This is a genomic window from Stenotrophomonas riyadhensis (assembly GCF_040256885.1).
GTDB classification, from domain to species: domain Bacteria; phylum Pseudomonadota; class Gammaproteobacteria; order Xanthomonadales; family Xanthomonadaceae; genus Stenotrophomonas; species Stenotrophomonas riyadhensis.
Genome location: NZ_CP155568.1, coordinates 503,728 through 560,722 on the forward strand (window position 1 = coordinate 503,728; position 56,995 = coordinate 560,722).

The window sequence follows — 56,995 nt, forward strand, 5'->3', positions numbered from 1 at the left end:
TCCAGCAGCGCATCCAATGCGTCGACATCCAGCCCGTGTTGAGGGTGGGTGGGCAGCTCGATGGCCTGCAGGCCGAGGTTGGCCAGCAAGGGATACAGGTTGAAGTAGGACGGCGCCTCGATGCCCACCGCATCACCGGGCTGGGTGACTGCACGCAATGCCAGCTGCAGGCCTTCCATCGCGCCGTGGGTCAGCAGCAGCCGCTCGCTGTGGGTGTGCAGGCCCATGCGTGGACCACGGCGCACGATCTGCGCCAGCAGCCGGGGTGAACCGTTGGGGCGCGCGTAGGTCTCCACCGTCTGCTGGCCGTGACGCAGCACCTGCGCGGTGTGACGGGCCAGCTGTGCGCCCGGATAGAACTGGCGACCGCGCGGACCGGCGAACGCCAGGTCGATCACTCCGGAGCGACGTTGTGCCTCCAGCACGCGAGCCATCAACACCTGCTGCAGCGGCGCGGTGGGCGCAGACGGCGTGTCGCGCAGCGAACGTTCCGGCACCGACAATCGCGGCGCGACCTCGAAGCCGGCTTTGGGCCGCGGAATGACCAGGCCGGCGTCCTCCAGCTGGCGATAGGCCGCGATCACCGTGTTCAGGCTGAGCCTTCGCTGCAGGGCCATCTGCCGCAGTGAAGGCAGGCGGCTGCCGACCGGAAGGCGTCCGCCGTGGATGGCTTCGGCCAGTTCATCGGACAGCCGTTGGTAGCGGGGTGGGATCATCGCGCTCTGGTTATCTGTATCCATCGAACTTCCCGCCATCTGGTGCTGTACCCATGATGATGGCGAGCCTAGCATGTCATCGTCGGACGGGCCTGATCGGGGCACGGCCGATACTTCCCAAGCGCACGGCTGGATGGCCGTGCGTCTTTTTTTGGGAGGTGGTACCGGCCGCTGGCCGGCGATCCCCAGATCCGCAGGAGCCGGCCAGCGGCCGGCACTACCCGGGTCGTTACCGCATCGGCACCAGCGCCGCGTCGCGCCGGTACAGCGCCGGGAACTGCTTGCCCAGTGCCGCCAGCTTCGGTGCGTCGTAGTAGCGGATGTAGGCCGCCTGCGGGTAGTTGGTCATGTAGTTCTGGTGGTAGCTCTCGGCCGGGTAGAAGTGCTGGCCGCTGACCAGCTGGGTGACGATCGGTGCGCGGTAGCTGCCGGCCTGGCCGAGCTGGGCGATGTAGGCGCGGCTGGCCGCCTGCTGGCGTGCGTCATCACTGAAGATCGCCGAGCGGTACTGGCTGCCCTGGTCCGGCCCCTGCCGATTGAGCTGGGTCGGGTCGTGCACCACCGAGAAGAACACCTGCATCAGCTGGCCATAGCTGACCTGGCGCGGGTCGTAGTCGATCTTCACCGCTTCGGCATGACCAGTCTGGCCGCTGCTGACACGCTCGTAGCGCGCATTGGCAGCGCTGCCGCCGATGTAGCCGGACACCGCATTGCTCACGCCCTTGACGTGCTGGAACACGCCCTGCACACCCCAGAAGCAACCGCCGGCGAACACCACGCTGGCATGGGTGGCGTCATCGCGGAACGCGGCGTCGCCGCTGGGCGCAGGTAGCGCCTTGACCTGCGCGCTGGCTTCCAGCGGTGCCGCGACTGCGCCATGGTCGACCAGCAGCACGCCAGCGATCAATGCAGTAGCCACCAGGCCGGCGACGCCGGCGGCGATGCCCTGTTCAAAGGAGAGTTTCATCATGTCCTCCCGGTTCAACCGAAGGTGAAGGCATAGGCCTGCACGCCCGCATCGAGGAATTCGATCTCGAAGCGGTGCGGGCCGACCGTGCCGCGCTGGCGGACCAGCTGGTACAGGCGGTGCTCGTCGACCACGCCGCTGCCATCGGTGCCGACATCACTGCCGGCATCGGCGGCAGACAGCGGCTTGCCGTCCAGCCAGACACGGAAGCGCACTGGCTTGCCGTCCTCGCTCGGTGCCAGCACCAGGTGCAGGTCGCGTGCGTGGAACTGGAAGGCGATGCGGCCACCGGCTTGGTGCAGCTGTGCGGCCTCGTCGGTGACGGTCCAGCGCCCGGACAGTCCCCATTGGTTCAACGCCAGGGTGGCCGGCAGCGTGTAGTCGAACGCGGTGTCGCTGCGCTGCCCGCCGGGCGAGGCGAACTGCTCTGCGCGGGCGTGGCCCAGGTAGGTTTCCGGCGAACGCAGGTTGCCCATGTCGGCCTGCACGGCCACGCCCTTCAGGTCGGCGGCAGCGGGATCGGCGGGTGGTGGCAGATTGGTCTGCCCGGCTTCGGTCAGCAGGCGACGGATCATTTGTTCCGAGCGCGCATAGTTGCCCTCGCCGAACTGATGGCCGCGGATATTGCCCTGCGCGTCGACGAAGTACTGTGCCGGCCAGTAGCGGTTGTTGAAGGCGCGCCAGATCGTGTACTGGTTGTCGAGCGCCACCGGGTACTCGACCTTCAGCTGCTGCACCGCCTTCATCACGTTGCGTGGGTCACGCTCGAAGGCGAACTCCGGCGTGTGCACGCCGACCACCACCAGGCCGTGGTCGCGGTAGCGGCGCTCCCATTCGTGCACGAACGGCATCGCGCGCAGGCAGTTGATGCAGGAATAGGTCCAGAAATCGACCAGCACCACCTTGCCGCGCAGCTGCTGTGGACTCAGTGGCGGGCTGTTGAGCCAGCCGGTGGCGCCATCCAGCGCGGGCAGGGTGCCCTCCACCGGCAGCGGTGCATCGGCACCGGCATTGGCACCGGCCATCATCATCATCGGCGGTGCAGCCGGCTGCGCGCCCGGCACTGCGTCCAGCAGGCTTTGCTCGATGCGCGCGGTGCTGACCGTGGACAGTCGGGTCAGCAGGCCGGTATCCCAGCCGAGGCCGATCGCCACGACGGCCAGCAGCGCGGCCACGCCCAGTACCTTGCGCAGGACATCGCCGAGGCCGAGCCGCGCCTGCATCGCGCGGAACACCCGGCCGCCGATCCACACCGCCAGCGCCAGTGCGGTGATCGCACCCAGTGCATAGGCCAGTAGCAGCGCAGTGGTGCCGACGCTGGCGCCATGCAGGGCGGCGCCGGTCAGCACCAGGCCGAGGATCGGCCCGGCGCACGGTGCCCACAGCAGGCCAGTGGCGATGCCGATCAGCAGCGAGGTCCACGCGCCGCCGTGCCCCGCGGCATCCGCCGCATCGGCGCGTGCGCTCAGGCGGGCACCCACGCGCTGGAACGGTGCCAGCAGGTGGTCGGCCAGCCGCGGCCAGAGCAGCGCGATCGCGAACAGCGCCATCAGCAGCAGGGCGATCCAGCGTCCGACCTGGTTGGCCTGTGCCACCCATTGGCTGCCCACCGCGGCCAGGCTGGCGACCACGGTGAAGGTGAGCGCCATGCCCAGCAGCAGCGGCAGCGTGCTGCGCAGGAACGGACGGTCGGCACGCGCGAACACGAACGGCAGCACCGGCAGGATGCAGGGGCTGAGCAGGGTCAGTGCGCCCCCCAGATAGGCAAGCAGCAACAGCAGCATCGTCAGGCTCCGGAAGCAGGGGAAGAACCGACCGGCACCCGCCAGCCGTCGGCAGTGCCATCAGTGGCACCGGGAACGAACACCATCGCCGCACCGTTCATGCAGTAGCGCAGTCCGGTAGGGCGTGGCCCATCGTTGAACACATGGCCGAGATGGCCGCCGCAGCGGCGGCAGTGCACCTCCACCCGCAGCATCCCGAAGGTGACGTCGCGGTCTTCGCCGATGGCGTTGTGCAGCGGCGCCCAGAAGCTGGGCCAGCCGGTGCCGCTTTCGAACTTGGTGGAGGAGGAGAACAGCGGCAGTGCACAGCCGGCGCAGGCGAAGGTGCCCTGCCGGTGTTCCTTGTTGAGCGGGCTGCTCCACGGCCGTTCGGTGGCCTGCTGGCGCAGCACCGCGTACTGCGCCGGGGTCAGGCGCTGGCGCCACTCGGCATCACTGTGCATGACCTCGAACTGTCGCGACGGACGCGCTTCGGCGGCGGCCGGGGCGGCGCGGCTGCAGGCCCCCAGGCCGAGCAGCCCGGCGGCGGTGGCAACACCGCCCAGGCCCAGCAGATGGCGGCGGGAGAGGGACATGGCGGACTCCGGGAAGGGGCGACGGGGCCATGCTGCGCCCGCCCGGGTCAACGAATCCTCACGCAGGATTCAATTTTTCGTGAGGTATCGGCGGCCGTCCCGCGCCACAATGCAGCCAGCCTCCCCACTGGCCCCGAGCTGCCGATGTCGACCAAACGCGTGCTGATCGTTGAAGACGATGCCCACATCGCCGACCTGCTGCGCATGCATCTGGGCGATGAGGGCTACGACGTCGCCCATGCCGCCAGTGGTGACGCCGGCCTGCGCCTGCTCGAGCAGGACGGCCCGTGGGATGCGCTGGTGCTGGACGTGATGCTGCCCGGCGTGGACGGGCTGCAGGTGTGCCAGCGCGCACGCGCGATGGCACGCTACGTGCCGATCATCATCATCAGTGCGCGTGGCAGCGAAACCCAGCGCATCGTTGGCCTGGAGCTCGGCGCGGACGATTACCTGGCAAAGCCCTTTTCGATGCCGGAACTGGTGGCACGGGTGCGCGCGCTGCTGCGCCGCGCCGAGGCGATGGCACAGAGCGCGCGCATCGATGCCGGTGCGATCGAGCTGGGCGGGCTGCAGCTCGATCCGGTGGCGCGCACCGCGTCGGTGGATGGCAACGCGCTGGAACTGACACCGCGCGAGTTCGACCTGCTGTTGTTCTTCGCCCGTCACCCGGACCAGGTGTTCGCACGCATGGAACTGCTCAACCAGGTCTGGGGCTACCAGCACGATGGTTACGAGCACACGGTCAACACCCACATCAACCGCCTGCGCAGCAAGATCGAACCCGACCCGGCGAACCCGCGGCGATTGCTGACGGTGTGGGGCCGCGGCTACAAGCTGGTCGATCCGGCCGGGGCGGCGGCATGATCAAGCCGAACCTGTGGCAGAAGCTGGCGGTGGTGACCGCCGCGCTGATGCTGATGTGCTGCATGGCGCTGCTGGCACTGCAGATGCGCGCCAACACCCGCCACGAGCAGGAGGTGGTGCAGCGGTTGTCGCTGGGCCTGGCCGAGCACATCGCCCAGCGCAGCGAGCTGATGGATACCAGCGGCATGCGCGATGCCGCGGTGCGCGCGCTGTTCGGCCAGTTGATGGCGGTCAATCCCAGCGTCGAGGTCTATCTGCTGGACGACCAGGGACGCATCCTGGGCCACGATGCGCCCAGTGGCCATCTGGTGCGCAACAAGGTGGACGTGGCACCGCTGCGCCGTCTGCTGTCGGGTGCGCCGTTGCCGATCCTCGGTGATGACCCGCGCAGTGCCGATGGCCGCAAGGTGTTCAGTGCCGCACCGTTGATCGTGCAGGGCCGCCAGGCCGGCTATGTGTACGTGGTGCTGGTCGGCGAGCACCGGCAGATGCTGGCCGACGATCTCGCCGCGGGCAGCCAATGGAACACCACGCTGTGGTCAGTCGTGCTGGTGGGGGGCCTCGGCCTGCTGGCCGGGCTGGTGGCGTTCTACTGGGTGACCCGCCCACTGCGGCGGCTGACCCGGCGCATCCAGGCGTTCGACATCGACGCGCCGACCCCACTGCCGCCGCCAGAGCCACTGCGGCCCGGTGAGCGCGATGAACTGGTGATCCTGGAACACGCGCACGCGCAGATGGCGCAGCGGCTGGGTGAGCAATGGCAGCAGTTGCGCCAGCAGGACCTGCAGCGGCGCGAACTGGTGGCCAACATCTCGCATGACCTGCGCACGCCGTTGTCGTCGCTGCACGGCTATCTGGAAACGCTGGCGCTGAAGGACGCCACGCTGTCGCCGGACGAGCGCCGCCGCTACCTCGGCATTGCGCTGGCGCAGAGCGCCAAGGTCGGTCGCCTGGCACGCGCGCTGTTCGAGCTGGCGCGGCTGGAACATGGCGAAGTGCGCCTGGAGTGGGAAGTGTTCGCGCTGCCGGAGCTGCTGCAGGACGTACTGCAGAAGTTCGAGCTGGCCGCGCAGGCGCGTGGCCAACAGCTGCACGCGGCGTTTCCGCCCGGCCTGCCGCTGGTCCGCGCCGACCTGGGCCTGGTCGAGCGGGTGCTGACCAATCTGCTCGACAACGCGCTGCGGCATGCGCCCGACGGTGGCCAGATCGAGGTGCGCCTGCGTGCCACGCCCGACAGCGTGGAGGTCAGCGTGGCCGATGATGGCCCCGGGGTGGCGCCAGCGCTGCGAAACCAGTTGTTCCAGGCGCCGGCCGCGCTGGGCGCGCGGCGCGGCGAGAACGGCGGATTGGGCCTGTTGATCGTGCAGCGCATCGTGCAGCTGCATGGCCGCAGGATCGAGCTGCGCGACAGCGAGCGGGGCGCGCTGTTCGTATTTGCCTTGCCGCGTGCGGAGCCAGCGGCCTAGCAGGCCGCTTCGCACTCCACGATGCCGCCGGTCTCCAGCGGCAGGTGCAGGCGGATACAGGCACCGCCCAACTCCGAATCGGTGACCTCGACGTGGCCGCCGTGCTTGTCGGCCACCACCTGCACCAGCGCCAGGCCGAGGCCGAAACCGGGGCTGCCCGGGTCCAGCCGGACGTAAGGCTGCAGCACCTGGCCGCGCAGTTCCGGCGCGATGCCGGGACCGTCGTCCTCCACCTGCAGGCACAGCCAGCCGTCGTTGACCGTGCTGGCGATGCGGATCTGCCGCCGCGCATAACGAAGGGCATTGCCGAGCAGGTTGCGCAGCGCCAGTTCCAGCATGTGCCGATTGACGTTGACCAGGCCTACCGGTGACAGCGCCTGCTGCACCGGCATTGGCAGCGGTGCGAACTGGGCCACCACGCCACGTACCAGCGCCGCCAGCTGCAGGCGCTGGCGGGTCAGCTGATGGCAGCGACCGAGTGCGGCGTACTCGACGCCGGCATCGGTGAGGTGCTGCAAGCGATCGACGTCGGTGCGCAGCCCGCCCAGTGCATCGCGCTGCACATCATCGAGCGCGGTGTCCTCCAGGTCGGCCAGGCCGAAACGCATCCGCGCCAACGGCGTGCGTACTTCGTGCGCCACCGCCTGCGCCAGCACGCGCTGGCTTTCCAGCAGCTGCTGCAGCTGCTCGGCCATGTGGTTGAAGGCATTCGCCAACGGCCGTACCAGGGCAGTACCGGCACGCGGTGCACGCGTGTCCAGCTGGCCGTCGCGCATCTGCCGCGCCGCCTGGGCCAGCTGAGAGACGTCGCGCCACAGCCGGTAGACCATCACGTACATCGGCAGTGCCACCGCCACCATCAGGATCAGCAGCAGGATCGCCACACCGGATACTTCGCTGTCCTGCCAGCCTTCATCCGGCAGCGCTTCGTCCAGCGGCCCCAGCATCACCGCATAGTCGCTGTCGCCGATCCGCTGCAGGCTGCGCATGTGCTCCAGGTCGATCTGCACGCGGCCGTTGTTGAACGGCGGGCGTTGGCTGGCCGGCAGCTCCTTTACTGCCTCGGCCAGCGGCACCATGCGCAGCGCGTAGGCGAAATCGGCGTCGAGTTCGCGCGCCAGCGCCGGCCACTGCTCGCGTGGAGTCTCGGCGAAGCGATGCTGCAGCAGCGCATGTGTGCCGCGCATCTCGGCCTGCAGTCCGGCTTCGGTGCGGTCTTCCAGCAGGGCATCCCAGGCCCACAGGCCCAGCACGATCAGCAACAGGTGGGCAACCAGGAAGCCGATGCCGTAGCGCAGGAAGTGGAAGGCGTGGCCGCGCATCGCCGAGGGTGTGCGTTTCATCCCCATGCCGAGCGGCTGAACAGGTAGCCGCGGCCACGGACGGTCTTGATCCGTTCCGGCTGCTCGGGGTTGTCGCCCAGCTTGCGGCGCAGGCGCGAGATGCGGGCATCGATCGAACGATCCAGGCCATCGAAGGCGATGCCACGCAGGCCGCGCAGCAGCGCGTCGCGGTCCAGGATCTGGCCGGCATTGCTGGCCAGCAGGAACAACAGGTCGAACTCGGCGGTGGTGAGCTCCAGCAGGGCGCCCTGCAGGTGCACATTACGGGTGGACGGGTCGATGTTCAGCTCGCCGAAGCGCAGGCTGCCATCCCGCGGTTCGACCCGGCGGTGGCGGCGCAGGTGGGCGCGCAGGCGGGCCAGCAGCACCCGCGGCTCGATCGGCTTGCCGATGTAGTCGTCGGCGCCCAGCTCCAGCCCCAGCACCTGGTCGATGTTGTCGGTACGGGCCGTCAGCACGCAGATGATGCCATCGTAGTGGGGGCGGATCTGCCGACACACTTCGAAACCATCCTGGTCCGGCAGGCCGACATCGAGCAGGACCAGGGCCGGCTTCTCGGCCAGGATCCGGGTCACCGCACGCTCGCCGCTGCGTTCGTGGGCGACCTGGTAACCATGCCGCTGCAGATAGTCACTGACCATCGTACCCAGGCGGGCATCGTCTTCGACCAGTACGATATCCAGCATTTTCAAGGCCTCCGTGGGCGCAAACGTACCGCCACGGCACGAGCGCGGCGATGCTATCCCAGCCGTCGGGCCACCCGGGTCCAGGGGGCGGGCGCCATTCAGCCGGGGTTGCTGGCGCACGGGCCGGGTCTCAGCCCCGGCAACAACTTGGCGCCCAGCATAGCCGGTTGCCGTTACAAAACGTTACCTTCGTGATACGTCCGGTGACCATCGCTGACAGCAAAGCGACTGACGCCGGGTGGGGGACGGGCCGAGCATGGAGTCTCCTCCGTTCCGCGTGCCGTCCCCATGTCGCCCGCCGCCCTCTGCCTGCTGAACCCGTCCCGCCGTTGCCGCTGCGGAGGTGCCCGATGAGCGGCGTGGTCGGGGCCTGGCTGCCGCCGGCCGAGGACGAGCACCTGCTGCAGCAGCTGGCGCCGATGCTGCGCGCCCTGCAGCAACGCGGCCGCGGCCGGATCGGCTACTGGACCGACGCCGAGGCCGGCCTCGCATTGGGCCACTGCCGGGCGCCGACCGACACCCCGCTGCAGCCGCTGAGCTCGGACTGCGGCCGTTACGTGCTGTGCCTGGATGGGCGCCTGTACAACCGCGTTGATCTGCAGTCGCAGCTGCGTGATCTGCCGCGCAGCTGCAGCGATGCCCGCGTGCTGCTGCAGGCGATCGTCGAGTGGGGCGTGGAGCGGGCGCTGTCGCGCATCGAGGGCGCCTTCGGTTTCAGTGTGTGGGACCGCGAATCGCGTGAGTTGTGGCTGGCCCGTGACCCGGTGGGCGAGCGGCCGCTGTATTACGGCTGGTACCAGGGACAGTTCCTGTTTGCCTCCGAGCTGAAGGCGCTGCAGGCGTTCGCCGGCTTTGCCCCAAGCATTGATCAGGACGCACTGAGCCTGCTGCTGCGCCATGACTATGTGCCGGCGCCGCACACCATCTACCGCGGCATCCACAAGCTGGTGGCGGGCGCGATGCTGCGCATCGATCTCAGCGACCATGCCGCGGGTTACTCCAGCCAGGCCGCGCAGGGGGGCGCGCGCTACTGGTGCGCACGCGATGCGATGCAGAGCGCACTGCAGGAACCGCTGCAGCCGGCGCCGAGCCTGGAGCAGGCGACCGACCAGCTGGAAGCTGTGCTGCAGAAGGCCATCGCCGCACGCATGCATTCGCCGCTGGCCTGCGGTGCGTTCCTGTCCGGCGGCACCGATTCCTCGCTGGTGACGGCGATGATGCAGGCGCAGTCGACGCTTCCGATCGAAGCGTGGACGGTCGGCTTCGATGATCCCGGCCATGATGAGAGCGACTGGGCCTCGCAGGTCGCGCGCCATCTGGGTGTGCAGCACCACCTGCACCGGATGGACGCGCGGCAGGGCCTGGATCTGCTGCAGCGGCTGCCGCAGGTCTGGTGCGAGCCGTTCGCTGATGCGTCGCAGCTGCCGACGCTGCTGGCCAGTGAACTGTTGGGCGCGCGCAAGCCGGTGGCGCTGACCGGCGATGGCGGTGATGAACTGTTCTTCGGTCATCCCAGCTATGGCCGCGCACTGCGCAATGCACGCCTGTGCGGTGGCTTGCCGGACTGGGTGCGTGACCTGGCGCGGCGCAGTGGCAACCGCATGAACGTGGAGCGTGGCCGCCTGGGCGGCTGGCGTGCGCTGGTGGCCGAGGTTGCCGCCAACGATGTGGAAGGGCATTACCTGCAGCGAGTGACGCGCTGGCGGCAGCCGGCGCAGGTGGTGCTGGGCGCACGTGAGCCGATGACGATCTTCCAGCAGCAGGACACTGCGCTGCCGGCCGAGGCGCGCATCCAGCTGTTGGATTTCCGCATGGATCTGGCCGAGGGCATCCTCGCCAAGGTCGATCGCGCGGGCATGGCGGCGGGCGTGGAGACGCGTGCGCCGCTGCTGGACATGGAGGTGGTGCGTCTGGCCTGGCGCCTGCCGCAGCACCTGAAGTACCACGATGGGGAGCACAAGCGGATTCTGAAGCACCTGCTGGCGCGCTACCTGCCGGAACCGCTGGTGTATCGCCCCAAGCGCGGTTTCGGTCCGCCGATGGCGCGCTGGTTGGCCGGCCCGCTGCGCGATTGGGCGGAGGCGCTGCTGGATCCGCAGCTGCTGCGCAACCAGGGGTGTTTCGAAGTTGCGCGCGTGCGCGGTATCTGGGAGGCGTTCCTGCGTGGTGAGCGCAAGTGGCACACGCACCTGTGGAACGTGCTGATGTTCCAGGCGTGGCATCAGCACTGGCACGGTGGTCGCGGGCGCTGAGGTTCCTTCGCGGTGTGTTCTGCGTGGCGCAGGGCGGAGGCCCTTGCGTACGAATGTCCTCCGGCGCCGGCCGTTGGCCGTCACCTCCCCCTTTACTTCGTACGCAAGGGCCTCCGCCCCGCGTTCGGAGTTCGTCGGTGCCTCATTGAAAGGCTGCCGCGAGCGCTGCGTTTTGCTCTCCGCACCCCGGCGGGGCCTATCAGTTCCTGGCGAATCGGGACGCAGACGCGCTTGTGGCGGTTTGTTCTGCGCGGCGCAGGGCAGAGGCCCTTGCGTACGAATGTCCCCCGGCGCCGGCCGTTGGCCGTCACCTCCCCCTTTACTTCGTACGCAAGGGCCTCCGCCCTGCGTTCGGAGTTCGTCGGCGCCTCATTGAGAGGCTGCCGCGAGCGTTGCGCTCTCCTCACCGCACGCCGAGCCTCGTCGGGGCGGGCGGAGGGCTGGGCAAAGTAAAGGAGGAGGTGACGGCCAACGGCCGGCGCCGGGGGACATTTGCCCAGGCCCCTGCCCACCCCGGCGAGGCCCATCAGTTCGCAGCGATTCCGGACGAAGACGCGCTTCGCGATCCGAACGCCAGGCAAAAAAAGACCCGGCAGAGGGAGGGATCTGCCGGGTCCGGATTGCGTGGGGGGAGGGACCCACGCAATGAGCGTTGCGTCGCGTCAGTGGTTGCTCGCGTCCGCCGTTGATTCGTTGTAGCCCTGCACCAGTTCGGACCAGGCCTTGCCGGCCTGCAGGCCGAGGCCGACCACGTCCTGCTGGGCCTGGCCCAGCCGCTGCAGGTTGTCCTGCCACAGCTGCGCCCCCTTGTTGAGCATCCCGGCCGCATCCTCGCTGCGGGCCAGTTCGCCCAGCCAGCCGCTGGTCGCGGTCAGGTTGCGCTCCATCACCTTCAGCTGCACGCCGAACATGCTTTCCGCGTTCTCCAACGCCAACCGGTTCGCACGCGTTGCCGCGGCGGCGAGCTGGCGGGTGGCATCACTGAAGCGATCGCTGAAGGCGGCGGCCATGGGGGCATCAGGGAGTGGCTTGATGCAATGCAGCATACGCCGTTGATGCGGCAATGCAACAAAAATAACAAAGGCGCCCAAGGCGCCTTTGAAACACCTTTCAGATCAATGGGTTGATCAGGCAGTGGGGCCGCGGTAACGGCACCCCGACGTGCAGGTTTCGTGCACGGTGATCTCGCTCAGCGCCGGCAGGCTCGGCTTGAGTTCGTTCCAGATCCACACCGCCAGGTTCTCGCTGGTCGGATTCTCCAGGCCGGGGATGTCATTGAGGTAGTGATGGTCCAGGCGGTCATAGATCGGCTGGAAGGCCGCCTTGACGTCGCCGAAGTCCATGATCCAGCCGGTCTGCGCACCCGGCTCGCCCTCGACCTTCAGTTCCACCCGGAACGAGTGGCCGTGCAGGCGCGCGCACTTGTGCCCCGGCGGCACGTTGGGGAGGCGGTGCGCCGCCTCGAGCATGAAGACTTTGAAGATTTCCATGGCGCGATTGTACGCCGCAGGTGGCCGGGCAGCCTGAGCGGATGTTGGGTCTTCGTGAAGAATTTCTTTCCATCCGGATGAAGAGATGATAATTTCTCTTATATCCGTATGAAGAGATGTTATTGGCCGGACCCCGGCCAGGCATGGACTACTGCGGAACTTCGTCGTCCTTTTCACCTCCCCCACATCGTCATGCCCAAGCACACCCTGCTCGTGGCGGCCCTGGCCGTCGCTCTGGCCGCGCCTTTGTCCGCCGCCGCCGAAACCTCCGCCGACGCCAGTGGCGAAGCCAGCACCCTGGCCGCCGTGCGCGTCACCGGTTCCAACATCAAGCGCACCGATACCGAAGCCTCCAACCCGGTGCAGGTGATCGGTCGCCAGCAGCTGGAACAGACCGGCAAGGCCACCGTGGCCGATATGCTGCGTTCGATCTCGGCCAACACCGGCAACGCCAGCAACGAAACCACCAACAACGGTTGGGCCTCCGGCTCGGCCGGCATCGGCCTGCGTGGCCTGTCGCAGAAGAACACGCTGGTGCTGCTCAATGGCCGCCGCCTGGCCAACTACGGCTTCCCGGCCGGTGGCCTGTCCGACACCTTCGTCGATCTCAACGCGCTGCCGCTGGTCGCGGTCGAACGCATCGAAGTGCTCAAGGACGGCGCCTCGGCGGTGTACGGCTCCGACGCCGTGGCCGGCGTGGTCAACATCATCACCCGGCAGAACTTCGAAGGCGCCGAGATCGGCGGCAGCTTCGGCGGTGCCGACCAGGGTGGCCTGCACGAGCAGAACCTGAAGTTCGTCGGCGGCCTCGGTGATCTCGACACCGATGGCTACAACATCCTCTTCAGCCTGCAGGGTTACAACCGCGAGCGCCTGGACCAGGACGAGCGCAACCTGACCAAGAGCGGCATCTATACCGACAAGCCCGGTGGCCGCTGGAACGGCTGGTCGGCCAAGGGCGCGCGCTATCTGGTCAACGGCGTGTCGGTGCCGATGCTCGACGCCAACGGCAACTGCCCGACCGGTACCACCCGCGTCGCCAGCGCGCCGATCGACGGCCTGGCCGGCGACACCTGCGGTTTCAACCAGGCACCGTTCACCACGCTGATCCCCTCGACCAAGCGCTACCAGGCCTATGCCAACGGCACCTTCCGCCTGAACGACAATGTCGAAGCCTTCGGCGAAGTGCTGTACAGCCAGATCAAGAGTGCCGCGTGGTTCGGCAGCAGCCCGTTCTTCACCCTGGAAAGTGGCCGCTTCGCCTTGAACGCAGACAGCGGCCTGGCCGAGCCGGTGTCATCGCTGCTGCCGGCCAACAATCCTTACAACCCCTACGGTCGTGCGATTCCGATCGAATACACCTTCTTCGACCTTGGCGGCACGCTCAAGACCAATCGTTCCACCGCCTATCGCGGCGTGTTCGGCCTGCGTGGCACCACCGCGAAGTGGGACTGGGAAGTGGCCGCGTTCGGCGCGCGCAGCAGCGAGCGTGAGAGTGTCTCTGGCGGTTTCGCCAACCGCTGGGCGCTGGCCGATGCGCTAGCCACCGGCAGTTACAACCTGTTGAATCCTGCCGCCACGCCGCAGTCGGTGCGCGACTCGATCAACATCGCCACGCTGCGTCCGGCCGAATCCAAGCTGCAGGGCATCGATGCCAAGATCTCCGGCAGCCTGGGCCACACCTGGGCCGGCGAGATCGGCTTCGCTGCCGGTGCCGAGTGGCGCCGCGAGAAGCTCGATTCCAACAACCCGTGGCAGATCGACGCCGGCCTGCAGGTGCGCCCGGCCATCGCCGAAGTGCACGGCCAGCGCCAGGTCAGTGCGGCCTACGCCGAAGTGAACGTGCCGCTGGCATCGACGCTGGAGCTGTCCGCTGCCGCGCGCGCCGATCACTACGATGATTTCGGCGATGCGTTCTCGCCGAAGATCGGCCTGCGCTGGCAGCCGCTCGACTTCCTGCTGGTGCGTGCCTCGGCGTCGAAGGGCTTCCGTGCGCCGTCGCTGTCGGAGAACTCCAACAGCACCAGCATCGCCTACGGCAGCGTGGTCGATCCGCGTGATCCGGACGTGCCGGGCTCGCGCCAGAACCCGACCTTCTTCACCGTCGGCAACAACGAACTGAAGCCCGAGCGTACCAAGAGCGTGAACTTCGGCGTGGTGCTGTCGCCGTGGGCCAACACCAACCTGAGCGTGGACTACTACCGCATCCAGCTCGACAACCTGGTCGGCACCAACAACACCCAGACCCTGGTCAACGACAACGTGGCCGGTGCGGTGCAGCGCGATGAGCGCGGCAAGCTGCAGGCGGTCTACAACCGCTACCAGAACCTGAGCGAGCTGAAGACCTCGGGCATCGACGTCGAGCTGCGCCAGCGCATCCCGACCGCTGCGCTGGGTGATTTCACCGTGTCCTCGGCCTACACCCACGTGCGCGACTACCGTCGCCCGACCGTGGTCGGCGGCCCGCTGGTTGACTACGCCGGCAGCAACCTGGGCGCGACCCTGCCCAAGGACAAGGCCACCACCACGCTGGACTGGACGTACGGCGACTTCAACGCGGCCGTGACCTGGTACTACACCAGCAGCTACCGCCAGGAAGCCAGTACCGCCGCCAAGGCCGTGCAGCAGCGTGTCGGCAGCTACAGCCAGTACGACCTGTACCTGGCCTACACCGGCATCGACAAGCTGACCGTGTACGCCAAGGTGCAGAACCTGGCCGACAAGACGCCGCCGTACGACGCCTCGTTCCCGGGCATCCGCGCGCCGTACGACTTCAGCCAGTACGACCTGCGTGGCCGCTACTTCACGCTGGGCTTCGATTACCGCTTCTGATCCATCCGCCGCGGCCGGTCACCTGAAGGGGCCGGCCGCGCGACTGTCTGCCGTTGTGTTCCAGAGGAGTCATCGTGTCCTTGCATCGTCGTGCCGTTCTTCCGTTGCTGCTTGCCGCCGCCACCGCACTGTCCCCGCCGCAGCCAGTGCAGGCACAGAGCGCCTACTTCTTTCCACAGGCTGCTGACGCAGCGGCGTTCGATACGGCCGTGCCCACGCCGGAGCAGTTCCTAGGCTATCCGATCGGCAGCCGTTACACCCGGCACGACCAGCTGGTGGCGTACTTCCAGGAACTTGCGAAACGCTCGGACAAGATCAGCGTGCGCGAGATCGGCCGCAGCTATGAAGGTCGCCCGCTGCTGATCGCCACCGTCACTGCTGCAGGCAACCATGCGCGGCTGGAGCAGATCCGCCAGCAGCACGCGACCCTGGCCGATCCGGCGCAGCCGCGCAGCGCCGCCGGTGACAGCCCGGTGGTGGTGTGGCTGGGCTACAGCGTGCATGGCAACGAGACGTCCAGTGCCGAGGCGGCGATGCTGACGGCCTACTACCTGGTGGCCAACCGCAGCGCCGAAACCCAGCAGTGGCTGCAGCAGGCGGTGGTGCTGTTCGACCCGGCGCAGAACCCGGATGGCCGTGATCGTGCCGCCAACTGGCACAACGCCTGGGCCTCCGATCCGGCCTCGGCCGACCCGGCCGACAAGGAGCACGTCGAGCCGTTCCCGCAGGGCCGCACCAACCACTACTTCACCGATCTCAACCGCGACTGGCTGGCCCTGACCCAGCAGGACTCGCGGCCGAAGGTGGAGGTGTTCCACCAGTGGTACCCGAACGTGCAGATCGACTTCCACGAGATGGGCAAGGACAGCACCTATTACTTCGAACCGTCGCCGAAGAGCATGCACAGCCCGCTGATTCCGGCGGCGTCGTATGAATTCAACAAGACTCTGGCCAAGTACCACGCGCAGGCGCTGGATGCGCTGGGCTCGCTGTACTACACCAGCGAGAACTTCGACAACTTCTCGCCGGTCTACGGCTCCACCTACCCGGACTTCCATGGCGCTGTCGGCGTTACCGTCGAGCAGGCCAGCTCGCGCGGTCGCGTGCAGGAGTCGGTGAATGGCCTGCTGACCTTCCCGTTCACCATCCGCAACCAGGTGGCTACCGGGCTGGGCACGGTGCGGGGTGCAGTGACCGAGCGCAGCGGCCTGTTCGACCTGCAGAAGCAGTTCTTCCAGAGCGCGCTGAAGCAGGCCGCACAGCAGCCGGTGAAGAGCTTTGTGTTCGGCGATGCGCATGATCCGGCACTGACCCGGCGCCTGCTGGAACTGTTGCTGCTGCATCGCATCGAGGTGCGCGCGCTGGATCGTGACGTCAGTGTCGATGGCCAGCGCTTCGATGCCGGCAGCGCCTACGTGGTGCCGGTGCAGCAGGCGCAGTTCCGCCTGGTGCATTCGATCTTTGCCGAGACGCCGCCGATCAAGGGCGATGTGTTCTACGGCAGCACCAGCTACGCGATCGCACCGGCCTACGGCGTGGCCTTCGCCGGTAGCCGCAGCCGTATCGATGGTGGCCCACGCGTGACCGCGCTGCCGGCCGAGCCGGGCGTGGTGCTGGGCGGCCAGGCTGGATTCGCCTACGCGATTGACTGGCGCGACTACAACGCCGGGCGCGCGCTGGCCGCGCTGCAGGGCAAGGGCGTGAATGCACGCGCGGCATTCCAGCCGTTCACCACCGCGACCGCGCAGGGGGATGTCAGTTTCGCTGCTGGCAGCCTGGTGATTCCGGTGGCCGGGCAACCACTGCAGGGCACGGCGCTGCTTGAGGCAGTGACGTCCGCCGCACGCGAGGCAGGTGTGCAGGTGCACGCGCTGTCCAGTGGCCGCAGCCGCGAAGGCATCGACCTCGGCAGTGACGGCGTCAAAGCGCTGCGCAAGCCCTCGGTGGCACTGGTGATGGGCGAGGGCGTGGCCGCCACCGAAATCGGATCGGCGTGGTTCCTGTTGGACCAGCAGCTGCGGTTGCCGGCCAGCAAGCTGGATCCGCAACAGTTGGGCAAAGTGCCGCTGGACCGCTACACCACCATCGTGTTGTCCGGCGGCACCTATACCGGCGTCGATGCCACGGCGGTGGCTGCACTGAAGCGCTGGGTACAGGCCGGTGGCTCGCTGGTGACGTACGGCAGTGCCTCGAAGTGGGCGATCGAACAGAAGCTGGCCGACGGCGAGAAGCTTGGCAAGGAAGAAGAAACCGCTGGCGAGAGCCGCCGTGCGTTCGGCGACCAGCGTGACATCGCCGCGATCGAGCGGGTCAGCGGCAACATCCTCAGTGCCGACGTGGATACCAGCCATCCGCTGGCGTTCGGGGTGCCGCGGCGGCAGCTGGCGATCAACAAGGAAAACACGGTGACGCTGCAGCCAAGCGCGAACCCGTTCTCGACGGTGGTGCGCATCGACACGCCGCCGCGGGTGAATGGCTATCTGTCCGAGCGCAACCGCGCGAGGGTGGCAGGCAGCGCGTGGCTGCTGGTGTCGGCGCAGGGGCAGGGCAACGTGGTGCTGTTTGCCGATGATCCGGCGCATCGCAAGTACTGGCACGGGACGGATCGACTGCTGATCAACGCGGTCTTCTTCGGGAATCTGGTGAATCCGAGTAAAGCGCGGGGTTGAGGCTTTGCGCGCCTTGATTTTTACCTGGCTGGGGGAGGCCCGGAGGCCCAGTCAGGACACGCCGTAAACCCATCCATGGGGGCTCGATGGCGCCATCCATGGCGCCAACGGTCCTGCCTGGGCCTCCGGGCCTCCCCTCGACAATTTCCTGCGGGCGCGGACGCATCGAACCCCAAGGCGGGAGCATGGGCAAAAGCAAAAGCATCGGCACTTGCTCTTGAATTTGAACTTGAATTTGATCTTTCTTCTCCCGGCTACCCGGCGGGACAAGAAGGCGCAGGCAATGCTTGAAGCGGATGGGCGTGGGGCCAGCGCAAAACCGTGAGGCGCATGGATGCGCCGACCGAGCCCCCATGGATGGGTTTACGGCGTGTTTTGCGCTGGCCCCACGCCCATCCGCCCTCAGCGCAACGCACCGCCGGCTTCTACTCACGGTAGCCAGCAACAAAAAAGGACGGCGCGTCAGCGCCGTCCCTCGACAGCCTCCCGCGCAGCGGGAAGCACAACAGCTGTCAGCTGTGATCAGCCGGCGCGACCGCCGCCGTTGCCACCCTGGCCGCGGCCACGGCCGCCACCATTGCCGCCACCGCCACGACGCTGGCCCTGACCGGCGCCTGCACGCTGCTGGCCATTGCCACCGCCCTCGCGACGGCCCCCACCGGCCTTCTTCGGGCCCGCATGTGCATGGCGCGGCGCATCGCCGTGCGGACGGCGCGCGTGGCTCTTGCGCGGTGCGCGCTCGCCGGTATCGTGCTCGGCCTTGCCCGGCGCACTGTTGCCCCAGCGGATCGGCGTCTGCAGCTCGAAGCCCGGCACATCGCGGATGTCCATGTCACGGCCCAGCAGGCGCACGATCGCGCGCAGCAGCTTCACTTCATCCTGCGCCACCAGCGAGATCGCCTGGCCGGTCGCGCCGTTGCGGCCGGTGCGGCCGATGCGGTGCACGTAATCTTCGGCCACCATCGGCAGGTCGAAGTTGATCACCTTCGGCAGCTCGTTGATGTCGATGCCGCGCGCGGCGATGTCGGTGGCCACCAGCACGGTCACGCGGCCGGCCTTGAAGTCGCCCAGCGCACGCAGGCGCTGGCCCTGGCTCTTGTTGCCATGGATCGCCGCGGTCTTGATGCCCGACTTTTCCAGGAACGTGGCCAGCTTGTCGCTGCCGTGCTTGGTGCGGGCGAACACCAGGGTCTGCTCGCGGCTGTCCTGCGCCAGCAGGTGCAGCAGCAGGTCACGCTTGCGACCGGCATCGACCGGGTGCACGCGGTGGGTGATGGTTTCGGCCACGGTGTTCTTCGGCGTCACCTGGATCTGTTCCGGGTTGCGCATGAACTCCAGCGCCAGCTGGCGGATGTTGTCCTCGAAGGTGGCCGAGAACAGCAGGGTCTGGCGGTTCTGCTTCGGCAGCTTGGCCAGGATGCGCTTGATCGACGGCAGGAAGCCCATGTCGAGCATGCGGTCGGCTTCGTCCAGCACCAGCAGTTCAATGCCGGACAGGTCGATGCTGCGACGCTCCAGGTGGTCGATCAGGCGGCCCGGGCAGGCCACCAGCAGGTCCACGCCACGGCGCAGGATGTCCAGCTGGTTGCCCATGCCGACGCCACCGTAGATGCAGGCGCTGGGGATGCGCAGGTACTTGCTGTAGCCGCGCAGGCTGTCATGCACCTGGGTGGCCAGCTCGCGGGTCGGGGCCAGGATCAGCGCGCGCGGCTTGCGCGGGCCACTGCGCACTTCCTGCGAGGCGGTGCCCAGGTGCTGCAGCAGCGGCAGGCCAAAGGCAGCGGTCTTGCCGGTACCGGTCTGTGCACCGGCCAGCAGGTCGCGACCGGCCAGCGCCAGCGGGATCGCCTGCTGCTGGATCGGGGTCGGGTTTTCGTAGCCCTGCTCGGCAAGCGCACGCAGCAGGAAGGGCGCCAGGCCCAGCGATTCAAAAGACATTGAGTTTGCTCCAAGTACAAGAAACGCCTGTCCGACTGGACAGACGGGGGCAGATCAAACTGATCGGCTGACTCGGAGCGTTCCCGTGAACCGCGCTGCGAGAATTGGGTGCAGCCGGCACGAAGCGCAGGCTGGAATGCGTGACGAACGGCGTCGGAGTGGGGGCGGGCGAAGAGGGCGGACCCAGGTCGCCGGCGGTCCCGGAGGGAAACGGACGGCCGCTGCAGACCCTGCAAGTCTAAACGATGTTTGAGACTTCACGCAAAAAGGCCTGTTCAGGTAGGGGGGTCTCTCTGCAGGGCTGCGCCCTGCACCTGCAGAGGCTGAAGCAACGTCAAAGGCCGGGTTCCTGTGGGTAGGCGGGGTGGGTCCGGTGGCAGGGGACGCTGCAAGTACGTCCATGTAAGCTCGGTCGCCGCATCCATGCGGCTCACGCCCCTGCCACCGGACCCACCCCGCCTTCGACAGTTTTCCGCGATCTGTCGGAACGGCTTGGGGTCAGATCCGTTTTCCTCCGGAAAACGGATCTGACCCCGGAATTCCATTCGATATCTGACAGATTTCATCCACGCATGGCGTGGATCTACTGGCCACCGGCCCACTGTCGAAGGCGGGGTACTGTGGGTTTGCGGGGTGTGAGCGGCATGGGCCCGAGGCATGTCTCGGGCGGGTTGGGCCGGACGCCCAACCCCGGTCTTGCCGTGTGCGCAGGACAGCGCACACGAGCAAGCCGCGACCAAGCCCCCATGGACGGGTTTACGGCGTCCCCGCAAACCCACAGTGCCCCGCCATCCCACGGAATGCCCGCTGTTGCTGTTGCGTCGGCTGTTGCCTTGGCTTGAAGCAGGTGCAGGGCTGCAAGCCCTGCCAAACCCCCCACTACGGTAGGGTGGGCCGATGCCGCGCTGCAGCTTGGCGCCGCCGCAGATTTGATTACACTTGAAACTTGTTTGCCCACGACTCCGGACACCCACCCATGAAGCTTGGTTCTTTGAAGGAAGGCGGCCGCGACGGCACCCTGATCGTCGTCTCGCGTGACCTGCGCCACGGCGTGCGCGCCACCGGCATTGCCGCCACCCTGCAGCAGGCCCTGGAGGACTGGAGCCACATCGCGCCGCGCCTGAACGCCCTGTACGAATCGCTCAACGCGGGCGACGCCGATGGCGTGTTCGACCTGGATCCGCAGGCGCTGGCCGCGCCGATGCCGCGCGCCTATGAGTTCGTCGATGGCAGCGCCTACCTGCCGCATGTCGAGCGCGTGCGCCGCGCCCGTGGTGCCGAGGTGCCGGAGAGCTTCTACACCGACCCGCTGATGTACCAGGCGACCAGCGCCGGATTCTACGGTCCGCGCGACGCGGTGAAGGTGGTCAGCGAGGACTACGGCATCGACCTGGAAGCGGAGATCGTGGTGATCACCGACGACGTGCCGATGGCCGCTACTCCGGCACAGGCCGCAGGCCATATCCAGCTGGTCGGCCTGGTCAACGATGTCTCGCTGCGCAACCTGATTCCGGGCGAGCTGGCCAAGGGCTTCGGCTTCCTGCAGTCCAAGCCGCGCTCGGCGCTGTCGCCGGTGTTCGTCACCCCTGACGAGCTGGGCGCCGCGTGGCAGGACAGCAAGGTGCACCTGCCGCTGCTGACCCACATCAACGGCCAGTGGTTCGGTGCACCGGAAGCGGGCGTGGACATGCAGTTCAATTTCGCCCAGCTGGTCGCGCATGCGGCCAAGACCCGTCCGCTGGGCGCCGGCACCATCGTCGGCTCGGGCACCATCGCCAACGAAGACACCAGCAAGGGCGCATCGTGCTTCGCGGAGCAGCGCGTGGTCGAAACCCTGCGCGACGGCAAGCCGAGTACGCCGTTCATGTCGTTCGGGGACGTGGTCCGCATCGAGATGCTCGATGCCGCCGGCAACAGCATCTTCGGTGCGATCGAGCAGCGCATCGAACAGGCGACCAGGCCCTGAGCAGGGAGGCGGCGATGGAGATCCCGGTCGACGACGGCATCGTGCTGTACACCTACTGGCGATCCAGCGCCGCCTACCGCGTGCGCATCGGCCTGGAGCTGAAGGGCCTGGCCTGGGAAGCCCGGCCGGTGCACCTGGTGCGCGACGGTGGCGAGCAGCACCTGGACGCTTATCGCGCGCTCAATCCGCAGCAGCTGGTGCCAACCCTGCTGCATGACGGGCATGCACTGACCCAGTCGCTGGCGATCCTTGAATACCTGGAAGAACGCTTCCCGCAGGTGCCGCTGCTGCCGGCCGATGCCGCCGGCCGTGCGCGGGTGCGTGCGCTGGCCCAGCTGGTGGCCTGCGACATCCACCCGATCAACAACCTGCGGGTGATGCAGTACCTGGAGCGCACCCTGCAGCTGCCGGCCGACGCCCGCACGCAGTGGACCCTGCACTGGATCGCCGAGGGTTTCACTGCGATGGAAGCGATGCTGGCCAACAGCAGCGCGACGGGCACCTTCTGCCACGGTGACCGTCCCGGCCTGGCCGATATCTGCCTGCTGCCGCAGCTGTACAACGCGCATCGCTTCGGCCTGGACCTGACGCCGTACCCGACCCTGCGCCGCATCGAAGCGGCGTGCCAGGCAGTGGACGCCTTCGACCACGCGCGCCCGGAAAACCAGCCCGACGCCGCCTGAAAGAAAAAAGGGGACGGAGGGGATTAAGTCGTATGTGCACTTACGACTTAATCCCCTCCGTCCCCTTTTTCGTGCGGTCAGAACCCGTGAGTGATGCTTGGCTGCCCGGCCGAGAAATCGGCGTATGGGTCGTGCTCGCCGCTGCTGCCTTCGGACAGGCGGAACTTCAGGGCCAGGCCATCGCGCGAGTCGGCCGCGCGCAGCGCTTCCTCCTGCTCGATGATGCCCGCCTTGGCCAGCCGGAACAGGCACTGGTCGAAGCTCTCCATGCCTTCCTCCAGCGAGCCTTCCATCGCGGCCTTGATCTCGTGCACCTGGCCGCGGCGCAGCAGGTCGCGGATCATCGGCGTGTTGATCAGCACCTCGGTGGCCGGCAGGCGACGGCCCTCCTTGTTCTTCACCAGGCGCTGGCTGATCACCGCACGCAGGTTCAGCGCCAGGTTCATCAGCACGTTCTTGTGCGCGCTTTCCGGGAAGAAGTTGAGGATGCGCTCGATGGTCTGGTCGGCGTTGTTGGAGTGCAGGGTGGCCAGGCACAGGTGGCCGGTTTCGGCGAAGGCGATCGCCGCCTCCATCGTCTCCGCATCCAGGATCTCGCCGATCAGGATCACGTCCGGCGCTTCACGCATCGCGTTCTTCAGCGCGTTATGGAAGGCATGGGTGTCCAGCCCGACCTCGCGCTGGTTGACGATCGACATCTTGTGCTTGTGCAGGTACTCGATCGGGTCCTCGATGGTGAGGATGTGACCGGTGGTGGTGCTGTTGCGGTGGTCGATCATCGACGCCAGCGAGGTGGACTTGCCGGAACCGGTGGACCCCACCACCAGCACCAGCCCACGCGGGGTCATGATGACGTCCTTCAGCACCTGCGGCAGGTTCAGCTCCTCGATGCTCGGGATGCGGCTGCGGATGGCGCGGATGACCATGCCCACTTCGCCGCGCTGCTTGAACACGTTGACGCGGAAGCGCCCGGCATCGGGCAGGGCGATGGCCATGTTGAGCTCCAGCTCGCGCTCGAACTGCGGCACCTGGCCTTCGTCCATCAGCGAGTAGGCGATCTTCTTGACCATGCCCGGCGGCAGGCCGGTGTTGCCCAGCGGATAGAGCTTCCCCTCGATCTTGATGTAGACCGGTGCCCCGGTGGTCAGAAACATGTCCGAAGCGTTCTTTTCGGTCATCAGCTTCAGGAAGTAGCCGATATCCATTGCGAATTTTCCCCAACGAAACGGCCGACGCCCGTTGCCAGCACGGTGTCGGCTTGACGACAATGGCCGTGAACCGACAACCGGTACGGCCTCCCCAATGAAACGACTTAGCTTCGCACGAATGCGCCATGGCCTGTATGTGATGGCGTTTGCATTCGCACTGTCTGCTCCCGCCTGGGCGCAGGACGCCGCGCTGGAACTGGCGCAGGCCCGGCAGGCGGTCGACAAGGCCACCCAGGCCGATGCCGACCAGTACGCCCCGGACCTGATCGGGCTGGCCCGGCAGGGGCTGGAGCAGGCCCAGCGCGCCGCCGGCGACCGCCGCGAGCGCAAGAACGCCCCGGCGATGGCCCTGCGTGCCGCCGCCGATGCCGACCTGGCCCGTGTCCGCAGCGAGGAAGCCACCGTCACCGCGCAGCTGCAGCTGCGCCGCAACGAGGTCAACCAGCTGCAACGCCAGCTGTCGACCGGGGAGGACCGCCGGTGAAGCCGATGACCGCCGCAACCCTGGCCGCGCTGCTGGCGCTGCCGACCCTGGCCATGGCCGCCGACAACCCGATGGTGGCGCAGCTGAGCCAGCGTCTGATGGCCATCCAGGCCAATCCCGACACGGCTGAGCTGGGCGCCTTCGAGCGCATGCAGGCCCAGCAGGCCATTGCCACCCTGGACAAGGCCAAGCGCCGTGACCAGGAACTGGCCACCTACCTGGCCGAGCGCCGGGTGGAGATTGCCGAGACCGCCGTGCGTACCGCACTGGCCGCGCGTGAGGTCGATCGTCTCGAACGCACCCGCAGCGACCTGCTGATCGAGGCCAGCCGCCGCGATGCCGCCCGTGCCCGCCAGGAGGCCGAGCAACTGCGCATGCAGGCGCAGATGCAGGCCGAGGAGGCTGAGCGCCTGCGCCAGGCCGCCGAGGCCGAGACCCTGGCCCGTCAGGATGCCGAGAACGCCCTGACCAGTGTGGCTGGCAAGCAGCAGCAGCGCCTCAGCGCCGCCCAGCAGAACGCCGCCAAGCTGGCCCGCGAGGAAGCCGAGCTGGTGTCCGGGCAGAAGCTGCCGGGCTCGAAGTTCGATGGCCGTGGCGAGGTCTTCACCTTCAGTGGTGACGCATTCGCCGCCGGCGCCTCCAGCCTGTCCGGTGGCGCCCGCAACCAGGCCAAGGCACTGGCCGAGTACCTGAACATCGGCAAGAAGGGCCGCCTGCGCATCGAGGCCTACGACAGTGCCAACGGCGTCGGCCAGAAACGCGCCGAAGCGCTGCGCGACGCCCTGGTCGCGGCCGGTGTCGCCAGCAACCGGATCCAGCTCAGCGGCAAGAAGGCGGCGTCCACCCGGGCACGCTCGGCCGAGGTCATCATCGCCCCGTAATTGCTTGATATTGTTTGTTTTTCGTTGCGATGAGCATTCAGCCTGAACCCCGCCCCGGCGGGGTTCGGTCTTTTTGCCGCAGGGGTCTTGTACCCCGCCTTGAGCAGGCGTAGGGTCAATCGTCCGGGACGCAATGCCGCGGACCGGACGATGGGAGGGCCGGGCCGATGCAAACAGGGCGCGAACCGCAGCAGATCGACGTGCGCAGGCCAGTGCCGCAGGTCGTTGCAGGCGTCCAGGTGGGCATCGACCGGCGCTCCTCCATGAACAACGCCCCGTGCCTTGCGGCCGGGGCGTTCGTGTATCTGTCGAAGGAGGTCCATCATGTTTGAAGATCAGCCCCAGAGCGAGATCGACGCCCGTCGCGCGCGTGATCCGGAGTTCAGGGCACTCCATGACCAGCACCGCAAGTTGAACAAGAAGTGCATGGACGCGGAGTTGGGTGTACTCCCGATCGATGATGTCACCCTGGGTCGCATGAAGCGCGAGAAGCTGCTGGCCAAGCAACGACTTCTGCGAATGTACGAAACACCGCTCCCAACGACGTCCCCCACGCTTTGACGCACCCCGTCGCGCCCGGAACGGCGTGACCCGGCCATCGATGGCCCCGCCGGGCGCTCCTGCCCCGGCATCGCGGCACCGCCGATGAGGCGGCCGCGCCAAGGCACCACAAGCGGTGGTGCCTTGGCCTGCAGGCACAACTCACCGATGCGGGCGGTACCGGTCTCCTCGTCGATCCGGGGCCGTCCGCATCTCTTTTTTACGGTGGATGGGCTGCGGCCCTGCCGACCTGACTTTCATCGCCATCCGTCGGATAATCATCGGTCCGGCCCTGTGCGGCGCGAACCGAAAGTCCTCCGAATGCCCATCCATTCTTCCGTCCTCGAACTCATCGGCCAGACCCCGATCGTCAAGGCCCAGCGCCTGGACACCGGCGTCTGCGAGCTCTACCTGAAGCTGGAGAGCGCCAACCCGGGCGGATCGATCAAGGATCGCATCGGCCTGTCGATGATCGAGGCGGCGGAAAAGCGCGGCGACCTGAAGCCGGGCGCCACCCTGGTTGAAGGTACCGCCGGCAACACCGGTCTGGGCCTCGCCCTGGTGGCCCAGCAGAAGGGCTACCAGCTGATCTTGGTCGTTCCCGACAAGATGAGCCGCGAGAAGATATTCAACCTGAAGGCGATGGGCGCCGAAGTGCGCCTGACCCGCTCGGACGTGGCCAAGGGCCATCCGGAGTACTACCAGGACCTGGCCAAGACCATCGCCGAGCAGACCCCGGGCGCCTACTTCATCAACCAGTTCGGCAACCCGGACAACCCGGCCGCGCATGAATTTGGTACCGGCCCGGAAATCCTCGAACAGATGGGCGGTGACCTCGACGCCATCGTGTTCGGCTGTGGCAGTTCAGGCACCATGACCGGCCTGTCGCGTGCCTTCGCCAAGCTGTCGCCGAAGACCGAACTGGTGCTGGCCGATCCGGTCGGTTCGATCCTGGCCGAGTACATCAACGACGGCAATCTCAACGACAAGTCGGGCAGCTGGCTGGTGGAAGGCATCGGCGAGGACTTCCTGCCGTCGATTTCCGATTTCAGCCGCGTCAAGAAGGCTTATGCCATCAGCGACGCCGAGAGCTTCCACACCGCACGCGAACTGCTGGGCAAGGAAGGCATCCTGGGTGGCTCGTCCACCGGCACCCTGCTGGCCGCCGGCCTGAAGTACTGCAGGGAGCAGACCACGCCGAAGAAGGTGCTGGTGCTGGTGCCGGACACCGGCAACAAGTACCTGTCGAAGATGTACAACGACTACTGGATGCTGGACAACGGTTTCCTGCAGCGCCCGCAGCACGGCGACCTGCGCGACCTGATCCTGCGTCCGTACGGCCAGCGCGACACCGTGGTGATCGGTCCGAACGACCTGCTGACCACCGCCTACCAGCGCATGAAGCTGTACGACGTGTCGCAGCTGCCGGTGATGGACGGCGAGCAGCTCGTCGGCATCGTCGACGAGAGCGACGTGCTGCTGCACGTCTATGGTGATGAGGCACGCTTCCGCGACACCGTCGCCACCGCGATGGTCAGCAAGCTGGACCGGCTGGACGTGAAGTCGCCGATCGAGGCGCTGCTGCCGGTGTTCGACCGCGGCCAAGTGGCGATCGTGATGGACGGCGACACTTTCCTGGGCCTGATCACCCGCATCGATCTGCTGAACTATCTGCGCCGTCGCGTGCAGTAAGCCGCTGATCGCTGCAGATCACCGCTGAATTCCGGTTTATTTGCGTCAAAGCTCGTTAAGGCTGCGCTGATAGACTCCCGATCCTTTGACGGCGCCGCACGCCGGCGCCATTCAGGAAACGACATGTCCAACACCTCCTCGCCCGACCGTGCGCTGGCCCTCGCCACGCTGGCCATCCACGGCGGCCAGTCGCCCGACCCCAGCACCGGCGCGGTGATGCCGCCGATCTACGCCACCTCGACCTATGCACAGTCCAGCCCGGGCGAGCACCAGGGCTTCGAGTACTCGCGCACCCACAACCCGACCCGCTTCGCCTATGAGCGTTGCGTGGCGTCGCTGGAAGGCGGCACCCGCGGCTTTGCCTTCGCCTCGGGCATGGCGGCCAGCTCGACCGTGATCGAGCTGCTGGACGCCGGCAGCCACGTGGTGGCGATGGACGACATCTACGGCGGCAGCTTCCGCCTGTTCGAGCGCGTGCGTCGCCGCACCGCCGGGCTGGATTTCAGCTTCGTCGACCTGACCGATCTGGCCGCGTTCGAGGCATCCATCACGTCGAAGACGAAGATGGTGTGGATCGAGACCCCGACCAACCCGATGCTGAAGATCGTCGACATCGCCGCGGTCGCTGCCATCGCCAAGCGCCATGGCCTGATCGTGGTGGTCGACAACACCTTCGCCTCGCCGATGCTGCAGCGTCCGCTGGAACTGGGTGCGGACCTGGTCCTGCATTCGGCCACCAAGTACCTCAACGGCCATTCGGACATGGTGGGCGGCATGGTCGTGGTCGGAGACAACGCTGAACTGGCCGAGCAGATGGCCTTCCTGCAGAACTCGGTGGGTGGCGTGCAGGGCCCGTTCGACAGCTTCCTGGCCCTGCGTGGCCTGAAGACCCTGCCGCTGCGCATGAAGGCGCACTGCGCCAATGCGCTGGCCCTGGCGCAGTGGCTGGAGAAGCACCCGGCCGTGGAAAAGGTGATCTACCCGGGCCTGCCGTCGCACCCGCAGCATGAGCTGGCCGGCAAGCAGATGGCCGGTTACGGCGGCATCGTTTCGATCGTGCTCAAGGGCGGTTTCGAGGCGGCCAAGCGCTTCTGCGAGAAGACCGAGCTGTTCACTCTGGCCGAGTCGCTGGGCGGCGTGGAAAGCCTGGTCAACCACCCGGCAGTGATGACGCATGCCTCGATTCCGGTCGCGCGGCGGGAGCAGCTGGGCATCAGCGACGCGCTGGTAAGGCTGAGCGTGGGTGTGGAGGATCTGGGGGATCTGCAGGTGGATCTGGAAAGGGCGCTGGCGGGCGCCGCGGAATGAGCGGCATCCAAGCCGAGTTCGGCAGTTCGCCGGGTGCGCTCGTCCGCAGCTTGGTCTCCAATCGCATGCTGATCTGGCAGTTGACCCAGCGTGAGGTCATCAGCCGGTATCGAGGTTCGGTCTTCGGGCTGGCGTGGTCCTTCTTCAATCCATTGTTGATGCTGGCGGTCTACACCTTCGTTTTCTCGGTGGTGTTCAAGGCGCGCTGGGGCGTGGAAACCAGCAACCATGGTGATTTCGCCGTAATCCTGTTCGTCGGCATCATCGTCCACGGCGTGTTCGCCGAGTGCATCAACCGTGCCCCGGGGCTGATACTCAACAGTGCCAGCTACGTGAAGCGCGTCGTGTTCCCGCTGGAGACCCTGCCGTGGGTCGCGATGGGTGCCACCCTGTTCCATTCGATGGTTTCGGTGGTGGTCCTGCTGATCGCCCAGCTGCTCCTGCGCGGCTCGATCCCGCTGACCGCACTGTGGCTGCCGGTGGTGATCCTCCCGTTGGTGGTCGGCACCATGGGTGTGTCCTGGCTGCTGGCGGCACTGGGTGTCTACCTGCGTGACATCGGCCAGGTCACCGGCATCGTCACCACGGTGATGCTGTTCATGGCACCGGTGCTTTATCCGGTGCAGGCCCTGCCGGAGACGCTGCAGCCGTACATCTATCTCAACCCGCTCACGTTCATCATCGAACAGGCACGTGAGGTCCTGCTGTGGGGTCATGTCCCGGACTTCATCGGGCTGGGCAAGTACGCAGTAGGCGCTGCGCTTGTCGCGTGGTTCGGTTTTGCGACGTTCCAGAAAATGCGCCGGGGGTTTGCCGATGTCCTCTGATCCCTCCAGTGATGTCGCGATCCGGGTCAGCGGCGTCACCAAGTGCTTCCAGATCTATGACCAGCCGCACCAGCGGCTGAAGCAAGCTGTGCTGCCGCGCCTGCGTCGTGCCGCAGGCCTGGCGCCGCGCCGCTACTACGACGAGTTCTGGGCGCTGAAGGGCGTTGATTTCGAAGTGAGGCGCGGCGACACGGTCGGCATCATCGGCCGCAACGGGTCGGGCAAGTCGACGTTGCTGCAGATCATCTGCGGCACCCTGCAGGCCACCTCCGGAACGGTCGAGGTCAAGGGGCGCGTGGCGGCCCTGCTGGAACTTGGCGCGGGTTTCAACCCGGAATTCAGCGGACGCGAGAACGTCTACCTGAGCGCCTCGATCCTCGGATTGACCCGCGAGCAGATCGACGCCCGGTTCGACGACATCATTGCCTTCGCCGACATCGGCAGCTTCGTCGACCGGCCGGTGAAGACGTACTCCAGCGGCATGTACGTGAGACTGGCGTTCGCGGTCATCGCGCACGTCGATGCGGACATCCTGGTCATCGACGAAGCGCTGGCCGTGGGCGACGCCATCTTCGTGCAGAAGTGCATGCGCTTCCTGCGCAAGTTCCGCGAAACCGGCACGCTGCTGTTCGTCAGCCATGACACCTCCTCGGTGCTCAATTTCTGCCAGAGCGCGGTGTGGCTCAACCGTGGCGACATGGTCATGCACGGTACTGCCGAAGACACCTGCAACGCCTACATCGAGTACTGCTCGCAGGAGGTGTACGGCGACACGGTGAAGCTGACCTCGCGCCAGGCCTCGCGTGATGCGGCGCCGGCAAAGCCGCGGTCCAAGGCCCAGGTGGAGCAGGACACGCGTCTGGAAATGTTCGATAACGTTGCCAATTCGGCTGGCTGGCAGTCCGGTGTCGCCAGCATTGATTCGGTGCTGCTCAGCGATCCCCAGGGCGAAACCCTCACCTCGTTCGCCGGTGGCGAGGATGTGCTGCTGCGCGTGCGGGCCACTGCACACCAGGCGCTGTCCAGCCCGTTGATTGGTTTCTTCGTGAAGGACCGGCTGGGTCAGTCGCTGTTCGGCGAGCACACCTTCACCTACATCCAGCCGCCGATGCAGGTCGAGGCCGGGACGACGCTTGAGGCCAGTTTCCGCTTCACGTTGCCGATGCTGCCCAACGGCGATTACTCGATGACCGTTTCCATTGCCGACGGTGATCCGTTCGCCAACACCCAGCATGCGTGGCTGCATGACGCGGTGCTGATCAAGGTCGCCTCGCCCAAGTTGCGTTATGGCCTGGTGGGCATCCCCTTCGATGAGGTCACCATGAAGCGGGTAGGGGGAGCGGAATGAACCATGGCTTTATCCCGCCGCTGACCACCGACGATCCGCGCGTCAGCATTGGTCGCTTCACCTACGGTGGTGCCACCTTCAAGCTGTGGAGCGCCGGCGAGCGCATCGAAGTGGGGGCGTTCTGTTCCTTCGCCGAAGACGTGCTGATCTTTGGTGGCGGCGAGCATCGCATGGATTGGGTCACTACTCATCCGTTGCGCATTGCGTTCAATTCGCCAGGTGCGGGCCAGGACGGGCATCCGCACAGCAAAGGCGTGACCCGCATCGGCAACGATGTGTGGATCGGCCATGGCGCGCTGGTTCTCTCCGGAGTGACTGTGGGCCACGGCGCCTGCATCGGCGCCGGTGCTGTGGTCAGCAGGGACGTCCCGCCCTACGCTATCGTCGCGGGCAACCCCGGCCGTGTTGTGCGCATGCGCTTCAGTGAGGCGCAGATCGAGCAGTTGCTGCAGATAGCCTGGTGGACCTGGCCGGTGGAGCGGATCAAGCAGTTTGAATCCCTGCTGTGCAGCCCAAGCATCGACGCATTCATTACGGCCGCACTGGCCGACCCGGACGCTGCGGCGTCGCTCACGTGATAGAGACTGAGATGATCGATTTCCCGTTGTCGCCGAACATGCTGATGATGCCCCGCAAGCTCCCGCACAGCGCGTGGCTTGGGCACATTCCGTTCGCCAGCTGGCTGGTGGAAGTGGTGCGGCCAAAGAGCATCGTGGAGCTGGGTACGCACAACGGCGCCTCGTTCCTTGCCTTCTGCCAAGCGGTGGAAACCCAGCAGGTCAGTGCGCGGGTGTTCGCGGTGGATACCTGGGAAGGCGACGAGCATGCCGGCTTCTACGGCAATGAGATCTATGCCGAGCTCCGCGATTACCAGCAGCGCCACTACGCTGGCATTTCCGAGATGATGCGGATGCGCTTCAACCAGGCGCTGGAGTACTTCGCGGATGGATCGGTCGATGTCCTGCATGTGGACGGTCTGCACACCTACGAAGCCGTCCGCGAAGACTTCGAGACGTGGCGCAGAAAGCTGTCGCCGCGCGCGGTGGTGTTGTTCCACGACAGCTGCGTGCGCGAGCGCGGATTTGGCGTGTGGCAGTACTGGAGCGAGATATCCTCGCAGTTCCCGTCGTTTGAATTCACCCACACCCATGGGCTCGGCGTGCTGCTGGTGGGCGAGGAGCAGCCGCAGGCACTGCTGCAACTCGCCCAGGCTGCGCGTGATGGCCTGTTCGCTACCATCAACCAGTTCTTCGATGCCTTGGGTCGCAACATCAAGAACGTGGAAGAGATCGAACGGGTGAACCACGGCCTGGCCGCCGCCCATGGCGAGATCGGGCGGCTCAACGCCGAGGAAGCACGCCTGCGCGCACTGCTGGAAAAGAGCAGCTACGCCACCGAGGAGCATTACGCGATAGTGGAGTCGCAGTTGCCGAGCCTGGCCCAGGGCCTGTCACTGCTGGAGCGTCGCGTTATCGAAGGGATGAGCGAGACGCGCCAGGCACTGGACCATTCCCGTGAAGCCTCGGTCGCCAATGTGGTGGCGTCGGTGATCCCGCGCCTGGACGAGCAGGACCGGAAACTCAATCTCCTCGTGCGCCCGTGGTGGCGCCGTGCCCTTGGCCGCTGAACAAACAGGATCCCGCAAGGCACCTACATGTCCATCGACAAGACCCTACTCAAGCGTGGCCTCAAGCGGGTGGCGGCAAAGGTGCTGTCCATCAACTGGTTCGCACCGGTTCCCGATCGCCTGAAGCTGCTGGTTGCCCGTCGGGCGGGGTGCTGTGACTGGCACTGGTACGCGCGCTTCATCCTGCGTTCGCCCGGGGCGGCCGCCGAAGGCCCCAGCCACTTCCTGTCCTTTGGCAATGCCGAAGGGAAGTCACCGAGCCCGCTGTTCGACCCTGCGTGGTACTGCGCGCGTTTCGGCCTCAAGGCGTCCCCGCTTGATGCCCTGATGCAGTACCTGTTCATCGGCGACCGCCTCGGCCTGGCACCCAGCCCGTGGTTCGATCCGCGCTACTGCCGGCGCACCGCACCGTCGTCCAGCGGCCTGCGGCCGGTGCTCGGCCAGTACCTGGTGGATTACCACAACTCGGGAACGCCACACCCATTGTTCGACCAGGACTGGTACCTCAACCAGTACCCGGACGTGCGCGACAGCGGCGCCAATCCGTTGGTGCATTTCCTCTATGACGGCATTCCCGAAGGACGCCTGCCCAATCCGTACTTCGCGCCGGCGTGGTATCTGGAAACCTATCCGGATGTGGGAGGCAACGACCCGTTCGCACATTTCTTCGCGCATGGCGCGGCGGAAGGACGCAGCCCGGGGCCAGAATTCAACGCGCGACAGTATCTGGACCAGAATCCGGATGTTGCGCTGACCGGCATGAACGCGCTGGCGCACTACCTGGCGGTGGGTCGCCGCGGTGGTCGCGAGCTGGGCAAGCGTCCCTTCTCGCTGTGCGATCTTGCCGCGCCCGTGGCGCCTGCCGACGCGCCGCTCCAGGACGGCGTGGTCGACATCGTCCTGCCGGTCTACCGCGGCCTGGAAGAGACGCGCAACTGCATCGATTCGGTGCTGCGCTCGCACAACCGCAGCCGTACCCGGCTGCACATCTACAACGACTGCTCGCCCGAGCCGGAAGTGACCGCCTACCTGCGTGAGCTGGCCAGCCGCGAGCAGTCGGTGCGCCTGGTCGAGAACCCGCAGAACCTGGGCTTCGTGCTGACCGTCAATGCCGGCATGGCGCACGCCCTGCAGCAGGCCGACAGCATCGGTGCTCTCCTGCTCAACAGTGACACGATCGTGACCGGTGACTGGGTCGACCGCATGGTTGCCCACCTGGGGGCCAATGTCGGCTCGGTCACGGCGCTTTCCAACAACGCTACGATCTGCAGCTATCCCCAGCTGGGCGCCAACGCGCTGCCGAAGGAGATGGATGCGTCGGCGCTGGACCACCTGACCCGCCGCATCAATGCCGGTGTGGCCGTGGATGTTCCCACCGGCGTCGGCTTCTGCATGCTGATCTCCCGCGCCGCGCTGGAAAAGGCCGGCCTGTTCGATGCCGAGGCTTTCGGCAAGGGCTACGGCGAGGAGAACGACTTCTGCATGCGCTCGGGTCGTCTCGGTTTCCGCCATCGCTTGGCCATGGACGTGTTCGTCGAACACGTGGGTGAAGTGAGCTTCGCCGACGACAGCAAGCCCGGCAAGATCATCGCGCAGAAGATCATCGACGAGCGCTACCCCGATTACGGTTCGCAGGTTGCCCGGTTCTGTTCGATGGATCCGGGCTTCTCGGCGCGCGTGCGGCTGACCCTGGAGGTCTGGAAGGCGAGGGCGCGTCCGGTCTCGGTGCTGTTGACCCACACCTGGGGCGGAGGCACCGAGCGTGCCGTGCAGGCCATGCGTGCCTCGCTGGCCGAAACCGGCGAAGTGGTGATCGTACGGCCGATGGAGGACAACAACGGGTCGGGGCTGGTCAGCGTCAGCCATGCATCGGACTTCGATGGCTTCGAGTTCCTGTTCCGCTACCGCACGCCCGACGAGCTGGCCGCGATGCTGCAGGCACTGGGCACCGGGACGCTGCAGATCCACCATCTGGTCGGGTTTGGCCCGTCGGTGCGTCGCGCGGTGGCGCTGACCGGGCTGCCCTACAGCTTCCACGTGCATGACAACTATGCGATCTGCCCGCAGATCACCCTGACCGATGCTACCGGCAACTACTGCGGCGAGCCTGGTGAAAACGGCTGTGACAGTTGCATCGCCGAGCGCCCGTCCAACGGCGCGGCGGACATCCGCAACTGGCGCGCCAACAACCAGTGGCCGCTGCTGGGTGCACAGGCAGTGTTCGCACCGAGCCGGGATGCGGCGCAGCGCATGCAGCGCTACACCGGCATTTCCGTGCAGACCGTTTACCACGAGTCGAGCATCGACACGAATCCGGGCCGGCTTGGGCGAGGCGCGCGGCCGTACCGGGTGCTGCTGCTGGGTGTGATGGCCGCGCACAAGGGCTTGAATCACCTGCTGGCCATTGCCGAGGAAGCGCGACGTATGCGTGCACCGCTCGCGTTCCACGTGATCGGCTATCCACAGACGGACGTACCCAAGAACCCGGGATTCAGCTGGAGCGGTCCCTATGCGGAGCAGGACCTGGACGAGCTGATCGAGGCGCACGACCCCGATGCGTTCCTGTTTCTTTCCCAGGCCCCGGAAACCTATTCCTACACCCTGTCGCACGCCCTGCGCGATGGCCGGCCGATTGCCGCCAACCGCCTCGGTGCGTTCACCGAGCGGCTGGAAGGCGTCCCCAATGCACTGATGCTGGCCCATGACGCGACTGCGGCCGATGCGGTACAGGCGCTGGTGACGTGGCTGGAAGGTCTGTACGAAAAGGAAACCGCATGAAACAGCGATTCGGCACGGAGCGGCGTCCTGCGCTGCGCTCGCAGTACGCCTTGCGGATTGCAGTGATCCCCGAGCGCTACGGCACGGTGATGTCGCCGTGCGCGAGCATCCGTCTGCACGCGTTCACCGAGCGCTTCGCTGCCGATGTCCGCTACCTGATGCCGGAAGAGATCGCTGCATTCAAACCGCACGCCATCCTGTGGAACCGGGGAGCGATCGAGGACGCCGACCGGATCGAGCAGATGGCCGTACTGGCCAGAAGGATCGGCGCGCGGCTGATCTATGACATCGACGACAACCTGTTGGCGATGGATGAGCACCCCGAGCGCGATGCATACGCAAAGCTGATCAGCGCCGTGCGTGCGTCGATCGACGTGGCTGATGAAGTCTGGTGCTCGACGGAGATACTGGCATCTGAAATCCGGTCTGCCGGCGGTAACGCCGTTCTCATGCCAAACGCCCTGGATCCGGACCTATGGGGTGCCCCGCGCACGCCAGTGCAACCAATGCCGAAGTTGAAACTGGTGTACATGGGTACAAGGACCCACGACGAGGACTACGCATTCCTGCAGAGGGTGCTGGGTCGTCTGCAGGCATCGCGCCCTGGCAGCTTTTCGTTGACCCTGATCGGGGTGAATGCGGCGTCGGTAGCACTGCCTGACTGGGTCGATGTGCAGTCGCCGCCAGCTCATGTAGGAGCATCTTATCCCGCGTTCGTGCGCTGGTTCGTCGGCCAAGGCCCATTTGACCTCGGCCTGGCACCGTTGATGGCCACCACGTTCAATCGGGCAAAGAGCGGCATCAAGGTGCTTGATTACGCCGCGATCGGCGTGCCTACGCTTGCGTCGGACGTCCCTGCATACAGTGCCGGGGCAGTCGGTGACTGCTTGCTGGTCGAGAACGACGAAGGGGCATGGCTGGATGTCCTGCAGCAGGTGGTCGACAGCAGGGCCATCCTGGAGCCGATCCGGCAACGTATCCAGCATTGCGTTGGTGAAGGGCATTTTGCCGAGGCGGTTGAACGGCGTTGGTTGCGCATCACTGCCTGACGTGACGCCACCTGCGGGAGATCCGCAGGTGGCGCCTTGGATCAAGGCGTCAGGTTCGGCATTGCGATCCACAGAAACGAACAGGCGCCCAGTACCACGGCTGCAGCCACGGCATGATGTGCCAGCCGCTCGAGTTGCGAGCCTGGTCTCAGGTGTGAGAGTTGGGCGCCGAGCAGTACACAGATGCCGAGCACGTACCTGCCTTGTGCCTGGAAATCATAGGTCCAGCTGTGCAGCAGGGACGCGCCCAGCAGGCTGACCGCCGCGCCGGCAGCCAGCAGGAGCTGGCTGCGTCCCAGTTGCAGCGGCTGCGACGTCGCTGCAGTGCATAGCGCCAGAAGCACCAGCAGCGTAGTCAGTCCCCAGATCGCCTGGTAGTAGGCCAGTGGAGCGTAGTACTGCATGTAGCCGTAGACGCCGAACAGGCTTTTGGCCGTGGCCACCTGCCATAGCAGGGGAGGCTGGAGCATCTGCGGGAGCGAATAGCCCTGTTCGTACATGCGAAGGCCGGGGGACGGTGCCGCGTCGCTGGGCTTGAAACCGGGAGCTGCATGGACTTCACGTAGATGATCGACCAGCTCCGCCTTCTGCGAGCCACTGCCGTTGCGCAGGACATCCACTGCGATCCATGGAGCTGCCAACGCCAGAGCCAGCGCAAACAGCGCGCCGAGGCGGTAGGCAGGCGCCAGCATCCGGCTGCGGGCAAGTCTCCAGCCGTCGTAAGCCAGGATCATCACCGAAGTGGCGGACAGGACGGCCAGGAGCCAGCCGAGTCCGTAAGCTTGATGAAGTGCGTGTCCTCCGGCCGCCCACAGAATTCCCGACGTGCAGACGATCGCCATGGCGAGCGACGAGCGGACGGGCAGGCGCAATCCGGCTGATGCCAGCGTGGTGGCGATGAAGACCGCGACTGGCCAATAGTTCCGCTTGGAGATGATAAGCAGGCCCAGGCACAGCGCGAACAGCAGGGCGTGCACGATCACCACCCGCTCGGCGTGGCGCTCACCCAGCAGGTAGCTGCGCAGCGGACTCTCGCGTGTCAACGCAATGCCTGCAGCAAGGCTTGCGGCGGCCAGAGGAAGCGCATCGCCGTTCATGTACGAAAAGACATACCACGCCTGCGGCGTGACCAGGACCGGTACGAGAGTGAACGGCGAGAGACGCAGCAGGAAAACGGCTGCGATCAGTAATAGCAATATCGATGCCTGATAGAGCCTGAATCCCTGACGTTCGGTCAGACCAGCCTGCGCTGCGACGTTGCTCGCTTTGCCTGCGAACAAATACGTCACGTTCCATTCGGCGAGATAGCTGACGCCGTAGGGACTCGCCTGGTACGAGGGCAGCATCTCCGGCGAATCAAGCGCCGGCGGCAGCCAATGACTGTTGAAATAACGTGCACCCGCCTCATGCAGATCCTCGTCAGGGCTGACCGAGGGAGAGAGGGTGGCAAACCCTGCGAGCGCGAGCACCAGCGATGCGCAGATCAGTGATGGCCATGCATAGCTACCGGTATGAGCCATCTGCAGGCCCATCGCAATCGCAAGACAAAGGCCGAGGCCGACCCAGGCCAGCCGGGCAAGTCGATGCTGCAAGCGCGACGCATTTTCCACAGGCGTGGGAAGTGCCATCACCAGTTGCGGGTCGCCAGCATCTGGCAGCACCTGGTAGCGCCCATCCTGGCCTAGCGCTTCGATGGGAACGAGCTCGTTCAGATGGGTCGGGACAAGCGGGGCCACAGCCGAGGGCATTGAGCCCTCGATCCGCACATCGCGTACAGCGACGGTCGACGCGCTGGTGGGAGGATCCAGGCGAAGCGTGAATGTACGTCCCGGTGGGAGCTGCAGCTGCAGATGCGAGCTGCCTGCGGGCAGCTCCCGCGTCACTGACCCGGCCTCGGAGAAACCATTGCCCTGGTCGAAGAAGACCTGCAATGAGCCGGCAGCCGGCAGTTCCACGTCGAGCGTGAGCTCGGCATTGCTGTACCGGCGGGAGCCCGCCAGCACGACCAGCAACGCGGCGATGACCAGAACGATTAGTTGGCCTCTACGGAACCGAGCCAACCCCTGCCACCAGCTGGAACACTGATGGAGCAATCCGGCGGCCGGTTGGGAGGCGCTTGTCATTCCGCCATGCCCAGGACTTCATCGGCGGCTGCGAAGATCGCATCGAGATGATCCTCAACGCCGATCCACAACGGCATGCGGACCAGCCGCTCGCTGAGCTCGTTGGTGTTGCGCAGATCGCCGTGTGTACGCCCTGCCTGCAGTCCAGCCGGGGCGGAATGCAGCGGGATGTAATGGAACACGGTCTGCACGCCGCGGGCCTTCATTTCGCTTATGAATCGCGTGCGGGCATCGAGGTCCGGGAGCAGCATGTAGAACATATGCGCGTTGTGCTGGCAGTCGTCCGGCACGACCGGCCGACGCAGGTGGCCGGCGGCCTCATGCGGAGCCGCCCACTGCTGATACCGCTCCCAGATTGCCAGTCGACGCGCGGTGATCTGGTCTGCTTCCTCTATCTGCGCGCAGAGGAACGCCGCGGTGATCTCACCGGGAAGGAACGATGAGCCAACATCGACCCAGGTGTACTTATCGACCTGTCCGCGGAAGAAGCGGCTGCGATTCGTGCCCTTCTCGCGCAGGATCTCGGCGCGCTCGCCAAACTCAGCGTCACGACAGAGAAGAGCACCGCCTTCCCCCGAGATGATGTTCTTGGTCTCATGGAAGCTGAAGGCGCCCAGCTCCCCGATGGTGCCCAGTGGCCGCCCCTTGTAGCTGGACATGATGGCCTGGGCAGCATCTTCGACAAGCGCCAGCCCATGACGTGCAGCGATGTCGACCAGGGTATCCATCTCACATGCGACGCCCGCATAGTGGACTGCGCAGATGGCCCGGGTGCGCGGGGTGATCGCTGCTTCGACCAGGCGTTCATCCAGGTTCAACGTGTCTTCACGGATGTCGACGAACACCGGGACCGCGCCCCGCAGAACAAACGCGTTGGCGGTGGAAACGAAGGTGTAGGACGGCATGATCACTTCGTCACCGGGCTGCAGGTCGAGCAGCAGCGCCGCCATCTCCAGCGCGGCCGTGCAACTGTGGGTCAGCAGCGCCCGCTGCGCCCCGGTGCGCTGCTCCAGCCAGGCGTGGCTGCGCTTGGTGAACTGACCGTCGCCGGACAGGTGGCCGTTGGCGTGCGCCTGCGCAATGTGCCAGAGCTCACGACCAGTCATGAAGGGCTTGTTGAAGGGAATCAAGAGTGTGCCTCGCAGGGTGGGCGTTGGAATAGTGTCAGGCGACCGATCGTGACAGCACGACCACACCCAGCATGATGATCAGCGTTCCGGCGATCTTGTATCCGTCCAGCTGCTCCCGGAATATCACGCTGGCAAACAGCGCGACCAGGAAGAAGTTGATCGCCATGTACGGGTAGGCCCGGCTGATCGGCATCTTGCTGATGGCGGCCATCCAGCACAGGGACGCGCCGAAGGCCGCCGCAAAGGCGGAAATGACCCATGGCTTGAGCAGCAGTTGCAGCACGTTCAACGGCTGCAGCGGCGCGGAAAGCAGGTGGCCGTGGACGCCTACCTGCCACTTCAGGATCAGCTGGCCGTAGACCGTCAGCATGATCGTCAACGCGATGAAGAGGTAGCTCATCGTCTCAGTTCCCTGGCAGGGTGATCTTGCGGGTCAGCACGTCCAGCAGGTCGGTGCCGTCCCAGACCGGGTGGAAGTCGAGTGCGCGGCCGAAAGGCACGATGCGGTCGATGGCACGATTACCGAGCCGGTCAAGCAGCTTGATCAGCGATTCCCGCGGGAAACCCTGCACGACGAGCGTCTGGTCGCGATCATCCAGCTGTGGCGCCAGTGCTTCCAGCGTGTCCAACTGAACGTCCACCACCAGCCCGTGGCCACTCTGCAGCTCGCGCAGGTTTCCATCGGCGCGGGCAGCATCGAGCGTAAGGGGATAGGTGCCCAGTGACGTGCCCGAATGCAGCCCATCGGAGGAGAGTGCGGCCATCAGGTGGGCATCGGTCACCCGGGCCATCATCGCGGCGGGCTCATCTGCGACGGCGCCGGATTGCGAGCGTACCGCAGGCCAGAACCGTGCACGCGCGGCCTCCACTGTTTCCTGCGCGCCAACCCAGTACAGGGTGCGGGGTGAAGAGCACGCCTGCTGGCCGAACCAGAGAACATCGTTGACGAACCGGTGGGCAAGCTGCTGCAGGTCCGCGTCGCTGCTCTGCAGTACATGCGCGGCATCGATGGCTGCCACACCGAATCGATCCGGGAAGGCGAGTTCAACGGCCAACGGCGCCAGCGGCAAGGAACGGATCTTGGCGACCGTTGCGTCGCCGCCCCAGATGATCCGCGCATGGCAGCTGCGGGAGATCAACGTAGTCACCGCGTCATCATGCGGATAGGTCAGCAGCACGCTGCGCTGCAGGACGTCGGCATGCAGCCCTTCCTCGCGCATGGCGTGCAGGATCGAGACCAGTGCCTCGCGTTGGGGACTGTGCTTCTGCGACAGGCGGGCTACGTTGCGATTGCCGGCCAGCACGGACATCAGCCAGGCATAGGCGAACAGCACATCGACGTTGGCCGGCGCAAGATGGAACACCAGGCCACGTGCCAGCAGGTGTTCGGTGGACGGCGCCAGCAGGCGCCGCGACAGCTGCTCCTGCGCCGCCGGACGGAACCAGTGCGCCAGCGTCGCCAGTTCGGGATGCTCGCGCAGCACCGGCAGCGCGAACACACGTCGTGCGAAATCGGCAACGAACGCGCGCGCCTCCGCACTGAAGGGTGACAGCGGCGGCAGCGTGGCCAGGCGCGCCAGCTGATCCGGCAGCGCCGCGTCTGCGTCAATGGAGAACAGGATCTGTGTCATGCGCGGGGTACCGTTCGTGTGTCGCTGCAGCCGCGGACTTCAACGTTCTTGATGCGGCCCAGTACGCTGAAATGCTTCCCGAGTCTACCGCAAGGGCAATCGTCCTCGCCGTGGATCACGCCCAGGTCTTCGGTGAGCAGGCTGTGCCCCGGGTAACTGCCAGGCAGCAGGCTCAGCACCTGCACGGCACCTGCGGTTCCATTGGCTGTTGGGCTGAGATCCTGCAGGTCACGAATGATCACATCGGCATAAGCCGGTGCATGAAGATGACCGTGCTCGCACTCGAAGAAAATCGATCCGACCTGCTCGACCATGCCGTAATAATTGTGGACGCGATCAATACCGAAGGTGCTGGAGAGCGAGGCCTTGTAAGCGGCATTGTCGACCTTCTGTTCGTCCATCTTCTTCCAGCCGCCGCCATGCACCAGCATGCTGCCTTCGGGGAAGCGCAGCGTTACGCCGTCGCGTGCGGCAGCCTGGACAAAGGACTGCCAGACGATGAAGGTGAAGCCGAACAGCAGTACCGGTTCGTCCGGGGCGTTGGCCAGCCAGTGCGCCAGAGCTGCCCAGTCGGGCTGCAGCTGTTCGTCGAGCAGGTACAGATGGTCGCGGCCGAAGTTGGAGAAGCCCAGGATGCCGGCTGCGCGCGCGTTGAAGCGGCTGCGATCGCGCAGGAACGAGTCGTCGTCGATCACCAGCATGCGCATCCGGCGGTTGCCGGCAAAGTGGGAGAAGATCCGCGTCAGGGCGCGGGTCTGCGCGCGTGCGGTTTCCGCGTCGAGGAAGATCCTCGAGACGGCAGCGCCCGTGGTGCCGCTGGAAACCAGCGTGCGCAGTACCTGGTCGTCGGCGACGCTCTTCAGGTCGATCTGCTTGAACAGCCGGACCGGCAGCCAGGGCAGCGATTCCAGCGAGTCCGCCTGGCCGCCGCGCCACAATGCATCGAGCATGGCGCGGTAGGGCGGGCAGGACAGGTGGTGATGCCGGGTGAGCGACTGCAGGCCGTCCAGCAGCCATTCGCGCTTGGCCTGGCGGCCCAGCCCATAGACCTCCGCTTCCAGCGCAGCCGCTGCCAGCGAACTGTCCGTGCCTGCGTTCATTGACGTGCTCCTTGCGCGGCGAGCTGCCGCAGCGACAGATAGTCGATCTTGCCGCTGGACAGCAGCGGCAGCGAATCCAGATGGATGCAGCGGACCAGGCCGCCGAACAGCTTGTAGCGCGCCTGCACCAGTTGGCGGACGTTGTCCTGCGCAGCGGGGGCATCGCCATGGCTGAATACGACCAGATCGTCGTCATTGCCCGAGCAGGCGATCTGACGGCCGAGCGCGGTCGACAGCATCGCTTCCACTTCGTCGAGATTGACGCGGTTGCCGGAGATCTTCAGGAACCGTTTGGCGCGCCCGGTGATGTAATGGAACCCTTCGTCATCCACACGGGCCAGATCGCCCGTGCGAAGCAGGCCGTGCAGTTCGTCGGGGCGCGCAAGTCCTTCGCGCGAGGTGGCATAGCCCATCATGACATTGGGCCCCTCGTAGACCAGTTCACTGCTTTCCGCATCGACATGCATACGACCACCCGGCACCGCAACGCCGATGCTGCCGATCTTGTCCAGCAGCCGCTCGGAGGGAACATAGCTGATGCGGGGCGAGGCTTCGGTCTGGCCGTACATGACGAAGAACTGCAGGCCGTGGTCCTTGGCAGACTCGGCAAAATGCTGGACCAGTTCGTCGCGCAGGCGGCCACCGGCCTGGGTCAGCATGCGCAGGCTGGGCAGCTGCAGGCGCGCAAGGCCCATGCGGCGCAGTATTTCGTAGGTGGCCGGAACCCCGGACAGGGAGGTGACCGCATTGCCGCGTGCGGCTTCCCAGAACTCGCGGGTCATCAGGCTGTCTTCGCTCAGCACCACGCAGCCACCACAGCCCAGATGGCTGTTGAGGATGGACATGCCAAACGAATAGGCCAACGGCAATGTGGTGATGGCGCGGTCTTCGGGACCCAGGCCGAGATAGGCAACGATCGATGCCGTGTTCGCGGCCAGGCCCTGCGCGGACAACCGCACCAGCTTGGATGAACCCGTACTGCCCGATGTGCTCAGCAGCAGCGCCAGGTCGCCATGCGGCGATGGGAGCGTGAGGTGGGTTTCGCGCAGGTGGATGCCCAGAGTGCCTGCGACATGCACCGTCCGGTAACCCGCCGGCGCCGTGCCCGGCATGGCAAGCCAGTCCGGCGCGTACTGGGTCAGCAGCGCGTCCAGCAGCTCCGGGTCGACATCGGGCTGGATCAGCAGGGGTACCTGACAGGTACTGCGCAGGGCGCCCAGATAGAGCGCGACCGCGTCGATCGTGCTGGGCATCGCCAGCACGCCCATGCCCCGCCCGGCGGGCAGGTGCGTGGCCAGGGTATCGGCCAGCACGCCCAGTTCGTCATAACTGAGCGTCCGTGTTCCCTCGATGAGCGCAGTGCGGTTGCCGTGCGCCAACTGCCAGAACTGCATTCAGACCACCATCTGTCCGTCGATGCCGATGATCTGGCCTGTGATGTAGGCGGAGCTGTCGCCGAGCAGGAACGCGACCAGCTCGGCCACTTCGCGCGGCGTTCCTGCGCGGCCCATGCCGATCGATTCCACCCGCTTGGCGTGGGCGGCCTGCGGCATGGCGCGGGTCATGTCGGTATCGATGAAACCCGGCGAAATCGCATTCACGCGAATGCCCTTGGCAGCCAGTTCCTTCGACGCGGATCGGGTTGCACCGACCAGTGCCGCCTTGCTTGCCGAATACAGGCTCAATCCTGCAGCGCCATTGACGCCCATGATCGAGACGAGGTTGACGATGCTGCCCTTCCGGGTTCGCGCCATCAACCGGCTTGCATACTGCATCATCATCAACGGCGCTTTGACATTCACCGCCAGCACGCGGTCGATGTCTTCGGCACGGATCATGCCCAGAAGACCTTCGTGCAGGACCCCTGCGTTGTTCACCAGCCCATCCAGGCGGCCGAACTGGTTGAATATCTGCTTGAACACGGCGGCCACCGCATCGACGTCGGCCAGATCGATGACCGCGACCATCGGTTCCGGTGCCCCCTGTGCGGTGACCTCGGCGGCGAGCGCGCGCAGCGCGTCGTCATCGCGCGCGACGATCACCAGCTGGACGTGCTGTGCTGCCAGCAGTTCGCAGATGGCCCGGCCGATGCCTCGCGAGGCCCCGGTAACCACGACAACGGGAGCGTGGGTGCCCGTCATTGTCAGACAGCAGCGCCGTGCTTGCGCAGGATTTCGCGCGCCTTGCCGACCGAGCTCATGTCGATCACTTCGTCCATGTCGATCATGACGTTGAACGCTTCTTCCAGTGCGGCGACCACGGACATGTGCGCGATCGAATCCCACTGCGGAATGGTGTTGTAGCGCAGTTCGTCAGTCACCTGGGAGGCATCGATGCCCAACACGCGGGCGAACACGGCTACAACCTGGTCTTCGTTGCTGGAGTTGCTCATAGGAATTTCCGGAACCCGTTAAGAGATGAATTGAATTGGAAGCCAAGCCGGGCATACAGATTGATGATGCCGGTATTGGCGGCGGACACCAGCGTCGTGCAGCGCTGGATATCCCTGGTAGCCAGCGATTGCAGGGCAGTGATCCATAGCGGCATGGCCAGCATGGCGTACGGGGCGGCTGCACCTGTCAGCAGCAGCTCTGCCCTGTGCTCGTCGGCGAAGACTCGTTCTGCATGGAAGCCAATGACACGGCCGCGTGATTCCGCGGTTTGGACCAGCTGGGCGTTGACCAGGTCCTCGATCCAGTTGGCGGTGCGAAGACGTGCGTGTGCAGGGTCGATGGCAGGGTCTTCCAGAAAACGGCCATGCCCGAAGTCGTCGGCGGCGATGGACCGCAGCAACGGAATGTCCGCAGCAATGGCCGGCCGCAGCGTAGGCAGCATCCCGCGCGGGACCGCAGGCAGTTGCCCCATGCCGCTGCGTGACACGGTCAGTGACGTTTCAACGAACTGGAAGCCACAGCCGAGCACCGCAGCACGCAACGCATGCGCATTGGCATCGATGCGACCGAACAGGTAGTGGACACCCTGCTGCCTGGCCCAGGCCTGGGCCTGGTCCAGCATTGCGGCCGCCTGGTCCGTGGTGGCCGCATCCAAACGGACGATCTCGGCAGTGGTGCAGCCCAGCGCGCGCTCATCCCAGGGCGTCAGGCGCGCCTCGACCACGCTGCCGCCTGCCTGCAGAGACAAGTGGCTCATGGAGCTTCTCCGCGAACGGTCGTTTCAGAGACGATGTAGTAGGGGCGCCGTTGCACATTGCGGAAGACCTGGCCGACGTACAGCCCCACAACGCCCATGGAGAACATCATCAATCCGCCAATCAGCCAGATTGCGGCGATGATCGAGGTGTAACCCGCAACCTGGATGTCGCCGTCCCACCATCGCCAGATGCTGATGGCCACCATGACGAAGGCGACCAGCGCGCAGAACATGCCAGTGCCGGCCACCATGCGCAGCGGCTTCTCCGAGTAACCCAGGGCGATGTTCATGGCCAGCCGCAACAGGCGCCGCAGGGTGTAGGACGATTCACCCTCTGCGCGCTGCTGGTGGCGTACGGGAAGCTTGCCCGTGCGGAAGCCGGCCCATTTCACCATCAGCGGGAACGAGCGATCACGTTCCGGCATTGCACAGACCGCGTCGATGACCTTGCGGTGGAAAATGCCGAAATTGGCCGTGGAAGGGTCCTGCGGCACGCCGGTCAGCCAGCCCAGCACCGCAAAGAACCCCCACGACGAGAGGCGCTTGAGCGGGGTGTCCATGCGCTGTATCCGCTGCGCGAACACGGCTTCAAACTGCTCATCCACCGCCTTGCGGTACAGGCCGGGAATTTCTGCAGGAACATCCTGCAGGTCGCAATCCATGACGACCGTCCAACGGCCCTGGGCATGCTCGATGCCGGCTGAAATGGCCGAGTGCTGCCCGAAATTTCGCGAGAGCTTCAGGCCCTTGAGCCAAGGCCGGCTGGCGGCCAGCTCCTCGATGCGCGGCCATGCGCCGTCAGGGCTGGCGTCGTCGACCAGGATCATCTCGAACGACACGCCCATGGATCCTGCCGCAGCCTGGACCTGATCGACGAGATCTTCCAGGCACCCTTTACAGCCATAGACAGGCGCGACGACCGACAGTTCGACCGGCGGCTGCGGAGGGGAAGGCGGAACAGCGGTCATGGAGTGGTGGGCCTCGGCGCCATCTTCAGGGAAATCGGAACCATCGCGCCGGCGCATCCGCCTGCAGGGGGTAAATCCGACAACGGAAGAGTATAGACGCCCGGGCAGGGTCCGGCATGACGGCGGCGGCGCAGGCGCCGCCGCCGTCGCTTGAGTCAGAGCGCCTTTTCCAGCTCCGGCAGGATCGCAAACAGATCCCCCACCAGGCCGATATCGGCAATCTCGAAGATCGGCGCATCGCCGTCCTTGTTGATCGCGACGATCGTGCCGGCATCCTTGATGCCGGTCAGGTGCTGGATCGCACCGCTGATGCCGACGGCTACATACAGTTCCGGCGCGATGATCTTGCCGGTCTGGCCGACCTGCAGGTCGCTGGGCACGTAGCCGGCGTCAACGGCGGCACGCGAGGCACCGACGGCGGCACCGAGCTTGTCGGCCAGCTGGAAGATGACCTTGAAGTTCTCTTCCGAACCAACACCACGGCCACCCGACACCACGCGCTTGGCGCTCTGCAGGTCCGGGCGGTCGCTGGCACCGGCGGCCAGGCCGACGAAGCGGGTGTGAGTCGGCAGGGCAGCATCGACGTTGGCCGCTTCGATGGCGGCGCTGCCGCCCTGGGCCGCTTCCGGCCACGAGGCGGCACGCACGGTGGCGACCACGATCTGGTCGGCCGGGGCTTCCACGGTGATGATCGCGTTGCCGGCGTAGATCGGGCGCTTGAAGGTGTGGCTGCCTTCAACGCTCATCAGGTCGGAGACCTGGTTGACGCCGAGCAGGGCGGCCACACACGGCATCAGATCCTTGCCGAAGGTGGTCGACGGGCCGAATACGTGGGTGTAGCCCTTGGCCAGCTGTGCGATCTGCGGCGCCAGCACCTGGGCGATGGCCTGCGCGTTGGCGGCATTGGCCACGGTCAGGACCTTGGCGACGCCGGCGATCTTCGCGGCTTCAGCGGCCACGGCGCCCGGGTCGGCAGCCAGCACCAGCACGTCGATGCTGGCACCGCTGATGGCGGCGGCGGCACTGACGGTCTTGGCGGTGGCGGCGTTGAGCTTGCCGTCGTGGTGCTCGGCGATGACGAGAATCCTGCTCATTACAGCAACCCCTTCTGCTTGAGTGCGGCAACCAGTTCGGCCGCGTCCTTGACCATCACACCCTTGCTGCGCTTGGACGGCGCGGCGTAATGGGTGGTCTTGAAGGTGTCGGCGGTTTCAACGCCGAGGTCGGCCAGCTGCAGGGTCTCCAGCGGCTTGGCCTTGGCCTTCATGATGTCCGGCAGCTTGATGAAGCGCGGTTCGTTCAGGCGCAGATCGGTGGTGACCACGGCCGGCAGATCCACTTCCAGCGTTTCCAGGCCGGCATCGACTTCACGGGTCACCGTGGCTTTGCCATCGGCAATTTCGAGCTTGCTGGCGAAGGTCGCCTGCGGGCGGCCCCACAGCGTGGCCAGCATCTGGCCAGTCTGGTTGGCGTCGTCGTCGATGGCCTGCTTGCCGAGGATCACCAGATCCGGCTGTTCCTTTTCGATCAGCTTGAGCAGGGTGCGCGACGCGGTCAGCGGCTGGATGGCCTGGTCGGTGACGACGTGGATGGCACGGTTGGCGCCCATGGCCAGGCCGTTGCGCAGGTGCGCCTGGGCGTCGGCCGGGGCGATGGTGGCAACCACGACTTCGCTGGCGATGCCCTTGTCGCGCAGGCGCAGGGCTTCTTCCAGAGCGATTTCATCGAAGGGGTTGGGGGACAGCTTGACGCCGTCGGTGACCACGCCGGAACCGTCCGGCTTGACCTGAATGCGGACGTTGTAGTCCACCACGCGCTTGTACGCGACGAGGATTTTCATCTGGTACGGGGTCCTTCAATAACGGGGAGAACGTCCGGTCCTGGAGCAGCAACCGGTTCGGGGGTGGGACCCCGATTCTAGCTGGCTTGAGGTGACCATGCGAATGCGTATGGTGGGGGCTCCGGCTGTTGCGATGCAGCAATGCAGTCGGCCTGAGTTCACTTGTGTGATCGCGTGTTACCGGAGGCCCGTTGTATCCTTCAACGTTGCATTGTCGTGGCCATGAAGGCCCCGTCCCACGAATCACGATCAGGAGAACAGGTAGTGCCCACATGGCTTGTAACCGGCGGCGCCGGATTCATTGGCGGTAACTTCGTTCTCGAGGCCGTCGCGCGCGGCGTCAAGGTCATCAATCTCGATGTGCTGACCTACGCCGGAAATCTGAAGACACTGTCCAGCCTTGACGGCAACCCGAATCACCTGTTCGTCCAGGGCGACATCGGCGACAGCTCCCTGGTCGCCCGCCTGCTGGCCGAACACCAGCCGGATGCGGTGCTGAACTTCGCCGCCGAAAGCCATGTGGACCGCTCCATCGACGGCCCTGGCGCGTTCATCCAGACCAACGTGGTGGGTACCCTGGGCCTGCTGGAAGCGGTCCGTGACTACTGGAAGGCGCTGCCGGCCGAACAAAGCGCGGCATTCCGCTTCCTGCACGTGTCCACCGACGAGGTGTACGGCACCCTGGGCGAGACAGGCAAGTTCAGCGAGACCACCCAGTACGCGCCCAATTCGCCGTACTCGGCATCGAAGGCGGCCTCGGACCACCTCGTGCGTGCGTTCCACCACACCTATGGGCTGCCGGTGCTGACCACCAACTGTTCGAATAATTACGGCCCGTACCACTTCCCCGAGAAGCTGATCCCGCTGGTGATCGCCAAGGCGCTGGCTGGCGAGCCGCTGCCGGTGTACGGCGATGGCAAGCAGGTGCGCGACTGGCTGTTCGTGTCCGATCACTGCGAAGCGATCCGTACCGTGCTGGCCAAGGGCCAGGTCGGCGAGACCTACAACGTCGGCGGCAATTCGGAAAAGCAGAACATCGAAGTGGTGCAGGCCATCTGCGCGCTGCTGGATGCGCGTCGTCCGCGCGAAGATGGCCAGCCGCGCAGCAGCCAGATCACCTACGTCACCGATCGCCCCGGTCATGACCGCCGTTATGCGATCGATGCTTCCAAGCTGAAGAACGACCTGGGCTGGGAGCCGGCCTATACGTTCGAGCAGGGCATCAGCTTCACCGTCGACTGGTACCTGGACAACCAGGAATGGGTCAACGGCGTGCTCGACGGCAGCTACCGACTGCAGCGCATCGGCACCACGGCCTGAACCCGGGAGACAACATGACGCAGCGCAAGGGCATCATCCTCGCCGGTGGCTCCGGCACCCGGCTGTATCCGATCACCAAAGGCGTCAGCAAACAGCTGCTGCCGGTGTACGACAAGCCGATGATCTACTACCCGCTCAGCGTGCTGATGCTGGCGGGCATCCGTGAAGTGCTCATCATCAATACCCCGCACGAGCAGGCGCTGTTCCAGCAGCTGCTGGGTGATGGTTCGCAGTGGGGCATGGACATCCAGTACGCGGTGCAGCCGAGTCCGGATGGCCTGGCCCAGGCCTACCTGATCGGTCGCGACTTCGTCGCCGGCAAGCCGAGCTGCCTGGTGCTGGGCGACAACATCTTCCACGGCCACGGCCTGCGCGAGGTGCTCAAGCGTGCCGATGAGCGCGTGGACGGTGCGACCGTATTCGGCTACTGGGTGAACGACCCGGAGCGTTACGGCGTGGCCGAGTTCGACACGAGCGGCAAGGTCATCGACCTGGTGGAGAAGCCGGCGAACCCGCGCTCGAACTATGCGGTGACCGGCCTGTATTTCTACGACGGCAACGCCAGCGATTACGCGGCTGAACTGAAGCCGTCGCCGCGTGGCGAACTGGAGATCACCGATCTCAACAAGCGCTACCTGGCCGAGGGCAACCTGCACCTGGAAGCACTTGGCCGTGGCTATGCGTGGCTGGACACCGGCACCCACCAGTCGCTGCTGGAAGCGTCCAACTTCATCGAGACCATCCAGACCCGACAGGGCCTGCAGGTGTGCTGCCCGGAAGAAATCGCGTTCGGCCAAGGCTGGATCAATGCCGAGCAGTTGGAAGCGCTGGCTGCACCGCTGATCAAGAATGGCTACGGCCAGTACCTGCACAAGCTCGCCCTGCGTGGAGTCGTTCCGTGAAAGTGATTGAAACCAAGTTGCCCGGCTGCGTGGTGATCGAGCCGGCCGTGTTCGGCGATGCCCGCGGTTACTTCTTCGAAACCTGGAACGCCGAGCGCTTTGCTGCACTGGGCCTGCCGGACCGTTTCGTGCAGAGCAACGTCTCCACCTCCGCGCAGGGCGTGCTGCGCGGCCTGCATTACCAGTGGCCGCGCCCACAGGGCAAGCTGGTCAGCGTGCTGGAGGGCGAGGTCTATGACGTTGCCGTGGACATCCGTCGTGGCTCGCCGACCTTCGGCCAGTGGGAAGCGGTGGTGCTGAGTGCGGAAAACAGGAAGCAGTTCTGGATTCCAGAAGGCTTCGCGCATGGGTTTGCCGTGCTCTCCGAACGTGCGCTGTTCAGCTACCTGTGCACCGATGTCTACGTCAAGGAAGCGGATGCGGGTATCCGCTGGAACGATGCTGACATCGCAATTGACTGGCCGATCAGTGCACCGACCTTGTCGGCGAAAGACGAGAACGCTCCGTTCCTGAAGGACATTGCTGAAGACCGCCTGCCGGTCTACATCCCGTGACGGCGCTGGTGTTCGGCGGCAACGGCCAGGTCGGCCAGGAGCTGCTGCGCGCGCTGGCGCCGCTGGGCAAGGTGGTCGCAACTACCCGCAGCGGGCAACTGCCCGACGGAAGTGCCTGCGAAACCGCCGATTTCGGCCAGCCCGACAGCCTGTCGGCATTGCTGGATCGCCTGCAGCCATCGGTGGTGGTCAACGCGGCCGCCTACACGGCGGTTGATCGTGCCGAGCAGGATGCCGAGGCCGCCTTCGTCGCCAATGCGGAGGCGCCGGGCATGATCGCGCGCTGGTGTGCGGCGCACGGCGTGCCGTTCGTGCATTACTCCACCGACTACGTGTTCGATGGCCAGGGCAGCGCGCCCTACCGCGAAGACGAGCCGACCGCGCCATTGGGCGTGTACGGCACCAGCAAGCGCGATGGCGAGGATGCGGTTCGCGCGGCCGGCGGTCGTCATCTGATCTTCCGCACGGCGTGGGTGTATGCCTCGCATGGCGCCAATTTCCTGCGCACGATGCTGCGGGTGGGCGCCGAGCGCGACCAGTTGCGTGTGGTAGCCGATCAGATCGGCACGCCGACACCGGCTGCGCTGATCGCTGATGTCACCGCGCAGGCACTGCAGCATCCGGGGCAGCTGTCCGGCACCTGGCATCTGACGGCCAGCGGTCAGACCAGCTGGCACGGGTTCGCCGAGGCGATCTTCGCCGAAGCGCTGGCGACCGGCGTGTTGGCGAAGGTGCCGACCGTCGAGGCGATTCCCAGTTCCGAGTACCCGACCCCGGCCAAGCGCCCGGCCTGGTCGGTGCTGGACAACCGCAAGCTGCAGCAGGATTTCGGCATCGTGCTGCCTGCATGGCAGGACGGCCTGAAGCGGGTGATGGCGGAGATTGCCTGACCCGGCAGGCGACGTGCCGACCAACGGTCGGCACCCACCACAGGGCGCCGGGTCAGCTGCGCCCGTAGGTATCCTCGAAACGCACGATGTCGTCTTCACCGAGGTAACTGCCGGACTGCACCTCGATCAGTTCCAGCGGTAGCTTGCCCGGATTGCGCAGGCGATGGGTCACGCCCAGCGGGATGTACGTGCTCTGGTTTTCGCTGAGCAGGATCACCTCGTCGCCGCGGGTCACCTCGGCGGTGCCGCTGACCACGATCCAGTGCTCGGCACGGTGGTGATGCATCTGCAGGCTGAGCGTACCGCCGGGCTTGACGGTGATGCGCTTGACCTGGAAACGCTCGCCGTTGTCGATCGAATCGTAGGCTCCCCAGGGGCGGTAGACCTTGCGATGCCAGGTGGCCTCGCTGCGGCCTTCAGCCTTCAGCTGAGCGACCACGGTCTTGACCTCCTGCATGCGGTCAGCCTTGCCGACCAGCACCGCGTCGTCGGTCTCGACCACGATCACGTCATCCAGGCCGACCAGCGCCACCAGGCGCTGTGCATAGGCATAGGTGTTGCGGCAGTCGATCGCGATCACGTCACCCTGATGCGCATTGCCATCGCCATCCTGCTGCGAGACATCGCGCAGTGCGGTCCACGAACCGACGTCGTTCCAGCCCGCGTCCAACGGAATCACCACGGCGTCTTCGGTTTTTTCCATCACGGCATAGTCGATGGAATCGGAGGGAACGGTGGCGAATGCCTCCTGGTCGAGGCGGGTGAAATCCGAATCGCGACGGGCCTGCTGCCAGGCCTGGCGGCTGCCGGCCAGCATCGCCGGCTGGAAACGCTCCAGCTCCTGCAGGTAACGCGAGGCCTTGAACAGGAACATGCCACTGTTCCAGTAGTACTGGCCGCTGCTGACGTAGCCGGTGGCGGTGTCCAGGTCGGGCTTCTCGACGAAACGCTCGACCGCGCGCAGGCCCTGGCCGTCGGCAGCCTTGATATAGCCGTAGCCGGTTTCCGGACCGGTCGGCACGATGCCGAAGGTGACCAGCTTGCCGGCTTCGGCGGCACTGGCTGCAGCCTTCACGGCTGCATGGAACGCGGCTTCATTGGCAATCACATGATCCGAGGGCAGCACCAGCAGCAGCGCGTCGGCGCCGTCTCGGGTAGCTTCCAGCGCGGCAACGGCGATGGCCGGGGCGGTATTGCGGCCGACTGGCTCAAGGATGATCGCAGCCGGCTCGGCGCCGACCTGCTGCAGCTGTTCGGCAGCGACGAAGCGGTGCTCCTCGTTGGCGATCACCAGCGGACCGTGCGCGGCGATGGGAGCGACGCGTTGCCAGGTGGCCTGCAGCATCGTCAGTTCTCCCGCCAATGGCAGGAACTGCTTCGGATACGCCTCGCGCGACAGTGGCCACAGGCGGGTACCGGAACCACCGGAGAGGATGACGGGCTGGATGCTGCTCATGCGTTCCTCGGTTACTGCTGGATGAGGCGGGAAATTTCGTCGGTACGCGTCTGCATCAGCGCTGCATCACCGCGGGCTTCGACGTTCAGTCGCAGCAGCGGCTCGGTGTTGGAGCTGCGCAGGTTGAAGCGCCAGTCGCCGAAGTCGGCGCTGATGCCGTCGGTATGGTCCAGCGCCGGCGGCTGCGCCGCGAAGTGCTCCATCACGCGTGCCACCGCAGCCTTGGCATCGGCCACCTTGAAGTTGATTTCTCCGCTGCAGGGATATGCCGCCATGCGGTCTTCGACCCAGTCGGCCAGCGAGCGGCCACTCTCGGAAACCAGTTGCGCGATCAGCAGCCACGGGATCATGCCAGAGTCGGCATAGGCGAATTCGCGGAAGTAGTGGTGAGCGCTCATCTCGCCGCCGTACACCGCATCTTCGGCACGCATCTTTTCCTTGATGAAGGCGTGGCCGCTCTTGCACAGCACCGGCACGCCGCCTGCCTGTTCAACCATCTCCACGGTATTCCAGACCAGGCGCGGGTCATGCACGATCTTGCCACCGGGATTGCGTGCCAGGATGGCCTTGGCCAGCAGGCCGACCAGGTAATAGCCCTCGATGAAGCGGCCGGTATGGTCGAAGAAGAAGCAGCGGTCGAAGTCGCCGTCCCAGGCAATGCCGAAGTCGGCGCTGTGTTCGCGCACTGCATCGGCGGTGGCGGCGCGGTTTTCCGGCAGCAGCGGGTTGGGAATACCGTTGGGGAAGTTGCCATCGGGTTCATGGCAGATGCGGATGAACTCGAACGGCAGGTGCGGCGCCAGCAGGTCGACGATGGCACCGGCACCACCGTTGCCGGCATTCACCACCAGCTTCAGCGGCTTGAGCTTGGCGGCGTCGACGTAGCTCAGCAGATGCTGGATATAGGCGCTCTTGTCATGCTCGGCGGTCTGCCCGGCGCTCGGCGGCTGGGCCTCGGACGCATCGGCGGCGACCGCATCGGAGATCGCGAACAGGCCGGTATCGGAGCTGATCGGACGGGCGTTCTCCTTGACCAGCTTCATCCCGTTGTAGTCCATCGGGTTGTGGCTGGCCGTCACCATCACGCCGCCGGCTGCGCCGAGGTGATCGGTCTGGAAGTAGACCTCTTCGGTACCGCACAGGCCGATGTCGATCACCTCACGACCGGTACCACGCAGGCCTGCGGCCAGTGCATCCTGCAGCGCCGGGCTGGTCAGGCGCACATCGTGGCCGAGGACCACCGGGCCGGGAGCGAGCTGCGCGGCCAGGGCGACGCCGATGCGGCGGGCCAGGTCTTCGTTCAGTTCTTCCGGCACGCGGCCGCGGATATCGTAGGCCTTGAAGGCGGGCAGGGGCATCGATCAGATCCTTTGTGAGCTCAGCCCTCAATTGTAGTCCCAGTCCCGTATGGGAATCGTTTCCATCGGAGAACGCCACCTGACTGGCGCCCCGGATCAGGCCTGCGGTGGTCGCCGGCCTGGCCGGCGGGTGCGCTTGGCCGGCAGGCCCGGCAACGGCGCCAGCAGCGCCTGGACGTCCTCCTCGCTGAAACGTGGCCCCGTGCTGCCGCCGCCTTCCAGAATCGAGTCGGCCAGCAGGGCCTTGCGTTCCTGCAGTTCGGCAATCCGTTCTTCGATGCTGCCTGCGGCGATCAGCCGGTAGACGAACACCGGCTGCTGCTGGCCGATCCGATGGGCGCGGTCACTGGCCTGGTTTTCGGCGGCCGGGTTCCACCAGGGATCGAAGTGGATGACGGTGTCTGCAGCAGTCAGGTTCAACCCGACGCCACCCGCCTTCAGGCTGATCAGGAACACGGGTACCTCGCCCTGCATGAAGCGCTGCACCGGCGTGGCCCGGTCCTGGGTATCGCCGGTCAAGGTCACATAGGCCAGTCCCAGATCGTCCAGCGCCTGCGCGATCAGCGAAAGCATGCCGGTGAACTGCGAAAACACCAGGATGCGCCGGCCTTCCTCGACCATCGACGGCAGCATCTCTCGCAGCAGCTCCAGCTTGGCCGAGCCGGCATTGCGTGCCGGGGCGTCGCTCGGCAGCAGGCGCGGATCACAGCAGACCTGACGCAGCTTCAGCAGCGCATCCAGCACCCTGATGTGGTTACGCGCCAGTCCGCTGTCGCTGATCGCCTCGCGGACCTGCTTTTCCATCGCGGCACGCACGGTCTCATAGAGATCACGCTGCCCGCCCTCCATCGCTACCGCGCGGGTGATGAGGGTCTTCGGTGGCAGTTCGGCGGCGACCTGGTCCTTGCGCCGGCGCAGGATGAAGGGGCGCAGCCGCTGCGCCAGCAGCTGGGCTCGGCGGTGATCGCTGCCGCGCTCGATCGGGTGGCGCCAATGCTGGTTGAACTGTTTTTCGTTGCCGAGCAGGCCGGGCAGCAGGAAGTCGAACTGCGTCCACAGTTCGCCGAGGTGGTTTTCCAGCGGCGTGCCGGTCAGGCACAGCCGGTGACGCGCCTGCAGCGTGCGCAGGGTGATTGCGGCGCGCGACTTTGGATTCTTCACCTGCTGCGCTTCGTCGAGGATCAGCAGGTGGTAGGCATGGGCCTTCAAGGCCTCTTCATCACGCCAGAGCAACGGATAGGTGGTGATCACCAGGTCATGCTCGGGGATGGACGCGAACGAAGCTTCACGCCCGGGCCCATGCAGGGCCAGCACGCGCAGGCCCGGTGTGAAGCGCGTCGCCTCGCTCTGCCAGTTGTGCAGCAGTGAGGTCGGCACCACCAGCAGCGCCGGCCGGTCCAGGCGGCCACCTTCCTTCTCGACCAGCAGGTGGGCCAGGGTCTGCAGGGTCTTGCCCAGCCCCATGTCATCGGCCAGTACGCCGCCCAGGCGCTGCTGCCGCAGGTACTGCAGCCACGACAGGCCTTCGCGCTGATAGCCACGCAGCGTCGCCAGCAATCCGGCCGGTGGTGCCACGTCTTCCGGCGCAGGCGCCTGCAGCAGGCGCTGTACGAGTGCCTGGGTGTCCCCGTGGCCCCGGAGCCGCAGGTGTGCGTCGTCCTGCAGCGCCTGCAGGCGACCGCGGTCCTGCGTCGACAGCCGTAGCGGCGCGCCGCGCTGGGTAAACAGATCGGCGAGCAGGGCAATGACTGGCTTCAATCGCGATGCCCGCAGTGCCAGGCGCGTGTTGCCGCCGGCAGTCAGCAGGATGTTCTCGTCATCGCCAATCGCGTCCAGCTGCGCGCGCGACCAGCGTGGGTCGGCGTGCAGCACCTGCTGGAGCAGCGGAACCATGGGCACGTTGTGGCCGTCCACCTCGATCTCGAGGCCCAGATTGAACCAGCCCCCGTCCGTCGGGTCCGCCTGGATGTCCAGGTCGATCTCATCCACCCGGGTGATGCGATGGCGGAAATCGTCGTCCGTCTCTACCTTCCAGCCCAGGGCCTCCAGCCGCGGTACGTCGTCCAGCAGGAAGCGGGTCCAGTCGAAACTGCGCAGTTCGAACAATGGGCCGGCGCCGTCCAGGACGATGCGTGGCTGTCGCTCACGGTGCAGATGCACGCCGCGCAGTTCATCTTCGCGTCGTGCCTCCTCGTGAAGGTCACGCGGCAGCAGGTAGAGCTGGCCCTGCGGGCCATGCACAAACAACGACGGGTCGTCGAGAAAGCGCACGTGCTCGTCGTACTCGAACGCGATGGTGGCGACGTCCAGCCACTGCGAAGGATCACGCTCGGTGAGCCAGTCGGGACGGTACTCCAGGCTGTGCAGATGGAGGATCGGCGTCATCGCCTGGATCGGCAGGGTTGGCAGCGTCGGATGCGCAGCGGGACGTAGCGGGCCCGAGTCGCCCTCCAGTGACGTGTCCAGTGCAGCCAGCAGGACGGAAGCGACGTGCTCGCAGTGGCCCCCCACCGGGCAGGTGCAGCGACTCTGAAGAGGGCTGTAGGGTGCGCGGGCGCTGGCGTCCAGGTCGATGGCCACCTGCCAGGTTTCCACCTGCG

General features: G+C 66.0%; 47 protein-coding genes (2 of these 47 running past the window's edge). 22 read left to right on the forward strand and 25 right to left on the reverse strand.

Annotation, left to right across the window (positions count from 1 at the left end; genetic code table 11):
• The 4 genes from SriyCCGPB3_RS02360 to msrB form a co-directional block, all read right to left on the reverse strand.
• On the reverse strand, positions 1-740 hold the 5' portion of the coding sequence (locus tag SriyCCGPB3_RS02360) for a PLP-dependent aminotransferase family protein (protein WP_350259832.1). The gene continues 709 nt to the left of window position 1, outside the view; the window shows 740 of its 1,449 coding nt (coding positions 1-740); it begins with the start codon at positions 738-740; its stop codon lies beyond the left edge, outside the window.
• Positions 741-945: 205 nt separating this feature from the next.
• Positions 946-1,683 (reverse strand): peptide-methionine (S)-S-oxide reductase MsrA, encoded by a 738-nt coding sequence (gene msrA / locus SriyCCGPB3_RS02365; protein WP_350259833.1) that lies wholly within the window; start codon positions 1,681-1,683, stop codon positions 946-948.
• Between the two features lie 14 nt (positions 1,684-1,697).
• Entirely contained in the window at positions 1,698-3,467 is a 1,770-nt protein-coding gene (locus tag SriyCCGPB3_RS02370) for a cytochrome c biogenesis protein DipZ (protein WP_110710952.1), read from the reverse strand.
• 2 nt (positions 3,468-3,469) lie between these two features.
• Positions 3,470-4,042, reverse strand: coding sequence for a peptide-methionine (R)-S-oxide reductase MsrB (gene msrB / locus SriyCCGPB3_RS02375; RefSeq protein ID WP_110710953.1), 573 nt, complete (start codon positions 4,040-4,042; stop codon positions 3,470-3,472).
• Positions 4,043-4,186: 144 nt separating this feature from the next.
• Between msrB and SriyCCGPB3_RS02380 the strand changes: the two genes are divergently transcribed.
• Together SriyCCGPB3_RS02380 and SriyCCGPB3_RS02385 are read left to right on the forward strand one after the other, a co-directional pair.
• Positions 4,187-4,906 (forward strand): response regulator transcription factor, encoded by a 720-nt coding sequence (locus SriyCCGPB3_RS02380; protein WP_014035866.1) that lies wholly within the window; start codon positions 4,187-4,189, stop codon positions 4,904-4,906.
• The gene (locus tag SriyCCGPB3_RS02385) at positions 4,903-6,372 is read left to right on the forward strand and encodes a sensor histidine kinase (protein WP_110710955.1); all 1,470 of its coding nucleotides are present in this window, start codon (positions 4,903-4,905) and stop codon (positions 6,370-6,372) included. The genes SriyCCGPB3_RS02380 and SriyCCGPB3_RS02385 overlap by 4 nt, the downstream gene beginning before the upstream one ends.
• Here SriyCCGPB3_RS02385 and SriyCCGPB3_RS02390 read toward each other — a convergent pair.
• Positions 6,369-7,715, reverse strand: coding sequence for an ATP-binding protein (locus tag SriyCCGPB3_RS02390; RefSeq protein WP_110710956.1), 1,347 nt, complete (start codon positions 7,713-7,715; stop codon positions 6,369-6,371). The two genes, SriyCCGPB3_RS02385 and SriyCCGPB3_RS02390, sit on opposite strands and share 4 nt — an antisense overlap.
• Positions 7,712-8,401, reverse strand: coding sequence for a winged helix-turn-helix domain-containing protein (locus SriyCCGPB3_RS02395; RefSeq protein WP_004154050.1), 690 nt, complete (start codon positions 8,399-8,401; stop codon positions 7,712-7,714). The genes SriyCCGPB3_RS02390 and SriyCCGPB3_RS02395 overlap by 4 nt, the downstream gene beginning before the upstream one ends.
• Positions 8,402-8,751: 350 nt before the next feature.
• On the opposite strand from SriyCCGPB3_RS02395, the gene asnB reads away from it, so the two are divergent.
• On the forward strand, positions 8,752-10,653 hold the full coding sequence (gene asnB / locus SriyCCGPB3_RS02400; protein WP_350259834.1) for an asparagine synthase (glutamine-hydrolyzing): 1,902 nt from the start codon (positions 8,752-8,754) through the stop codon (positions 10,651-10,653).
• A gap of 662 nt (positions 10,654-11,315) precedes the next feature.
• Here asnB and SriyCCGPB3_RS02405 read toward each other — a convergent pair.
• Entirely contained in the window at positions 11,316-11,663 is a 348-nt protein-coding gene (locus tag SriyCCGPB3_RS02405) for a phasin family protein (RefSeq protein ID WP_107432464.1), read from the reverse strand.
• A gap of 117 nt (positions 11,664-11,780) precedes the next feature.
• The gene (queD, locus tag SriyCCGPB3_RS02410; RefSeq protein ID WP_005407953.1) at positions 11,781-12,143 is read right to left on the reverse strand and encodes a 6-carboxytetrahydropterin synthase QueD; all 363 of its coding nucleotides are present in this window, start codon (positions 12,141-12,143) and stop codon (positions 11,781-11,783) included.
• 192 nt (positions 12,144-12,335) lie between these two features.
• Between queD and SriyCCGPB3_RS02415 the strand changes: the two genes are divergently transcribed.
• Positions 12,336-14,975, forward strand: coding sequence for a TonB-dependent receptor plug domain-containing protein (locus tag SriyCCGPB3_RS02415; RefSeq protein WP_350259835.1), 2,640 nt, complete (start codon positions 12,336-12,338; stop codon positions 14,973-14,975).
• 74 nt (positions 14,976-15,049) lie between these two features.
• The gene (locus SriyCCGPB3_RS02420) at positions 15,050-17,644 is read left to right on the forward strand and encodes a M14 family zinc carboxypeptidase (RefSeq protein WP_324187333.1); all 2,595 of its coding nucleotides are present in this window, start codon (positions 15,050-15,052) and stop codon (positions 17,642-17,644) included.
• 522 nt (positions 17,645-18,166) lie between these two features.
• On the opposite strand, the gene SriyCCGPB3_RS02425 is transcribed toward SriyCCGPB3_RS02420, so the two are convergent.
• Positions 18,167-19,582 (reverse strand): DEAD/DEAH box helicase, encoded by a 1,416-nt coding sequence (locus SriyCCGPB3_RS02425; RefSeq protein ID WP_049461652.1) that lies wholly within the window; start codon positions 19,580-19,582, stop codon positions 18,167-18,169.
• Positions 19,583-20,558: 976 nt separating this feature from the next.
• Between SriyCCGPB3_RS02425 and SriyCCGPB3_RS02430 the strand changes: the two genes are divergently transcribed.
• Complete coding sequence (locus tag SriyCCGPB3_RS02430) at positions 20,559-21,548, forward strand: fumarylacetoacetate hydrolase family protein (protein ID WP_153856227.1); 990 nt, start codon at positions 20,559-20,561, stop codon at positions 21,546-21,548.
• A 14-nt stretch (positions 21,549-21,562) separates the two neighbouring features.
• On the forward strand, positions 21,563-22,231 hold the full coding sequence (gene maiA / locus SriyCCGPB3_RS02435; RefSeq protein ID WP_110710961.1) for a maleylacetoacetate isomerase: 669 nt from the start codon (positions 21,563-21,565) through the stop codon (positions 22,229-22,231).
• Between the two features lie 77 nt (positions 22,232-22,308).
• Here maiA and SriyCCGPB3_RS02440 read toward each other — a convergent pair whose 3' ends face one another.
• A complete protein-coding gene (locus SriyCCGPB3_RS02440; protein ID WP_032127971.1) occupies positions 22,309-23,436 on the reverse strand; it encodes a PilT/PilU family type 4a pilus ATPase in 1,128 nt (375 codons plus the stop codon).
• 121 nt (positions 23,437-23,557) lie between these two features.
• On the opposite strand from SriyCCGPB3_RS02440, the gene SriyCCGPB3_RS02445 reads away from it, so the two are divergent.
• The 11 genes from SriyCCGPB3_RS02445 to SriyCCGPB3_RS02495 all read left to right on the forward strand — a co-directional run bounded on the left by SriyCCGPB3_RS02445 (position 23,558) and on the right by SriyCCGPB3_RS02495 (position 35,973).
• Positions 23,558-23,923 carry a DUF4398 domain-containing protein gene (locus tag SriyCCGPB3_RS02445; RefSeq protein WP_005415160.1) on the forward strand — a complete coding sequence of 122 codons (366 nt, stop codon included), beginning with the start codon at positions 23,558-23,560 and terminating at the stop codon, positions 23,921-23,923.
• Positions 23,920-24,804, forward strand: a complete 885-nt coding sequence (locus SriyCCGPB3_RS02450; RefSeq protein WP_164162109.1) for a hypothetical protein — start codon at positions 23,920-23,922, stop codon at positions 24,802-24,804. The genes SriyCCGPB3_RS02445 and SriyCCGPB3_RS02450 overlap by 4 nt, the downstream gene beginning before the upstream one ends.
• Positions 24,805-25,128: 324 nt before the next feature.
• Positions 25,129-25,365 (forward strand): YdcH family protein, encoded by a 237-nt coding sequence (locus SriyCCGPB3_RS02455; protein WP_005407964.1) that lies wholly within the window; start codon positions 25,129-25,131, stop codon positions 25,363-25,365.
• A 300-nt stretch (positions 25,366-25,665) separates the two neighbouring features.
• On the forward strand, positions 25,666-27,036 hold the full coding sequence (locus SriyCCGPB3_RS02460; RefSeq protein WP_153856229.1) for a pyridoxal-phosphate dependent enzyme: 1,371 nt from the start codon (positions 25,666-25,668) through the stop codon (positions 27,034-27,036).
• A 123-nt stretch (positions 27,037-27,159) separates the two neighbouring features.
• Entirely contained in the window at positions 27,160-28,344 is a 1,185-nt protein-coding gene (locus SriyCCGPB3_RS02465) for a cystathionine gamma-synthase (protein ID WP_153856230.1), read from the forward strand.
• Positions 28,341-29,171: an ABC transporter permease gene (locus SriyCCGPB3_RS02470; RefSeq protein WP_153856231.1), complete on the forward strand. Its 831-nt coding sequence runs from the start codon at positions 28,341-28,343 to the stop codon at positions 29,169-29,171. The genes SriyCCGPB3_RS02465 and SriyCCGPB3_RS02470 overlap by 4 nt, the downstream gene beginning before the upstream one ends.
• Positions 29,161-30,519, forward strand: a complete 1,359-nt coding sequence (locus SriyCCGPB3_RS02475) for an ABC transporter ATP-binding protein (RefSeq protein ID WP_153856232.1) — start codon at positions 29,161-29,163, stop codon at positions 30,517-30,519. The genes SriyCCGPB3_RS02470 and SriyCCGPB3_RS02475 overlap by 11 nt, the downstream gene beginning before the upstream one ends.
• Positions 30,516-31,097, forward strand: coding sequence for a CatB-related O-acetyltransferase (locus SriyCCGPB3_RS02480; protein ID WP_153856233.1), 582 nt, complete (start codon positions 30,516-30,518; stop codon positions 31,095-31,097). The genes SriyCCGPB3_RS02475 and SriyCCGPB3_RS02480 overlap by 4 nt, the downstream gene beginning before the upstream one ends.
• Before the next feature lie 11 nt (positions 31,098-31,108).
• The gene (locus SriyCCGPB3_RS02485; RefSeq protein WP_153856234.1) at positions 31,109-32,146 is read left to right on the forward strand and encodes a class I SAM-dependent methyltransferase; all 1,038 of its coding nucleotides are present in this window, start codon (positions 31,109-31,111) and stop codon (positions 32,144-32,146) included.
• Between the two features lie 27 nt (positions 32,147-32,173).
• On the forward strand, positions 32,174-34,924 hold the full coding sequence (locus SriyCCGPB3_RS02490; RefSeq protein WP_164162108.1) for a glycosyltransferase: 2,751 nt from the start codon (positions 32,174-32,176) through the stop codon (positions 34,922-34,924).
• A complete protein-coding gene (locus SriyCCGPB3_RS02495; RefSeq protein WP_153856236.1) occupies positions 34,921-35,973 on the forward strand; it encodes a hypothetical protein in 1,053 nt (350 codons plus the stop codon). The genes SriyCCGPB3_RS02490 and SriyCCGPB3_RS02495 overlap by 4 nt, the downstream gene beginning before the upstream one ends.
• A gap of 41 nt (positions 35,974-36,014) precedes the next feature.
• On the opposite strand, the gene SriyCCGPB3_RS02500 is transcribed toward SriyCCGPB3_RS02495, so the two are convergent.
• The 12 genes from SriyCCGPB3_RS02500 to SriyCCGPB3_RS02555 all read right to left on the reverse strand — a co-directional run bounded on the left by SriyCCGPB3_RS02500 (position 36,015) and on the right by SriyCCGPB3_RS02555 (position 47,915).
• A complete protein-coding gene (locus SriyCCGPB3_RS02500; RefSeq protein WP_248859113.1) occupies positions 36,015-37,985 on the reverse strand; it encodes a hypothetical protein in 1,971 nt (656 codons plus the stop codon).
• A 107-nt stretch (positions 37,986-38,092) separates the two neighbouring features.
• Positions 38,093-39,226 (reverse strand): dTDP-4-amino-4,6-dideoxygalactose transaminase, encoded by a 1,134-nt coding sequence (rffA, locus tag SriyCCGPB3_RS02505; RefSeq protein ID WP_153856359.1) that lies wholly within the window; start codon positions 39,224-39,226, stop codon positions 38,093-38,095.
• A 34-nt stretch (positions 39,227-39,260) separates the two neighbouring features.
• Positions 39,261-39,626 (reverse strand): EamA family transporter, encoded by a 366-nt coding sequence (locus SriyCCGPB3_RS02510; RefSeq protein ID WP_057496716.1) that lies wholly within the window; start codon positions 39,624-39,626, stop codon positions 39,261-39,263.
• Positions 39,627-39,630: 4 nt separating this feature from the next.
• The gene (locus SriyCCGPB3_RS02515; protein ID WP_057496715.1) at positions 39,631-40,857 is read right to left on the reverse strand and encodes an acyl-CoA reductase; all 1,227 of its coding nucleotides are present in this window, start codon (positions 40,855-40,857) and stop codon (positions 39,631-39,633) included.
• Positions 40,854-41,957, reverse strand: coding sequence for an acyl-protein synthetase (locus SriyCCGPB3_RS02520; RefSeq protein ID WP_153856238.1), 1,104 nt, complete (start codon positions 41,955-41,957; stop codon positions 40,854-40,856). Before SriyCCGPB3_RS02520 ends, SriyCCGPB3_RS02515 begins: the two co-directional genes overlap by 4 nt.
• Positions 41,954-43,351: an AMP-binding protein gene (locus SriyCCGPB3_RS02525; RefSeq protein WP_350259836.1), complete on the reverse strand. Its 1,398-nt coding sequence runs from the start codon at positions 43,349-43,351 to the stop codon at positions 41,954-41,956. The genes SriyCCGPB3_RS02520 and SriyCCGPB3_RS02525 overlap by 4 nt, the downstream gene beginning before the upstream one ends.
• Positions 43,352-44,098 carry an SDR family NAD(P)-dependent oxidoreductase gene (locus SriyCCGPB3_RS02530; RefSeq protein ID WP_164162107.1) on the reverse strand — a complete coding sequence of 249 codons (747 nt, stop codon included), beginning with the start codon at positions 44,096-44,098 and terminating at the stop codon, positions 43,352-43,354.
• Between the two features lie 2 nt (positions 44,099-44,100).
• Positions 44,101-44,349 (reverse strand): acyl carrier protein, encoded by a 249-nt coding sequence (locus tag SriyCCGPB3_RS02535; RefSeq protein ID WP_057496711.1) that lies wholly within the window; start codon positions 44,347-44,349, stop codon positions 44,101-44,103.
• Entirely contained in the window at positions 44,346-45,107 is a 762-nt protein-coding gene (locus SriyCCGPB3_RS02540; RefSeq protein ID WP_350259837.1) for a GNAT family N-acetyltransferase, read from the reverse strand. Before SriyCCGPB3_RS02540 ends, SriyCCGPB3_RS02535 begins: the two co-directional genes overlap by 4 nt.
• Complete coding sequence (locus SriyCCGPB3_RS02545) at positions 45,104-46,132, reverse strand: glycosyltransferase family 2 protein (protein WP_228756428.1); 1,029 nt, start codon at positions 46,130-46,132, stop codon at positions 45,104-45,106. Before SriyCCGPB3_RS02545 ends, SriyCCGPB3_RS02540 begins: the two co-directional genes overlap by 4 nt.
• Positions 46,133-46,230: 98 nt before the next feature.
• A complete protein-coding gene (locus SriyCCGPB3_RS02550) occupies positions 46,231-47,169 on the reverse strand; it encodes an electron transfer flavoprotein subunit alpha/FixB family protein (protein ID WP_164162105.1) in 939 nt (312 codons plus the stop codon).
• Positions 47,169-47,915 (reverse strand): electron transfer flavoprotein subunit beta/FixA family protein, encoded by a 747-nt coding sequence (locus SriyCCGPB3_RS02555; RefSeq protein ID WP_153856243.1) that lies wholly within the window; start codon positions 47,913-47,915, stop codon positions 47,169-47,171. The genes SriyCCGPB3_RS02550 and SriyCCGPB3_RS02555 overlap by 1 nt, the downstream gene beginning before the upstream one ends.
• Before the next feature lie 264 nt (positions 47,916-48,179).
• Between SriyCCGPB3_RS02555 and rfbB the strand changes: the two genes are divergently transcribed.
• The 4 genes from rfbB to rfbD are packed head-to-tail and all read left to right on the forward strand — an operon-like array spanning position 48,180 to position 51,581.
• Positions 48,180-49,235, forward strand: a complete 1,056-nt coding sequence (rfbB, locus tag SriyCCGPB3_RS02560) for a dTDP-glucose 4,6-dehydratase (protein WP_164162104.1) — start codon at positions 48,180-48,182, stop codon at positions 49,233-49,235.
• A 14-nt stretch (positions 49,236-49,249) separates the two neighbouring features.
• Positions 49,250-50,137, forward strand: coding sequence for a glucose-1-phosphate thymidylyltransferase RfbA (rfbA, locus tag SriyCCGPB3_RS02565; RefSeq protein WP_164162103.1), 888 nt, complete (start codon positions 49,250-49,252; stop codon positions 50,135-50,137).
• The gene (gene rfbC / locus SriyCCGPB3_RS02570; RefSeq protein WP_248859117.1) at positions 50,134-50,691 is read left to right on the forward strand and encodes a dTDP-4-dehydrorhamnose 3,5-epimerase; all 558 of its coding nucleotides are present in this window, start codon (positions 50,134-50,136) and stop codon (positions 50,689-50,691) included. Before rfbA ends, rfbC begins: the two co-directional genes overlap by 4 nt.
• Positions 50,688-51,581, forward strand: a complete 894-nt coding sequence (gene rfbD / locus SriyCCGPB3_RS02575; RefSeq protein WP_350259838.1) for a dTDP-4-dehydrorhamnose reductase — start codon at positions 50,688-50,690, stop codon at positions 51,579-51,581. Before rfbC ends, rfbD begins: the two co-directional genes overlap by 4 nt.
• 52 nt (positions 51,582-51,633) lie before the next feature.
• On the opposite strand, the gene SriyCCGPB3_RS02580 is transcribed toward rfbD, so the two are convergent.
• The 3 genes from SriyCCGPB3_RS02580 to SriyCCGPB3_RS02590 all read right to left on the reverse strand — a co-directional run.
• Positions 51,634-53,037 (reverse strand): mannose-1-phosphate guanylyltransferase/mannose-6-phosphate isomerase, encoded by a 1,404-nt coding sequence (locus SriyCCGPB3_RS02580; RefSeq protein ID WP_350259839.1) that lies wholly within the window; start codon positions 53,035-53,037, stop codon positions 51,634-51,636.
• Positions 53,038-53,048: 11 nt separating this feature from the next.
• The gene (locus SriyCCGPB3_RS02585) at positions 53,049-54,395 is read right to left on the reverse strand and encodes a phosphomannomutase (protein WP_350259840.1); all 1,347 of its coding nucleotides are present in this window, start codon (positions 54,393-54,395) and stop codon (positions 53,049-53,051) included.
• 96 nt (positions 54,396-54,491) lie between these two features.
• On the reverse strand, positions 54,492-56,995 hold the 3' portion of the coding sequence (locus SriyCCGPB3_RS02590; protein WP_350259841.1) for a DEAD/DEAH box helicase. 121 nt of this gene lie beyond the right edge of the window; only the last 2,504 of its 2,625 coding nucleotides appear in the window; the start codon falls outside the window, past its right edge; the stop codon is at positions 54,492-54,494.

Excerpts from the sequence above, each read along its gene's own strand:
- SriyCCGPB3_RS02430 (WP_153856227.1), top strand. The coding sequence starts at position 20,559 with ATGAAGCTTGGTTCTTTGAAGGAAGGCGGCCGCGACGGCACCCTGATC.
- SriyCCGPB3_RS02545 (WP_228756428.1), bottom strand. The coding sequence starts at position 46,132 with ATGCGCCGGCGCGATGGTTCCGATTTCCCTGAAGATGGCGCCGAGGCC.
- SriyCCGPB3_RS02535 (WP_057496711.1), bottom strand. The coding sequence starts at position 44,349 with ATGAGCAACTCCAGCAACGAAGACCAGGTTGTAGCCGTGTTCGCCCGC.
- msrB (WP_110710953.1), bottom strand. The coding sequence starts at position 4,042 with ATGTCCCTCTCCCGCCGCCATCTGCTGGGCCTGGGCGGTGTTGCCACC.
- maiA (WP_110710961.1), top strand. The coding sequence starts at position 21,563 with ATGGAGATCCCGGTCGACGACGGCATCGTGCTGTACACCTACTGGCGA.
- SriyCCGPB3_RS02460 (WP_153856229.1), top strand. The coding sequence starts at position 25,666 with ATGCCCATCCATTCTTCCGTCCTCGAACTCATCGGCCAGACCCCGATC.
- SriyCCGPB3_RS02455 (WP_005407964.1), top strand. The coding sequence starts at position 25,129 with ATGTTTGAAGATCAGCCCCAGAGCGAGATCGACGCCCGTCGCGCGCGT.
- SriyCCGPB3_RS02370 (WP_110710952.1), bottom strand. The coding sequence starts at position 3,467 with ATGCTGCTGTTGCTGCTTGCCTATCTGGGGGGCGCACTGACCCTGCTC.
- SriyCCGPB3_RS02385 (WP_110710955.1), top strand. The coding sequence starts at position 4,903 with ATGATCAAGCCGAACCTGTGGCAGAAGCTGGCGGTGGTGACCGCCGCG.
- SriyCCGPB3_RS02550 (WP_164162105.1), bottom strand. The coding sequence starts at position 47,169 with ATGAGCAGGATTCTCGTCATCGCCGAGCACCACGACGGCAAGCTCAAC.
- SriyCCGPB3_RS02425 (WP_049461652.1), bottom strand. The coding sequence starts at position 19,582 with ATGTCTTTTGAATCGCTGGGCCTGGCGCCCTTCCTGCTGCGTGCGCTT.
- SriyCCGPB3_RS02465 (WP_153856230.1), top strand. The coding sequence starts at position 27,160 with ATGTCCAACACCTCCTCGCCCGACCGTGCGCTGGCCCTCGCCACGCTG.
- SriyCCGPB3_RS02415 (WP_350259835.1), top strand. The coding sequence starts at position 12,336 with ATGCCCAAGCACACCCTGCTCGTGGCGGCCCTGGCCGTCGCTCTGGCC.
- SriyCCGPB3_RS02490 (WP_164162108.1), top strand. The coding sequence starts at position 32,174 with ATGTCCATCGACAAGACCCTACTCAAGCGTGGCCTCAAGCGGGTGGCG.
- SriyCCGPB3_RS02530 (WP_164162107.1), bottom strand. The coding sequence starts at position 44,098 with ATGACGGGCACCCACGCTCCCGTTGTCGTGGTTACCGGGGCCTCGCGA.
- SriyCCGPB3_RS02390 (WP_110710956.1), bottom strand. The coding sequence starts at position 7,715 with ATGAAACGCACACCCTCGGCGATGCGCGGCCACGCCTTCCACTTCCTG.
- SriyCCGPB3_RS02445 (WP_005415160.1), top strand. The coding sequence starts at position 23,558 with ATGCGCCATGGCCTGTATGTGATGGCGTTTGCATTCGCACTGTCTGCT.
- SriyCCGPB3_RS02480 (WP_153856233.1), top strand. The coding sequence starts at position 30,516 with ATGAACCATGGCTTTATCCCGCCGCTGACCACCGACGATCCGCGCGTC.
- SriyCCGPB3_RS02495 (WP_153856236.1), top strand. The coding sequence starts at position 34,921 with ATGAAACAGCGATTCGGCACGGAGCGGCGTCCTGCGCTGCGCTCGCAG.
- SriyCCGPB3_RS02580 (WP_350259839.1), bottom strand. The coding sequence starts at position 53,037 with ATGAGCAGCATCCAGCCCGTCATCCTCTCCGGTGGTTCCGGTACCCGC.
- SriyCCGPB3_RS02485 (WP_153856234.1), top strand. The coding sequence starts at position 31,109 with ATGATCGATTTCCCGTTGTCGCCGAACATGCTGATGATGCCCCGCAAG.
- SriyCCGPB3_RS02380 (WP_014035866.1), top strand. The coding sequence starts at position 4,187 with ATGTCGACCAAACGCGTGCTGATCGTTGAAGACGATGCCCACATCGCC.
- SriyCCGPB3_RS02475 (WP_153856232.1), top strand. The coding sequence starts at position 29,161 with ATGTCCTCTGATCCCTCCAGTGATGTCGCGATCCGGGTCAGCGGCGTC.
- SriyCCGPB3_RS02585 (WP_350259840.1), bottom strand. The coding sequence starts at position 54,395 with ATGCCCCTGCCCGCCTTCAAGGCCTACGATATCCGCGGCCGCGTGCCG.
- SriyCCGPB3_RS02525 (WP_350259836.1), bottom strand. The coding sequence starts at position 43,351 with ATGCAGTTCTGGCAGTTGGCGCACGGCAACCGCACTGCGCTCATCGAG.
- SriyCCGPB3_RS02515 (WP_057496715.1), bottom strand. The coding sequence starts at position 40,857 with ATGACACAGATCCTGTTCTCCATTGACGCAGACGCGGCGCTGCCGGAT.
- msrA (WP_350259833.1), bottom strand. The coding sequence starts at position 1,683 with ATGAAACTCTCCTTTGAACAGGGCATCGCCGCCGGCGTCGCCGGCCTG.
- SriyCCGPB3_RS02555 (WP_153856243.1), bottom strand. The coding sequence starts at position 47,915 with ATGAAAATCCTCGTCGCGTACAAGCGCGTGGTGGACTACAACGTCCGC.
- SriyCCGPB3_RS02510 (WP_057496716.1), bottom strand. The coding sequence starts at position 39,626 with ATGAGCTACCTCTTCATCGCGTTGACGATCATGCTGACGGTCTACGGC.
- SriyCCGPB3_RS02540 (WP_350259837.1), bottom strand. The coding sequence starts at position 45,107 with ATGAGCCACTTGTCTCTGCAGGCAGGCGGCAGCGTGGTCGAGGCGCGC.
- rfbA (WP_164162103.1), top strand. The coding sequence starts at position 49,250 with ATGACGCAGCGCAAGGGCATCATCCTCGCCGGTGGCTCCGGCACCCGG.
- SriyCCGPB3_RS02520 (WP_153856238.1), bottom strand. The coding sequence starts at position 41,957 with ATGAACGCAGGCACGGACAGTTCGCTGGCAGCGGCTGCGCTGGAAGCG.
- SriyCCGPB3_RS02395 (WP_004154050.1), bottom strand. The coding sequence starts at position 8,401 with ATGCTGGATATCGTACTGGTCGAAGACGATGCCCGCCTGGGTACGATG.
- SriyCCGPB3_RS02405 (WP_107432464.1), bottom strand. The coding sequence starts at position 11,663 with ATGGCCGCCGCCTTCAGCGATCGCTTCAGTGATGCCACCCGCCAGCTC.
- queD (WP_005407953.1), bottom strand. The coding sequence starts at position 12,143 with ATGGAAATCTTCAAAGTCTTCATGCTCGAGGCGGCGCACCGCCTCCCC.
- SriyCCGPB3_RS02470 (WP_153856231.1), top strand. The coding sequence starts at position 28,341 with ATGAGCGGCATCCAAGCCGAGTTCGGCAGTTCGCCGGGTGCGCTCGTC.
- asnB (WP_350259834.1), top strand. The coding sequence starts at position 8,752 with ATGAGCGGCGTGGTCGGGGCCTGGCTGCCGCCGGCCGAGGACGAGCAC.
- SriyCCGPB3_RS02440 (WP_032127971.1), bottom strand. The coding sequence starts at position 23,436 with ATGGATATCGGCTACTTCCTGAAGCTGATGACCGAAAAGAACGCTTCG.